The organism is Methylobacterium platani (assembly GCF_001653715.1).
In the GTDB taxonomy this organism is placed as follows: domain Bacteria; phylum Pseudomonadota; class Alphaproteobacteria; order Rhizobiales; family Beijerinckiaceae; genus Methylobacterium; species Methylobacterium platani.
The window spans coordinates 1-54596 of sequence record NZ_LWHQ01000037.1; the positions used below are offsets into that span (position 1 = coordinate 1).

A 54596-nucleotide genomic window follows, 5' to 3' on the forward strand; every position below is an offset into this window, starting at 1 on the left:
CTGCTACCTGACCTCGTCACCGCTCGGCGCCGACCGCCTCGGGCCTGCCATCCGGCAGCACTGGGCGATCGAGAACGGCCTGCACTGGATCCTCGACGTCACCTTCCACGACGATCAATCCCGCATCCGCACCGCTCATGCTCCGGAGAACATGCTGACGGTCCGCCACATCGCGGTGAACGTGGCAGCTCGCAAAAAGGGCAAGGATTCCATGCGCCTTGCCCTCAAAACCGCAGGCTGGGACGACGACTACCTCGTCAGGCTCGTTGCCCCATGACACTTCACCCGATTGCCCTGGCGAGAAATCGTGTCGCCGGGCGGGCGTCAGGCGACGGAGCGGCTGCCCGCGAGGCTGATGCGGCGCTGGCCGGGCTGGCGGGTCTCGGGGGTGCGAGGAGCGGCGCGGGACTGGGCGAACAGGACCGCCCCGGCGGTCCCGGCCACCCGCACCAGATCGGTCTCGGTGCAGGCCGAGGCGACCCGCAGGCCCAGGGCGTGGAGGTGGCTCTTGCCATAGAGGTAGGCCGCCAGACGGGCGCGGGTCTTCGACGGGATGTCGGCGAGGACGGTCTCCACGAGCTCGGCATCGCCCCGATAGAGCGTGCCGAGCACGTCGAGGGAAACCGGGCAGTCGTCGGAGGAGGGCAGGCGGGCCTGCGGCGCGAGCATGGGAGCCTCGGGATGATCAGGGATTGCCCCGAGGGTCGCCCGGCGTGCTTAACAAGACGTTAAGTCCCGCAGGAAAACCCTGGGGATCAAAGTCGTGCCGAGACGTGATGCGTCGGGGCCACTGTCGTGCGGCGGCCGGATCCGGCCGCGCCGCGGCCGATCCGCCGCCGGTGCAATCAAGAGGACGCCCGGCCGGCGCGAAACCTGCGACATCCGCCCGCGGGAGACTGGCGGCTTCTCGAAACCGCCGCGATGGAACCCTGATTACTCTCCCGCGTTATCACGCCCCTCCGACGCAGCCGCGGTCACGGATGCGGGGTCATGGGCGCTTGTGGATCGGATCGATCCAGTAGACCGCCTCGGGCCGCTCGACCGGCTCGACATCGGTGATGTTGACCACCACCGCCTCGTTGTCGGAGCGCACCAGCACGCATTCCAGCACCTCGTCGGGCGAGGCGTTGATCTCCTGGTGCGGCACGTAGGGAGGCACGTAGATGAAGTCGCCGGGCCCCGCCTCGGCGACGAATTCGAGCCGCTCGCCCCAGCGCATCCGGGCGCGGCCGCGCACGACGTAGATCACGCTCTCGAGCGCCCCGTGATGATGGACGCCGGTCTTGGCGTCGGGCTCGATCGCCACGGTGCCGGCCCAGATCCGCTGCGCACCGACCCGGGCGTGGTTGATCGCCGCCTGCCGGAACATGCCCGGCGTCTGGGCGGTGTTGGGATCGAGCCGGTCGCCGGTGATCACCCGGACGCCGTCGTGCTTCCAGCGCGCCTCGTGGTCGTGGTGGGCGTGATCGTGGGGGGCGTGATCGTGCGGCTCGTCCGACATCGGCATTCTCCGAAAGGGGTCAGGCCGAGCATCCTGCGCCACGGCGCGACGGCGCGCCAGAGCGATCGCGCGCTCTTGTTTGTTTTAAAGAACGATGCGACGAGCGGCACCCGGTCGTGTGCGAGCCTCTGGTGCGGAGCCGAGCGGCCGCGCAGCGATTCTGCTCCGGTCGTGCTTGCCGCTGGAAGCTTGTTGTCTTTCAAACTGTTCCATAAAAAGAACATTCTCGTTGACAGCCGGACCCTGCCGAACGATGCTGTCCTGGCAGTCGAGGCCGGTCGCCGGCCCCGCCGCCGCGGTGATTTGAGGCTGATTGCGCCGCGAGACCAAACGCTAAAGCACCCCGGCGCCGGCACGGCGCCGACGGGCCAACCCGGAGACCAGACAGCGATGCTGCCCTGCCGCATGCCCTTCGCCGGCCGCCCCGTCCCGGGCCGCACGCCGTGTCGCCGCGGCGGCCGCCGCGCCTGAGACCGCGCGCCGTCCGCCCGGGCCGCGGACAAGACCGGCCCGACTCTTGCTAGCCCATTTCCGACGTGTTTTCGCGGCGCCCCCGAGCGGGCGGCCGCGACCGGAGACATTCGCCCATGCAGCCCGCCCGCATCGTCGAGGTCGGCGAGACCTCCGCCGGCATCGTCGTCCCCGAGACCGACGGCTTCCGCTTCTTCTCGGCCCATCCGGACTTCCACACCCTGGAGGGCCAAGTGTTCCGCAGCCCGCGCCACGCCACCCGGGCGGCGCAGGACCTGCACGCCCGACGCCGCCACCGCCGCCTCGCGGCCTGAGCGGACCGGGAGACGCACAGAGGCAGGGGCCGTCCCGAAGGGGCGGCCCCTGCCCGCATGCCGGGCGCCGGATCGGCGATCACCGATTCCTGGCGAGCAGCAGGATCCAGCCGATCCCGATCGTCAGCACCAGGATGCCGATGGTGGCGAAGGCCGGGGTGCCGTGCTCCATCAGCCGCGGCGCGAGCTGGGTCGCGAAGGCCGCGACCACGAGGCCGACCGCGACCCGGGCGGCGGCGCGCTCGATGCCGCGGGTCAGCTTGTCCATGCCCTTGAGCTCGATCTCCACCGTGACCCGGCCCTGCTTGAGCCGCACCAGCATCAGGTGGATCAGGGTCGGCAGCTCGGAGGCCGCACCGTAGAGACCGGTCGCCAGGCCCTGGAACCGGCCCTTGAGGTCCTTGACCGAGAATTGCTGCCGCATGTGGCGGCTGACCGTCGGGCCAGCCGCCGCGAACAGGTCGAAGGCGGGGTCGAGCTGGCGCATCACCCCGTCGGCCGTCACCAGCCCCTTGAACAGGATCGCGAGGTCGGTCGGCATCGCGAGGTCGTTCTCGCGCGCCATGGTCATGAAGTCGGTGAGCACGAGGCCGAGATTGAGCGTCGCGCCGTTGTGGCGGGTGACGAAGGATTGCGAGGCGGCCTCGAGCCGGGTCAGGTCCGGGTTGCTGGCCCCGGTCCAGTCGAGCAGCACCGCCATCAGGCCGTCGGCATCCTCCTGCAGCATCGCGCCGATCAGCATCAGGAGCTGCGAGCGCCGCCGCTGCGACAGCCGCCCGACGATGCCGAAATCGATGAAGGCGATGCGGTTGCCGGGCATCGCCAGGAGGTTGCCCGGATGGGGATCGGCGTGGAACAGGCCCTCGATCATCGCCATCTGCAGGAAGGCGTCGACGCCGCGCTGGGCCAGCACCTTGCGGTCGAGCCCGGCCTCCTCGAGGCGCTTGGTGTCCGTCGGCGGGATGCCGTGGATGAATTCCTGCACCAGCACCCGCTCGGAGGTGTATTCCCAGTAGACCTTCGGGAAGACGACGTCGTCGCGGTCCGGGAAGAGCGCCGCCAGCATCTCGCAGTTGCGGCCCTCGTTGGCGAGGTCGAGCTCCTCGCGCAGGCCGTTGGCGATGTGGCGCATCTGCTCGGTCGGCCGGTAGCGGGCCATCTCGGGCCACTCGGTCTCGACGATGCGCGAGGCGTGCGACAGGAGCCGCAGGTCCGCCTCGATGATCTTCTGCAGGCCCGGGCGCCGGACCTTGACGATCACCTCCTCGCCGGTCTCGAGACGGGCGCGGTAGACCTGGGCGATCGACGCCGAGGCGATCGGGTTGGTGTCGAACTCCGAGAAGATCTCGGCGGGCGGGGCGCCGAGATCGGCCTCGAGCTGCGGCCGGATCACCTCCCAGGGCAGGGGCGCGACCTTGTCGTGCAGCTTGCCGAGCTCCTCCGTCCATTGCGGCGCGAGGAGGTCGGCGCGGCTCGCCAGCACCTGGCCGAGCTTGATGAAGGTCGGGCCCAGCGCCTCGATCGCCCGGCGCAGGCGCTCGGGCTGCGACAGGCGCGCGAGGTCGACCGCCGGCGCGCTACGCCAGGCGAGCCGCGGGATCGCCCGCAGGCCGAGCCGGTCGACGACCTTGTTGACGCCGAAGCCGATCAGGATGCCGGCGATTTCCTGGAGGCGCTGACGGTCACGCGCCGCGACGATGGCGGTTTTCAGCATCTGCGCGTCGACTCTGCTCGGCTGGCATGGGTGAGGGCACCGGCCGGGGCGAACCGGACGGGCGGGGCGGGGCGGGCCGGGGTCTCGCCCGGGCCGGCGATCGGGATGGGCGCACGCATCGGCATCCTGGTCCTTCCGGGGCAAGGCCCGCGAGCCGCGGCGCGAATCCCCGCATCCGGGCCTCGCGCCGTCATGCGGCGTCAACCGGGCGGGAAAGGGGCGGCGGGCAACGGCTCACGGCGGTAGCGCATGACCCGGGCGAGCACAATCGCATCGGGGCGCGGGCGCTTCATTGCCGCAACCCCTGGCCGCAACCCCCGGCCGCAACCCCCGGCCACGGCACCCCTCCACGCGCGAGAAGGCCGGCCCCGGTGTACCCGGGGCCGGCCTCGTTCAGGGTCGAGCGTGACTGCGGTAGGCGGATTACATCCGGCCGCCGGCCCCGCCCTGGGCGCCGGGCTGCGAACCGCCCGGGGCCTTGGCACCGCCGGCCGCGCCGCCGCGCTGGGTGCTGCCGGTGGTCTCCGGGCCGGTGCCGCGGCCGCCCATCTGGCGGTCGCTGGCCTGGCGGTCGGTCGTGCCGCGCTCGCCGGCGTTGCGGCCGGGCTGGTTGCCCGCCGCCTGCTCGGGCTTCGCGGCGTTCTCGGACTTCGCGGCGTTCTCGGACTTCGCGGCGTTCTTGGCGCCCTGCCGCTCGTCCATCTGGCGCGCGCCCATCTCGCGCCGGTCCTTGCCGTCCTTCTTCATCTCGCCGCGCGACAGGTCGCGGTTGCGCTCGCGGTCCACGGCGCCGTCGCGGCGCGAGTCGGTCCGGCTCAGCCGGTCCTCGCGGCGCTCGCTGCTGCGCACGTCCTCGCGGCTGCGGACGCTGCCGGTGACGCTGCTGCGCTCGCTGACCGACAGGCGGCGATATTCCGGCGAGCCGACGAGCACGCGACGACCCGAGATCGTCACGTAGCGGTCGGACCCGGTGCGCTCGGACACGATCAGGCGACGGTATTCCGGCGAGCCGTAGATCACCCGCTGGCCGCGCACCACGACGTAGCGACGCGGGCCGCTGTGCTCGCGGATGACGAGGCGGCGGTACTCGGGCGAGCCGACCCGCACGCGGCGGCCGGAGATCGTGACGTACTCGACCCGGCCGGGACGCACGCGCTGCTCGCGCTGCTCGACCACGACGAGGCGGCGGTACTCGGGCGAGCCGTAGAGCACCCGGCGGCCCGAGATCGTCACGTAGCGGCGGCCGCCGACGGTGGTGAAGCGGTCCTCGCGCGCCTCGCTGCGGAAGCCGGCCCGGCCCTCGCGGTGCTCGAGGCGTTCGGCGCGGTCGCCACGCCGATCCATCCGGCGATCGCCGTCGCGGCGCTCGTCCATCGCCCGGCGGTTGTCGCGATCGCCCCCGCGCATGCCGTCCCGGTCGCCCTTGCGGTCGGCCAGATCCTTGCGGTCCATGTACTTGCGGTCCGCCTTGTCCTGGCGGCCCGCCATGTCGTTGCCCTTGCGGTCCATGCCGGCGCCCGGCCGTCCCTGCTCGGCGCGCATCCCGGCTTGGCCGTCGGCCTTGCCCATCTCACCCTTGCCCGTCTCGCCGCGGGCCTGCGCCCCGGCGGCCGGACCCGCCTTCGGGCCGGACTGGCTCGTCTCGCCGCCCCGGCCCGGGGCCCCGCCGGCGGCCGGGCTGCCGGCGGTCTGCGCGTAAGCCGAAGTGCTGAGCAGCAGCGCGGCCAGTCCAACTGTCAGTCTGTTCATGTTCGTCTGCCTCCCTGCGCGCCGGTATTGGGTGCTGCGGCGCTTCGAAGATGCTTCAAAACGCCGACTTCAGAATATCGTTCCAGACTATTCCAGCCCTACCGGTGACAGCCGGTGAGACAATGGCCAAGCTTTCACGCGAAGACTTGCGCCGCCGCCGGCAGATGTGGGGCGGACTGCGGTCGCGGGCGCGCCCCGACCCGCCGGAACTGTTTCCGTTGGGCCAACGTTCCTGCTGACCGTAGCCGTTTCGCGTCCCGCGCCGCCGTCGCGCCGGGGCGCCGGCGGCCTCGGACCCGATGCCGGAGATGATCGCGCAGGATGGTGGCGGAGCCGATGACGACGCAGACCGGGCGGGACTGGCTCGACCTCGCCAGCCCGCCCTCGCCGCCGCGGGATCTCGACGGGACGACGTCCCGGGAGACGGGACCGGGGGAGGCGCCCGCGCCGTCCCGCGGCCCCGCCGCGCGGCGCAGGCTCCGGACTGGGCTGTTTCCGGGCCGATCCCCGCGCGGCGGCTCCGCACAGGACACGATGCTGCACGGTCTGGCGCAGGTTCGCTCCGGCGCCGCCCGGGCCGGCAGCGTCGCCGCCGGGCACCTGCAGCCGGTCCTGTCGGCCGCGGCCGGCCCCCTCGGCCGAGTCGCCCCGGCCTGGCGGGACGCGACCGCACGCCTCGGCGCCCACCCCTTCGCGGCCCGCGCCGCCGATGCGGCGCGGCGGGCCGGGACGCTGCCCTGGGGGCGCTCCCTCCTGCTCGCGGCCCTGGCCGTCCTCGGCCTCGGCGCCGTCTTCCTCGCCTGGTGCGCGGCGACGCTGCCACCCCTGTCGGGACCGCGCATCCCGGATTCCACCGTCACCGTGCAGGCGGAGGACGGTACGCCGATCGCCCGCCGCGGCGTGGTCCGCGGGCGGGCGCTTCCCCTCGATGCGGTCGCGCCGGTGATGCGCGAGGCCTTCCTGGCCGCCCGGGATCCCTGGTTCGAGGACGGCTACAGGCTCGATGCCGCGGGCGTCGCCGCGGTGATCGGCCAGGCCTTTCGCGACACGATCAGCGACGGCCCGCGGGCCGGCAGCCCGCGCCTGACCCAGCGCCTCGTGCGCCGCGACCTGATCGGCGTCGCGCCCGGGGAACCGCGCAGCCTCGCCGACCGGGTGCGCGAGGCGATGCTGGTGCTGTGGCTCCAGGCCCGCGAGGATCGCCCGCGGATCCTCGCCCGCGCCCTCGACCTTGCCCGCTTCGGCCCCGGCCTCACCGGCATCGACGCGGCGGCGCGCACCCTGTTCGGCAAGGAGGCCGCATCCCTCGGACCCGCCGAGGCGGCCTATCTCGCCGGCCTGTCCCTCGCGCCCGACCTCCGGCCCGACCGGGACGTGACGGCCGTGCGGGCGCTCGGCCGCGACGTGCTCGACGGCATGGTGATGCGCGCCAGCCTGTCCGCCGCGCAGAGCGCCGAGGCCGGGCGAGCGCTCGGCGGCCTCAGCCCCGTCGGGGCGACGCCGGTGACCCGCAGCGGCATCCCGGACCTCGTCGTCGCCGAGGCGGCCGACCGCCTCGCGCCCGCGCCGCGCGAGGCGGTGGTGCGCACCACCCTCGACCGCGAGTTGCAGGCGATGGCCGAGAAGGCCGCCGCGCGCCGCCTCGACGCCGCCGGAAGCGGCGCCCGGGCCGGGCTCCTGATCCTCGGGCCGGATGGCGGGGTGCAGGCGGTGGTCGCCGGCGGCGCGCCGCTCGCCGACACGCCGGAGGCCCGCCGCGCGGCGTCGGCCAGCCTGCGCCATCTCGGGCGCGACGGCCGCCCGGTCTACGACCGGCTCGTCGCCGGTCCGATGCCGGCGGCCGAGCGCCGCCGGGCCCTGCTGACGCTGCTCGCCGGCCTCGCCCGGCCGCCGGAGGGTCCGGACGACCCGGCGAGCCGGGACGGGCTGTTCGTCGGCCCGGCCGGCGACCTCTTGGTCGGCACCTATTTGTCCGGCACGGCGGCGGAGAACGGCGCCGGCGACGGGCCGGAGGCTCTGTTCCAGGACGTCGCGGCACAGGTCGCGAAGGCCCGCCCGGCACCGCAGGCGGCGGAGGCGCGCGAGCCTGCGCGCGAGACCGGCAGCACGCCCCGCGGCAGCGCCCGTCCGGCCTGGCAGAATCCGGGCGAGCGGAATGCGGCGGCGGCCCTGCACGGCGTGCCGCGGGTGATCGATACCGGCCGCCTGCGCCTCGACGGGCAGGCGATCCGCCTCGTCGGAATCGAGGGGCAGGGCGGTTCCTACGCGCGGGAGTTCCGCCAGTACCTGCGCCGGCGCGAGGTGACGTGCCAGCCGGCCGGCGGAGCGGATCTCTACCGCTGCCGCGCCGGCGACCAGGACCTGTCCGAGGTGGTGCTGTTCAACGGCGCCGGCCGCGCCGCGCCGGGGGCTCCGCCGGAGTTGCAGGCGGCGGAGGCGAATGCCAGGGGGCGCAAGGCGGGGGTGTGGCAGTAGGGGCGGGAGCCTCCTACCTTCGCGCCTTGGCATCGACACATCGATGCCAAGGCGTCCGGCGCATCGGCGCCGGCGCCCGTTCGGGCTTGCCCCGCCCCTTCGAACGAGTCGGTCCGAAGGGGCTCGGGTATCACACCCCCAGATACGCCGCCGTCACCTCCGGGTTGCGGGCGATCTCCGCCGCCCGTCCCTGGAGCCGGATGCGGCCGGTCTCGAGCACGTAGGCGTAGTCGGCGATGGCGAGCGCCGCGCTGGCATTCTGCTCGACGAGCAGGATGGTCCGGCCCTCCTGCCGCAAGCTGGCGATGATGGAGAAAATCTCGTCGACGATGAGCGGCGCGAGGCCCATCGAGGGCTCGTCGAGGAGGAGCAGGACCGGCTCGGCCATCAGGGCGCGTCCCATCGCCAGCATCTGCTGCTCGCCGCCCGAGAGGTAGCCCGCCTGCTGGCGCAACCGCTCGGCGAGCCGGGGAAAGCGCGCCTCGACCGCCGCCTGCCGCCGCGCGGCCTCAGGTCCCGGGACATGGTAGGCGCCGAGCCGCAGGTTCTCGGCCACCGTCATGTTGGCGAAGACCTGGCGGCCCTCGGGCACCTGCACGATGCCGCGGCGCGCGATGCGGTGGGCCGCCTCGCCGGCGATGTCGACCGGGGCCGCATCGCCGTACATCACCCGGCCGCCCCGGGGCTTCATCAGGCCCGACAGGCTGCGCAGGATCGTCGTCTTGCCGGCGCCGTTCGAGCCNNATAGGCCTCGATCACCGCCGGATGGGCGCGCACCTCGGCCGGCGTGCCGTCGGCGATCCGGCGGCCGAAATTCAGGACCGTCAGCCGGTCGCACAGGCTCATCACCAGGGGCATGTCGTGCTCGACGAGCAGCAGGGTCAGGCCGCGCTCGTCGCGGAGCCGCCGCAGGAGGCCGAGCAGGGCATGGGTCTCGGCCGGGTTCATGCCGGCGGCGGGCTCGTCGAGGAGGACGAGGCGCGGCTCGCAGGCGAGCGCCCGGGCGATCTCGAGCCGGCGCTGGTCGCCGTAGGGCAGGTCGCCGGCGCGGGTGTCGGCGGCCTCCGACAGGCCCACGAAGGCGAGGAGGTCGCGGGCCTTGGCCTTGGCCCCGCGCTCCTCGGCCCGGAAGCCGGGGCCGCGCAAGAGGATGCCCCAGGTGGAGGAGAGCCGGGTGTGCAGGCCGGTCATCACGTTCTCCAGCACCGTCATCTCGGAGAAGATGCGGATGTTCTGGAACGTGCGGGCGAGCCCGAGCGCCGTGCGCCGGTAGGGCGCGAGCCCGTCGAGCGCCTGGTCGCCGAGGCGCACGCTGCCGGCGCTGGGGGCGAGCACGCCCGAGACGAGGTTGAACAGGGTGGTCTTGCCGGCGCCGTTCGGGCCGATCAGGCCGTGGACGGTGCCGGGCGCGACCGTGAAGTCGACGGAATCGACGGCGACGAGGCCCTGGAAGCGGCGGGTGAGACCCTGGACGGCGAGGAGCGCCGGATTCTGCTGAGTCATGATGGTCAGCCGGTCCGGGCGATGCGCCAGGGCAGGATGCCCCGCGGCATGAAGAGGACGGCGAGCACGATGATCAGGCCGTTCACCATCAGGCGGAAATCGGCGAGCGGGCGCAGCACCTCGGGCAGCAGGGTGAGGATGGTCGAGCCCAGCACCGGCGCCAGCGGCGAGCCGATGCCGCCGAGCAGCGCGTAGCTCAGGATCGTCACCGCGGCCTCGAAGCCGTACTCGTTCGGGCCGATGAACGAGGAGACGTGGGCCGAGAGGCAGCCCGCCACCCCGGCCATCCCCGAGGAGACGACGAGCGCCACGAGGCGGTAGCGCGGCAGGTTCACGCCCATCACGCCGGCCGCCGCCTCGTCCTCGCGCATCGCCTCCATGGCGCGGCCGACGCGGGAGCGCGCCACCAGGGTCAGGCCGACGAGCAGCACCGCGAGGGTGCCGTAGATCGCCGCGACCCCGCCGCGCTCCGGGATGCCCGAGAGGCCGAGCGCCCCGCCGGCATAGTCCCAGTTGAGGAAGACGATGCGGGTGATCTCGCCGAGCCCGATCGTCGCGATGGCGAGGTAGACGCCGGTGAGCCGCAGGGTCGGCCCGCCGACGACCAGCGCCAGCAGCGCCGGCACCAGGGCGGAGGCCAGCATCGCCACGCCGAACGGCACGCCGAACTTCACCGAGAGCAGGGCGCCGGTATAGGCGCCGACGCCCATGAAGGCGGCCTGGCCGAGCGAGAGCTGGCCCACCGCCAGCACCACGTAGACCGACAGGGCCAGGATGCCGTTCACGCCGATCGCGTGGATCAGGCTCTGGTAGGTCCAGTAGAAGTCGTCGAGAGCGTCCCACATGGCGATCAGGCCCGCTTGGCGGCGGCGCGGCCGAACAGGCCGAGCGGACGGAACCACAGGGTGGCGACGAGGAGCGCGAAGGCGATCATGTCCTTGAGGGTCGACGAGAGGTAGGCGGCGGTGAGCACCTCGGCGAGGCCGAGGATGAGGCCGGCGAGCAGCGCGCCGCGCAGGTCGCCGAGCCCGCCGACGATGATGACCGCGAAGCCGCGCAGCATCATGTGCTCGCCCATGAAGGGCTGGATGGCGTTGAAGTTGAGCCCGACGAGCACGCCCGCCGCGCCCCCGATGGCGCCCGACAGGAACGACACCACCCGCAGCATCAGGGCGCCGTTGATGCCCATCAGCGAGGCGGCGTCCGGGTTCTCGGCCACCGCCCGGATGGCGAGGCCGACCCGCGAGCCGCGCACCAGCGCGAGCAGCGCCAGCATCAGCACGATCGCCGCGCCGAGGATCAGCAGCTGGGTCGTACCGACCCGCACGTCGCCGAGGCTGTAGGCGCCGCCGGAGAACACCGCCGCGGGAAAGCGCCGGATCTCGGTGCCGAGCGCCGCCGCCATGCCGGCGTAGAGGAACAGCGTGGCGCCGAGCGTCACCATCAGCGAGGCGAGTTCCGGCGCCTTCGCCTTGCGCAGGCGGGTGAGGAGCAGCGTGTCGAGGACGACCGCGGCGAGCCCCGCGATCAGCGCGCCGGCCGGCAGCGCCGCCCAGATCGGCAGCCCGAGCGCCTGCGTCGACCACAGCGCCGCGAAGGCCCCGAGGGCGAAGTAGACCCCGTAGGTGAGGTTGATGACGCCCATCACCCCGAACATCAGCGTGAAGCCGATGGCGAAGAGGGCGTAGGTCGCGCCGAGCACGACGCCGTTGACGAGCTGCTGCTCAAGCATGGTGGGGGCTTGGAATCAGAGGCGCGCCCGGCGCCCGCGGCTTTCGGCCGGCGGGCCGAACAGGATGACAGGGCTGCGACGTGGCCGATATTACGCGGCGGGTCAATCGGCGGGGGGAGGGCGGCTCGCGAGGTGCAGGCGCCATCGCGTGAAAACAGGGCGCGGGTCCCCCTCTCCCGAGTGGGAGAGGGGACAGGGGTGAGGGCGGCTTGGCTTTCGCAATCACCCTGAAGCGTCGAGCTGCGCAGCTCGACCTTCGGTGTCGAATTTTGAACCCGAGCCACCCTCACGCGATCTTCGATCGCCCCTACCCCTCTCCCACTCGCGAGAGGGGATCCCGCGATTTATCCTTGGAAAGTTCTAGAACGGCGCCCGCTTACTGCAGCAGCTGGAACTTGCCGTCCTTCATCACCAGCACCACCACGCCCGAGGTATCGGCCGGGTCGCGGGTCTCGGAGAAGGAGAACGGGCCCATCACGCCGGTGTACTTCACCTTGATGAGCGCGTCCTTGATCTTCTCGGAATCGGGCGCGCCGGCCGCGTCGATCGCCTTGGCGACGATGAACAGGGTGTCGTAGGCCTGGGCCGCGAACTGGTCGGGCAGGTCGCCGCCGTACTTGGCCTTGAAGGCGTTGACGAAGGCCTGGTTGGCCGCGTCGGGCTTGCCGACGAACCACGGGCTGCCGACGAGCGTGCCGTCGGCGGCCTTGCCGGCGATGTCGCCGAGCTTGGGCGAGTTCAGGCCGTTGCCGCCGATGAAGAACACCTTCTCGGGGATGCCGAGCTGGCGGGCCTGGAGCTCGATGCCCGACGCCGCCTCGACCAGCGCCGACAGCACGATCGCGTCGGGGTTCAGCGCCTTGATCTTGGTGAGCTGGGCGGAAAAGTCCGAATCCTTCGCGCCGAAAGTCTCGGTGGTCAGGGTCTCGATGCCGAGCTTCTCGAGCGAGGCCTTCATCACGTCGTAGGCCGACTTGGTGAAGGCGTCGTCGTTGCCGTACATCACGGCGACGCGCTTGATGCCGAACTTCGCCTGCGCGGTCTTGAGCGTGACCGGGATGACGTCGGATTCCGGCAGCGAGGTGCGGAAGACGTAGGGGCCGATCGCCGTGATGCCGTTGGCGGTCGTCGAGGTGCCGACGATCGGAACCTTGCGCTCGTTGGCGACGGGGCCGGCGGCGAACATCTCGTTCGACAGGGTGGGGCCGAGGATCAGCGGGACCTTGTCGCGGCCGATCAGCTTGCGGGCGGCGTTGAGCGCCTGCTCCTTGGCGCCGGCCGAATCCTCGTAGACGAGGGCGAGGGGCCGGCCGCCGAGCACGCCGCCGGCCTTGTTGATGTCGGCGAGCGCGAGGTCGAAGCCGCGCTGGATGGCGATCCCGTAGCGGCTGTTCGGGCCGGTCAGGATCTCGATCGCGCCGAGCTTCACCGGCGACTTGTCCTGCGCCTGCGCGCCGGACCCGATGCCCCCCAGCACGCTGCCTCCCAGCAACGCCGCCGCGAGCAGAACTCTCCTCGACATCGACCGCATCCCGGTTCCTCCTCGCATCCGTTGTTCTGGTTGGCCCGCGCCGACGCCGCACCGCACGTCAAAGGCCGACGCTGGATCGAAGAGCGCCTTAAAGCACTGGGAGGCGGCGGTAAATCGATTCCGGCGGCCGCGCACAAGCGCGGACGGCCCCGCCGAGGGGCGGGGCCGTCCGGACATGCTGCGAAAGGATGATTCAGAGCGCGCGGTCGAAGCGCAGCTCGCCGGCCTGGCTCTTGATCACCAGCTGCGAGCCGACGATGTCCCACTGGCCGGAGGTGCGCAGGGCGGTGAGGAACTGCATCTCCGAGGCGCCGACCGTCTTGTCGCAGCTGCGCTTGGTCAGTGCCAGCGGACCGACCGCCAGGTGCTGCTCCTTGAGCGGGAAGGCGGTCGCCGCGAAGGTGTTGCAGCCGCCGAAGCCGCGGGCGCGGTACTGCTTGTCGATGATGAAGCTCGGCCGTTCGGCGCCGGCGAAGGGCTTGCCGTTGAGGCTCACCGCGGTCCAGGTCGAATCGAGCGGGAAGACCTTCTCCTGGGCCTTCAGCGGCGGGATGTATTGCGGCTGGGCCGCCTTGTCCCGGTTCTTCTGGCCGTAGCCCATCATGTTCTGCGCCGAAGCCTGCGTGGCCGACGCCAACAGCGCGACGGCACCGGCGGCCAGCGCAACCTGCATCGCCTTCATCGCAATCCCCATCTGCATTGTCATATTGGTCGCGGACCCTAGAGAGGCGCTCCCCGGCCCGCAACCCTGGCCGCGGGCGGCGGCCCCTCGCGCCGGCATCTTGCCGACGACTGTTGCAAATATGCGGCGAGCTTGGCCGTAATGTGGCACGACTCGCGAAAGCTTGCCGGTGTGGCAACGAAAGCGGAGCCTCGCCGTTAGCCAAGGCGCCGCGCGGCGCAGAAATGGCCGAGGCGCCGGGCGGCGCGAGGCCATCCACGGGCGAGCGGGGGACAGGGTACAGTGAACGGCGGAGACGACATCACGGCGGCGCAGCTGCGCCGGGCGCGGGAGCTTCTGGGGTGGTCGGAGGACGACCTGGCCCTGCGCGCCAACGTCGACGCGCAGGGCATCCGCGCGTTCGAGGCGGGCCGCTACCCGCCCGCGCCCGAGCAGCGCGCCGCGATCCGCGGCGCCGTCGTGGCGGCCGGCATCGAGCTGACGGACGGCGCCTATCCGGACGCCCGGCTGCGCCCGGACGGCGCGCCGGACAGGGGCATCCACCCGAGCGAGCTCACCACCGAGAACGACCGCTGACCGATCGGGGCGCGCCCTCGACGGCGGCCACGATCGCCGCGACCGTGCCGGGGGCGAGGGGCAGGGCCGGATCCCGGTAGGCGGCGACGTTCGCCGCCCGGTCGTCCGAGGCGACCGCCTTGAACACGTGGTTGGCCTCGGGAAGCAGGACGAGGCGGGCGGCGGGGTTGGCCCGGTGCAGCGCCTCCGCGTCGGCCCGGCCGACCTGGATGTCGCGCCCGCCCTGGAGGATGAGCACCGGCACCCGCAGCCTCGCGATCAGCGAGACGGGATCGACCCGCAGCATGCTGGCGAGGAAGCCCTGGACCTCGGGCCGGAACAGCGGCCGCAGCACCGGGCTCACCGCCTCGACCCGCTCGCCGCGCTCGAGATGCGCCAGCGTGGCGAGAGCCTCCTCCATGATGCCGACATTGGCCGGATTGGCGGCGAGCTGCTCGCGCAGCACCTCGCCGAGCGGGCGCCCGGGCACCGCCGCCAGGATGAGGCCGGCGAGGTCCGGCGGAGCGCCCGCCGCCGCCGCAAGGGCCACCAGCCCGCCCTCGCTGTGGCCGAGGAGCCAGATCGGCGCCGCCGCGTCGCGTCGGCGGATCTCCGCGATCCAGGCCCCGACATCGTCGACGTAGTCGCCGAGGGTGACGGCGTTGGGGTCGGAAGCCGCGAGACGGCTGCCGAAGAGCCCGCGCTTGTCGACGCGGACCGAGGCGATGCCGTGCGCCGCCAAGCCCTCGGCGAGGAGTTGGTAGGTGCCGGCTGCGACCCCGCCCGGGTTGTTGCCGTCACGGTCGGTTGGGCCGGAGCCCGGGACGATCAGGACGACCGGGGCGCCGGGCGCCGCCGGCTGCCAGGTTCCTTCGAGAAGCCCGCCCGGTCCGCGGGCGTGGAGTCCGACGGCCGTCGCGGCTGACATCGCGGTGCACCTCCGGGCAGAGATGACGCTGCGTAATCGAACCGTCAGCCGAGCGCCAGGGCCTTGAGGTCGAAGTTCGAATCCGCTGCCTGGTCGGGCGTCGGGCCACGGCCGGCCTGGAGCAGGCGGCGGGCGATCATGTGGTCGGCCGGGCGGTTGAGCGATTCGACGCCGGCGAGGCGCCCGTCGCGGTAGCAGAACATGGAGACGCCCCCTGCCTCCGGGTCGCCCCGGCGCACGGCGCGGTCGTGCGGCTGGCACAGGCCGGCGATCTGGAGCTTGAGCGGGCCCTGGTCGCTCCAGAACCACGGCACCGCCGCGAAGGCGGCGGGCCGCCCGGCGAGGCGGGCGGCGACGCAGCGGGCGCCGTCGACGGCGTTCTGCACCGATTCGATCCGCACCCGCGCGCCCGCCGCATGGGGAGAGGGGAAGCTGGCGCCGTCCCCGATCGCCGAGATCGCCGGATCCTCGGTCGCCAGCATCGCGTCGACCGCGATCCCGTTCTCGACCCGCAACCCCGCCGAGGCCGCGAGGTCGGTGTCGGGCAGGACGCCGATGCCGACGAGGACGAGGTCGGCCGCGACCTCGCGCCCGTCCGCGAGGGCGACCGCCCGGGCCCGGTCGGGCCCGAGGATGCCGGCGACCGCGGTGCCGAACAGGAAGCGCGTGCCGGCCGCGACGTGCGAGGCCTCGATCAGGGCCGCCATCTCGGCGGAGACCGAGCGGGCGAGCGGGCGGTCGAGCCCCTCGATCACCGTGACGGGGACGCCCGTCCGGGCGCAGACCGCGGCGAATTCGAGCCCGATGAAGCCGGCCCCGACCACGGCGACCGCCTTGGCGTCGGCGAGCGCCGCCTTCAGGGACTCGGCCTCGGGCAGGGTGCGCAGCTGGTGCACGCCGGGGAGGTCGGCGCCGGGCACCGGCAGCGGGCGGTTGCGCGCGCCGGTCGCCAGGACGAGGTGGTCGTAAGGGAGCCCCGCCCCGGAGGCGAGGCGGAGCACGCGGCCGGCGCGATCGATCGCGACCGCCCGCTCCCCGGCCCGCACCGTCAGGCGGTGCTCGGCGAAGAACGCCTCCGGCCGCAGGGCGAGGCCCGCCGCGTCGGTCTTGCCCAGCATGTAGGCCTTGGACAAGGGCGGCCGGCCGTAGGGCAGGCCCGCCTCGTCGCCGACCAGGGTCACCGGCCCGGCATAGCCGTTCTCCCGCAAGGAGGCCCCGAGCTGAAAGCCGGCCTGGCCGGTGCCGACCACCACGATCCCGTTCATCGGCACGACATACTCCGGAAGCCGCGACGCCGTCGAGCGTGGGCGCCGAGGGACGGGGGGCGAGATCGGCAGGGCAAGGTCCGCGCCGCTACCAGGCGACGCAGAGCTTGCCGAAATGGCTCCCGCTCTCCTGATGGCGGAAGGCCTCGGGCAGCTCGGCGAAGCCGTAGGTGCGGTCGATCACCGGGCGGATCCCGGTCCGGTCGAGGGCCGCGACGTAATCCTGCTGCTGGCGCCGGCTGCCGACGATCAGGCCCTGGAGCCGGGCCTGCCTGGCCATCAGCGCCGAGGTCGGCACCTCGCCGGCCCGCCCGGTGAGCACGCCGATCAGCGCGATGTGGCCGCCGACGCGGACCGCCTCGATCGACTGCGCCAGGGTGCCGGGCCCGCCGACCTCGACGACGTGGTCGACGCCGCCCCCGCCGGTCCAGTCGCGCACCTGCCGGCCCCACTCGGGATGGGTGCGGTAGTTGAGGGTGTGGTCGGCGCCGAGGGCCCGCGCCCGCTCGAGCTTGGCATCGGAGGAGGAGGTGACGATCACCGCGGCGCCCATCGCCTTGGCGATCTGCAGGGCCGCGACCGAGACGCCGCCGGTGCCGAGCGCCAGCACGGTGTCGCCGGCCTTCAAGGCCCCGTCGCCGACGAGCGCCCGCCACGCCGTGAGGCCCGCAGTGGTGATGGTGGCGGATTCCGGGTGGCTCCAGCCGTGCGGCGCGCGGGTGAAGGCGCCGGCCGGCCGGACCGCGTGGGCGAGGGCGAAACCGTCGACCCCGTCGCCGGGGACCTGCGCGAAATTGCCCACGGGACCTCGAGGCAGCCCGTCCGCCCAGTGCGGGAAGAAGCAGGAGACGACCGCGTCGCCGGGGGCGAAGTCGGTCACGCCCTCGCCGACCGCCTCGACGGTCCCGGCCCCGTCCGACATCAGGATCCGGCCGTCGGCCGCCGGCGAGCGGCCGCTCGCCACCAGCAGGTCGTGGAAGTTGAGCGAGGTCGCGTGGACCGCGACCCGGATCTCGCCGGGGCCGGGCTGCCCGGGATCGGGCCGCTCGGCGATCTCCAGGCGGTCGAGCCCGCCGGGCTGCCGGACGACGAAGGCCTTCATTCCTGTCCTCCCGATGCACGTCCGCCGGTCGCCGCCGGAGCGGCCGGCCGGAATGCCGGTGAGGGGACGGAGGTAGAACGGGACGCGGAGGATTCGAGGCGGGGCGAGGGGATTTCCGGCCGGGACGAGAACTCTTGGCGCTGTTCTCGTGAGGCCCTGCACCCGAAACGCCCCGGGCGCGTTGTCGGGGCTGACGTAAGTGTCATCGGGAGACAATCGCATGAGCGGACATACGCGCCCCACCGTCGTGGTGACCGGCGGCAGCGCCGGGGTCGGGCGCGCCGTCGCGGTGGCCTTCGGGCGCCGGGGCTGGAACGTCGGCATCGTGGCCCGGGGCCGGGCCGGCCTCGCCGCGGCGGTCGAGGAGGTGCAATCGGTCGGCGGACGGGCGCTCGGCTACCGGGCCGACGTCGCCGACGCGAAGGCGGTCGAGCGGGCGGCGGACGCCTTCGCGGAGAAGTTCGGCGGCATCGACGTCTGGGTCAACAACGCGATGGTCACGGTCTATGCCGAGGTCGAGCAGATGTCGGCGGAGGAGTTCCAGCGCGTCACCGACGTCACCTATCTCGGCCAGGTCCACGGCACCCTCGCGGCCCTGCGCCACATGAAGGCGTCGGACCGCGGCACCATCGTGCATGTCGGCTCGGCGCTCGCCTACCGGTCGATCCCGCTGCAATCGGCCTACTGCGCCGCCAAGGCGGCGGTGCGCGGCTTCGTCGACAGCCTGCGCACCGAGCTGCTGCATCATCGCAGCGGCATCCGCCTCACCATGGTGCAGCTGCCGGCGGTGAACACGCCGCAATTCGACTGGGCCCGCTCGCGCCTGCCGCGCAAGCTCGAGCCGGTGCCGCCGATCTTCCAGCCCGAGGCGATCGCCGAGGAGATCGTCCGCGCCGCCCACGACGCGCCGCGGGAGCTCTGGATCGGCACCCCGTCCTGGCTGGCGATCTTCGGGGCGCAGGCCGCGCCCGCCTTCAGCGACCACTACCTCGCCCGCCACGGCTACCGGGGCGAGATGACGTCGCAGGCGGCGCAGAAGGGCCGGCCCGACAACCTGTTCGAGCCGGTCGACGCCAGGCGCGACCACGGCGCCCACGGCCGCTTCGACGCCCGGGCCAAGTCCAGCGTCGTCGCCGCCGACCCGATGTGGCTGCATATCGGGATGATCGCGGCGGCGGGCCTCGTCGGCGGCGCGGCGCTCGCGGCGGCGCGGCGCAGCGGGCGGCGGTAGGAGCCGGCGGGGTCCTCCCGGTCGCGGGAGGGCCCCTCCGCGGGGGCTCAGCGCCGGGAGGTCGGGCGCTCGCCGAGGCTGTCGAGGGCGTCGGCGTTGGCGCGGCCCCAGGCGTAGAGCAGCTCCACCGGCTCGACGAAGCGGCGGCCGAGGGTCGTCAGGCGGTACTCGACCGCCGGCGGCACCGTGCCGGCGACGTGCCGGGTGAGGAGGCCGCTGCCCTCCATCTCGCGGAGCGTCTGGGTCAGCATCTTCTTCGAGATGCCGGGCAGGCTGCGGTGCAGCACGCCGGTGCGCGCGCAGCCCTCGTGGCGGGCGTGGAGCGTGTGCAGGATCATGCTCGTCCACTTGGTGGCGAACAGTTCCAGCACGCGCCGGGGGGCGCAATCCTCGCGCCACGAATCCTCGGGAGCGCCCGGCCTCATCGTGGTTACCTCCTGGTGCCTATGTCCCCGACGGGTGCCGTCTAGCGGCAGGGCCGGGCCCTGACTAGCTCAAGCCCTGACCAGATCCTGCGCACGAATTCGGAGACCATCATGAGCGGAACGGCACTGATCGCCGGCGTCAGCGGCATCGTCGGCAGCAACCTCGCCCACCACCTCCTTGCCACCGGGTGGTCGGTGCAGGGCCTCGCCCGGCGCCCGCCGACGGACCTGCCCGGCCTCGAGCCGGTCGCGGCCGACCTGCTCGATCCGGCCGCCCTGGAAAAGGCCCTCGCGGGACGGCGCCCGAGCCACGTCTTCATCACGACCTGGCTGCGCCAGGACACCGAGGCCGAGAACATCCGGGTCAACGCCGCGATGGTCCGCAACCTGCTCGACGCGGTGCGGCCGGCCGGCAGCGTGCGCCACGTCGCCCTGGTGACCGGCCTGAAGCACTATCTCGGCCCGTTCGAGGCCTACGGGAAGGGCAGCCTGCCGGCGACGCCGTTCCGCGAGGACCAGGGCCGGCTCGACGTCGAGAACTTCTACTACGCCCAGGAGGACGAGGTCTTCGCCGCCGCCGGGCGCGACGGGTTCGGGTGGAGCGTGCACCGGCCCCACACCATCATCGGCTACGCCCTCGGCAACGCCATGAACATGGGCGTGACGCTCGCGACCTACGCCACCCTGTGCCGGGAGACCGGCCGGCCGTTCCGCTTCCCGGGCTCGGCGGCGCAGTGGAACGGGCTGACCGACATGACCGACGCGCGGCTGCTCGCCCGGCACCTCGCCTGGGCGGCGACGTCCCCGGCCGCCCGCGACGAGGCCTTCAACGTCGTCAACGGCGACGTCTTCCGCTGGAGCTGGATGTGGGGGCGCCTGGCTCAGTGGTTCGGTCTCGAGCCCGCGCCCTTCGACGGCACGGTCCGGCCGCTGCAGGAGCAGATGGCCGGCGACGCCCCGGTCTGGGCCCGGATCGCGGCTCAGGCCGGGCTGGTCGAGCCCGACCTGAACCGACTCGCCTCGGCCTGGCACACCGATGCCGATCTCGGCCGGCCGTTCGAGGTCGTCACCGACATGAGCAAGAGCCGCCGGCTCGGCTTCCTCGACTACCAGGCCACCGACGAGTCCTTCCTCGACCTGTTCGCGCGCCTGCGGACGGCGCGCGTCATTCCCTGACCGGCCTGAGGGCGGGGGACCGGCCCGCCCGCGACGGCGGGCCGGCCATCGGGCGGCCTGTCCGACGGGTGCTGGTGGTCGAGGACCTCGAGGTCGGGCGCTTCGCCACCCGGATCCTGGCGGATCTCGGCTACGCCACCACCTGGACGGTCATTGCCGAGGATGCTCGCGACGAGCGCGCGCTTGCGGCCGAGGACACCCGCGACGAGCGCGGGCTTGCGGCCGAGGACACCCGCGACAAGCGCGGGCTTGCGGCCGAGGACACCCGCGACAAGCGCGGGCTTGCGGCCGAGGACGCCCGCGACGAGCGCGGTCCCGACGGCGCCGGCTTCGACGCGCTGTTCTCCGACGTGGTCATGCCGGGCATGGGCGGGATCGCGCTCGCCTGGGTCCTGGCGCAGGAGAACGCCGACGGGCTCGAACTCCCGCGCAAGCCCTGCTCGGCCGAGCGGGTCTCGCGCGTGCTGCGCGAGGTCATGCGCCGCGCCCCGCGCCATCGGCCGGCCGGCCGGCCGGCCGGAGAGTGATCGCGGCAGCGTGCCGGCAGGGTCCATGTAAAGAATTTTCCTCTCGCGGCCGGCATCGCCGCAGACCCTCCATGCTCGCCACCCGTCGATGAAGCAAAACGTCTCCCTCTTCTTGCGGAGAGGAGAGAAATACGTTTTCCCGCCCGTTCTTACCGATCGGAAGCCGGGCTTGACCGTCGGTCTCGCGCAAAGGAAACCGGCGGTCGATGGCGGCCGCCGCGCCGGGCGGATCGCGGGCCCGGTCCCGATCGCACCGGCCCGCGGCGTCCGGCCCGGGAGTTGCTTGGGGTCGGGCGGCAGGCGCTCGCGTCGCAGGGCTCGCACGAGGACCGCGCATGATCACCAGGAAGACCTTGCTGTCCGCTCTCGCCGCCGCGGCGCTCGTGCCTTTGGCGGGGCTCGCCCCGGCGCGGGCGGCGGGCAAGAGCGTCACGATCGCCTACCAGGACATGACGACGCCGATCCGCGTGATGATGGAGAGCGGCGAGCTGGAGAAGCGGACCGGCACCGCGGTGAAGTGGGTGAAGTTCGCCACCGGCGCCGACGTCGTGCGCGCCATGGCGTCGGGCAGCGTCGATATCGGCGAGTCGGGGTCGGCGGCGATCGCGGCGGCCGCCTCGCAGGGCCTGCCGATCAAGCTGTTCTGGATCCTCGACGACATCGGCGACGCCGAGCAGCTCGTCGCCCGCAAGGGCACCGGGATCGCCTCGATCAAGGACCTCAAGGGCAAGACGGTCGCCGTGCCCTTCGTCTCCACCGCCCATTACCAGCTGATGTTCGCGCTGCAGGAGGCGGGCCTGGGCCCGAAGGACGTCCGGATCCTCAACATGCGCCCGCCGGAGATCGCCGCCGCCTGGGAGCGCGGCGACATCGACGCCACCTTCGTCTGGGCACCGGTTCTGACGACCGTGAAGAAGACCGGCACGGTCCTGGCCTCGGCCGGCGACTTCGCCGCCAAGGGCAAGGCGACCTTCGACGGCATCGTGGCGACCGATGCCGCGCTGTCCGCCCACCGCGACTTCCTGGTCACCTTCGCGCGGCTGCTCGCCGCCGCCGATGCCGACTACGCCAAGTCGGGCCGCACCTGGAACGCGGCCTCGCCGCAGGTGGCGGCGATCGCCAAGTGGACCGGCGCCGCGCCGGCCGAGGTGCCGGATTCGCTCGCCGCCTACCGCTTCCCGACGCTGGCCGAGCAGGCCTCGCCCCGCTGGCTCGGCGGCGGCGCGGCGGACGCGCTCAGGTCGACGGCGGAGTTCCTGAAGGCGCAAGGCCGCGTGCCCGACCTCGCGCCGGATTACGGCGCCTTCGTCACCGCCGGCGTGGCCGAGGCCGCCCTCAAGCCCTGACCGGCACGCGACAGGAGGGATCCGCCGATGCTGGAGATCCGCAAGCTCAGCGTCCGCTACGGCGAGGGCGAGGCCGCGACGCTCGCCCTGTCCCGGATCGACCTCACGATCGAGCCGGGGGAGTTCGTCGTCGCGCTCGGCGCCTCGGGCTGCGGGAAGACCACCCTGCTCAACGCCATCGCGGGCTTCCTGCCGGCGAGCGAGGGGCGGATCCTCCTCGACGGGCGGCCGGTCACCGGGCCGGGGGCCGATCGCGGCGTGGTGTTCCAGCGCCACGCGCTGATGCCCTGGCTCGACGTGCTCGACAACGTCGCCTTCGGCCTGAGGATGCAGGGCGTCCCGAGGCCGGACCGCGAGGCGCGGGCCCGCGCGATGCTCGACCTCGTCGGGCTCGCGGACGTCGCGGGCCGGCGGATCTACGAGTTGTCCGGCGGCATGCAGCAGCGCGTCGGCATCGCCCGGGCGCTCACCGCCGATCCGCGCATGCTGCTGATGGACGAGCCGCTCGGCGCGCTCGACGCCTTCACCCGCGAGCAGGTGCAGGAGCTGATCCTGACGCTGTGGGCGCGGACGCGGAAGATGGCGTTCTTCATCACCCACGAGGTCGAGGAGGCGATCTTCCTGGCGACCAAGCTCGTCGTGATGACGCCTCGGCCGGGCCGCATTGCCGAGATCGTCCCCCTCGATTTCTGCCGGCGCTTCCTCGCCGGCGAGCCGACGCGGTCGGTGAAGTCGAGCCCCGACTTCATCGCCATGCGCGAGCGGGTGCTGCGCTTCGTCCACGACCATGGCGGGGCGGCGACCGGCCCCGGACAGGGAGAAGCCGCATGAGTCACCCCGTCCCGACCCCCGCCTGCCCGGGCGAGGCCGTCCTCGCCGAGCCGGCGGCGCGGCCCCCGTCCTCCGCGCCCCGCCCGGCACGGCGGGCCGTGCCGCCGGCCTGGCTCGTCAGCCTGGCGACGGTCGGGCTCGCCGGCGCCGCCTGGTTCGCGGCGACGCAAGCCGGCCTCGTCAAGCCGCTGTTCCTGCCCCGGCCGGCCAGCGTGGTCGCGGCCTTCGCGGACGCGCTCGACGGGCGGATCGACGGCGCGCCGCTCCTCGAGCACGTCGCCACCAGCCTGATGCGGGTCGTCGGCGCCTTCGCGCTCGCGGCGCTGATCGGGATCCCGGTCGGCCTCGCCACCGGGCTGAACCGGACCCTGCGGGCCGTGCTCGACCCGTTCATCGAGTTCTACCGCCCGCTGCCGCCGCTCGCCTACCTGCCGCTCGTCGTCATCTGGTTCGGGATCGGCGAGACCTCGAAGATCCTGCTGATCTTCCTCGCCTGCTTCGCGCCCGTCGCCCTCGCCGCCCGCGCCGGCGTCTCGGCGGCGAGCCTCGACCAGGTCAACGCCGCCCGCGCGCTTGGCGCCAGCCGGGCCCAGGTGGTGCGCCACGTGGTGCTGCCGGCGGCCCTGCCCGACATCCTGGTCGGCCTGCGCATCGGCATGGGCGTCGGCTGGACCACCCTGGTGGCGGCCGAGATGGTGGCGGCCTCGACCGGCATCGGCCAGATGGTGCTCAACGCCTCGAACTTCCTGCGCACCGACATCGTGGTGATGGGAATCCTGGTGATCGGCGCCCTGGCGGCGGGGTTCGAGCTCGGCATGCGCCGGCTGGAACGGCGCCTCACCCCGTGGAAGGGTCGGGCCTGACGGTCACGGCCGATTCGGACGACGCCGCGAGACAAACGCCGATGAACGACATGCACCGCACCAACGACCTGCGCCACGTCATCGAGGCCGACCGGGCCCATGTCTGGCACCACCTGTCGCAGCACAAGCCCTACGAGACCGTCGACCCGCGGGTGATGGTCGAGGGCAAGGGGATGCGGGTCTGGGATGCGACGGGCCGCGAATACCTCGACGCGGTGTCCGGCGGCGTCTGGACCGTTAATGTCGGCTACGGCCGCACCAGCATCGCCGACGCGGTGCGCGACCAGCTGGTCAAGCTCAACTACTTCGCCGGCTCGGCCGGCTCGGTCCCGGCCGCCCTGTTCTCCGAGCGGCTGATCAGAAAGATGCCCGGCATGGCGCGGGTCTACTATTCCAACTCGGGCTCGGAGGCGAACGAGAAGGTGTTCAAGATGGTGCGCCAGATCGCGCACCGGCACCACGGCGGCCGCAAGGCGAAGATCCTCTACCGCGAGCGCGACTATCACGGCACCACGATCGGCGCGCTGGCGGCGGCCGGCCAGGACCAGCGCCGCGACCAGTACGGCCCGTTCCCCGACGGCTTCGTGGCGGTGCCGCACTGCCTCGAATACCGCAGCCAGTGGGGCGCGGTGGAGAATTACGGCGAACGGGCCGCCGACGCGATCGAGGCGGTGATCCTGCGCGAGGGTCCCGACAGCATCGGGGCGATCTGCCTCGAGCCCGTCACCGCCGGCGGCGGCGTGATCCCGCCACCCAGGGGCTACTGGGAGAAGGTGCAGGACATCTGCCGCCGGCACGACATCCTGATCCACATCGACGAGGTGGTCTGCGGCATGGGCCGCACCGGCGCGTGGTTCGGCTACCAGAATTACGGCGTGCAGCCGGACTTCGTCACCATGGCGAAGGGCGTGGCCTCGGGCTACGCGGCGATCGCCTGCACGACGACGACCGAGGCGGTGTTCGCGCTGTTCAAGGACGACGCCGCGGACCCGATGTCGTACTTCCGCGACATCTCGACCTTCGGCGGATGCACCGCCGGCCCGGCGGCGGCGCTCGAGACCATGCGCATCACCGAGGAGGAGGGCCTCCTCGCCAACACGATCGCGATGGGCGAGCGGCTGATGGCGGGCCTCCACGCCCTCGCCGAGCGCCACCCGGTCGTCGGCGACGTGCGCGGCAAGGGCCTCTTTTGCGGCGCCGAGCTCGTCGCCGACCGCGCCACGAAGGAGCCGGCCGAGGAGACGCGCGTCCAGGCCGTCGTCGCCGACTGCATGGCCCACGGCGTCATCATCGGCGCCACCAACCGCTCGCTGCCCGGGCTCAACAATACGCTCTGTCTCAGCCCGGCCCTGATCGCGACCCCGGACGACATCGACCGGATCGTCGAGGCGATCGACGGGGCGCTGGGCCGGGTGTTCGGCTGAGCGGAGCGGAGCGACGGCGGGGCGCGCCCTGCTCGTCGCGCCGGTCCGCGTCGAGCGGCAGCGCGCGGCCCGGGCCGGAATGCGGGGCCGATGCCCCGCCGCATCGGGCGTGACCGGGACGCGGACGCACTACCGCGTCGCGAAGCCGGTATCGGCCGCCACCGCCTGCAGCCGCTCGGGGTCGCGCTCCTTCCGCTCGCTGTAGCGGTCGACCAGGTACCCGGACTGCCCGCGGGTCAGCAGCGTGAACTTCACCAGCTCCTCGCACACGTCCACCACGCGGTCGTAGAGCGGTCCCGGCCGCATCCGGCCGTCGTCGTCGAATTCCCGGTAGGCCGTCGGCACGCTGGACTGGTTCGGGATGGTGATCATCCGCATCCAGCGGCCGAGGATGCGCAGAGCGTTCACGGCGTTGAAGCTCTGCGAGCCGCCGGAGACCTGCATGACGGCGAGGGTCCGACCCTGGGTCGGCCTCACGCCGCCCTCGCTCAAGGGCAGCCAGTCGATCTGGCTCTTCATCACGCCGGTCAGGGTGCCGTGCCGCTCGGGCGACACCCACACGTGCCCCTCGGACCAGAGCGAGAGCTGCCGCAGTTCCCGCACCTTCGGGTGGTCGGCGGCGGCATCGTCGGGCAGCGGCAGCCCATCCGCATGGAAGACGCGCACCTCGCCGCCCATCGCGTCCAGCAGGCGGGCCGCCTCGCAGGCCAGGAAGCGGCTGAACGAGCGCTCCCGGAGCGAGCCGTAGAGGATCAGGAAGCGCGGCGCGTGGGTGAGCGGCCGCGCCACCTGCAGGTGCGCCGCGGTCGGAGCCGCGAAATGCGCCTCGCTCAGGTTCGGGAAGCCGTCGCGAGCGGAGGGGAGAGGCGGCTGAGGCTTGTCCAAGGCGGCACTTTCATCTACATTTCAACAATGATTGAGATATTGCATCAATGATGGACGAGCGGCAAGCCGTCGCCGCCTTCGCGGCCCTCGGCCAGGAGCATCGCCTGCGCATCGTGCGCGCCCTGGTCGAGGCGGGACCGGACGGCCTGGCGGCCGGCGTGCTGGCCGGCCAGGTCGGCGTGTCCGGCACCAACGTCTCGTTCCACCTCAAGGAGCTGAGCCGTGCCGGGCTGATCCGGTCCCGGCGGGACGGGCGCTCGGTGATCTACAGCGCCGCCTTCGCGGGCCTGTCCGGCCTCATCGCGTTCCTGCTGCGCGACTGCTGCCAGGGGCGCCCGGAGGTCTGCACCCCGGCCGTCGACGCCCTGGCCGCCTGCCTCTGCCCCCCGGGAGACACCGCCGATGCCTGAGCCGTTCGACGTGATCATCTACCACAACCCGGCCTGCGGCACGTCCCGCAACACCCTGGCGATGATCCGCAACGCCGGCATCGAGCCGCATGTGATCGAGTACCTGAAGACCCCGCCGTCGCGGGCGCTGCTGGTCGGGCTGCTCGATCGCGCCGGCCTCCCGGTGCGCGCCGTGCTGCGCGAGACGGGCACGCCCTACGCCGAGCTGGGGCTCGGCGATCCGGCGCTGACCGACGCGCGGCTGCTCGACGCGATCGAGGCGCATCCGGTCCTGCTCAACCGCCCGCTGGTGGTCACGCCCAGGGGCGTGCGCCTGTGCCGGCCCTCGGAGGCGGTACTGGACCTGCTTCCGGCGCAGCGGGGCGAGTTCGTCAAGGAAGACGGCGAGCGGGTCGTGGACGAGCGCGGCCGCCGCGTCGCCCCCGCCTGAGCGCCATCGTCGACCGGACCGAGGCACCGTCCCGATGCTCGCGCTCGCCATCTTCCTCGTCACCCTCGTCCTCGTCGTCTGGCAGCCCAGGATCTGGCGGTCCGGGCGTCTCGGGATCGGATGGAGCGCCCTGGCCGGCGCGGGCATCGCCCTGGCGACCGGGGTGATCCACCCGGGCGACATCCCGGCGGTCTGGCATATCGTCTGGGATGCCACGTTCACGTTCGTCGCGCTGATCGTCATCTCGCTGCTGCTCGACGAGGCCGGGTTCTTCCACTGGGCGGCCCTGCACGTCGCCCGCTGGGGCGGCGGCTCGGGAAGGCGGCTGTTTCCGCTGGTGATCCTGCTCGGGGCCGCCATCGCGGCGGTGTTCGCCAATGACGGCGCCGCGCTGCTGCTGACGCCGATCGTGCTGGCGATCCTGCTGCGCCTCGACGTCAAGCCGGCGGCGGCGCTGGCGTTCATCGTCGCCTGCGGGTTCGTCGCGGACTCGACCTCCCTGCCGCTGGTGATCTCCAACCTGGTCAACATCGTCTCGGCCAACGTCTTCGACGTGACGTTCGGCCGGTACGCGGCGGTCATGGTGCCGGTGAACCTGGCGTCGCTGGCGGCCACGGTGACGGTGCTGTGGTGGTATTTCCGGTGGGCGGTGCCGGCGACCTACCCGGTCGACGCCCTGGAGCGCCCGGCCGGTGCGATCCGCGATCCGCTGGTGTTCCGGGCAGCGTTCCCCCTGCTCGGCACGCTGCTCGCCGCCTACTTCCTCAGCGCGCCGTTCGGAGTGCCGGTCTCGGCCGTCACCTGTGCCGGCGCCGCGGTGCTCCTGACGCTCGCGGGCCGCGGCCGGGTCGTTCCGGTCCGCACGGTGCTGGCCGGTGCCCCCTGGCAGATCGTGCTGTTCAGCCTCGGCATGTACCTGGTGGTCTACGGGCTGCGGAACGCCGGCCTGACCGACGAGCTGGCCGCGGGCCTGGTCTGGCTGGCCGGGCAGGGGCCGTGGGCGGCGACCGTCGGCACCGGCTTTGCCGCGGCGATCCTGTCCTCGGTAATGAACAACATGCCGTCCGTGCTGATCGGCGCGCTCGCGATCCAGCAGGCCCAGGATCTCGCGCCGATAACCCGCGAGCTGATGATCTATGCCAACGTGATCGGGTGCGACCTCGGGCCGAAGCTCACGCCGATCGGCAGCCTGGCGACGCTGCTCTGGCTGCACGTGCTCGCCCGGAACGGCCGGACGATCACCTGGGGCGAGTACATGAAGGTCGGCCTGGCGATCACCCCGCCGGTCCTGCTCGTCACGCTGCTGGCGCTCGCGGCGTGGCTGCCGGTGCTCGGCGCCCCGTAGGGCCCGGCCCGACGCTGGCCGGCGCCGGGACGACGCGCGGGAATCGTCGGGACCGGGGCCGGCTGCGCGGCGGCCCCGTCCCTGCCGCGCTCAGTACCGCGCCGGCACGTACATCTCGGCCGGGATCGGCCCGCGGACGTAGTCGGGGTTGCGGACCCGCTCGGGCAGGTGCACGGGCGGGCGCTCGACGGTGCCGTAGGGCACCTGCCCGAGCAGGTGGCTGATGCAGTTGAGGCGGGCGCGCGGCTTGTCGACGGCGTCGACCACCCACCAGGGCGCCTCCGGGATGTGGGTGCGGGCCAGCATGTCCTCCTTGGCCCGGGTGTAGCTCTCCCAGCGCCGGCGCGATTCGACGTCCATCGGGCTGAGCTTCCACTGCTTGAGCGGATCGCGGATGCGCATCTCGAAGCGGTGGGCCTGCTCGGCGTCGGTGATCGAGAACCAGTACTTCACCAGCACGATGCCGGAGCGCACCAGCATGCGCTCGAACTCGGGCACCGAGCGGAAGAACTCCTCCACCTCCGCCTCCGAGCAGAAGCCCATGACGCGCTCGACGCCGGCGCGGTTGTACCAGGAGCGGTCGAACAGCACCATCTCGCCGCCGGTCGGCAGGTGGCTGACGTAGCGCTGGAAGTACCACTGGCCGCGCTCGCGCTCGCTCGGGGCGGGGAGGGCGGCGACGCGGCAGACGCGGGGATTGAGGCGCTGGGTGATGCGGTTGATGACGCCGCCCTTGCCGGCGGAATCGCGCCCCTCGAACAGCACCACGACCTTGAGCTTGTGGGTGTGGACCCAGTCCTGGAGCCGGACGAGCTCGTGCTGCAGGCGCAGGAGCTCGCGGAAATAGAGCCGGCGGTCGAGGGCGGGAGCGGTTCCCTCGGGCGGCGGGACGAGACCGGCGAGGCGCTCCTCCTCGATCTCGAGCTCCAGTTCCTCGTCGTAGGCCTCGGCGATCTCGCGCCGCAGCGCCTCGATCATCGCCGCCTGCCGCGACGCCTCGTACTCGCTCATCGGAAGCCCGCCCCTCTCCGTCCCGTGCCGGTCCCGCCTTGAAGCAGCGGCCCGTGACACCCGTGAGAAGGCCCCCGTGACGCTCTCGCGCCGTCGAACGGCTCCGTGCGAGGGCGCGGCGGCACGAGAGGAGGCGACGGCGTGCGGCGGCGGCGCCGCCGGACCGGTCAGCGGCGGGTCGTGGAGCCCGCGGTGCCGGACTTCATGTCACCCGTGCCGCTGCGCGAGGTCGTCCCGGTGGTGTCGGACTTCATCTCGTGACCCGGCGCGTAGCCCGACGCGCCGGGACTGCCCTTCATGCTGCCCCGATCCTGCATCTCGTGGCCGGGCGAGCGGGCGGAAGCGCCGTTCTGCTCGGCCGCGAAGGCGCCGGACATCCCGATGCCGCCCATCAAGGCCGTCGCGGCCACCAGGGCGATCGTGATCTGTTTCATGGCTGTCTCCTGTCGGACGTGGCCAGAAACGGCATCGCGGCTGAAGTGGTTCCGCGTCATCATCCCCCGTCTTCGCGTTCGAACCGGCGCCGGAAACTTTCGTGCGCCGGGGCCGGGATTGCGTGGAACGGTTCTCAGGGCACCGTCGTTGCTGGCGTCATTCGATCTGCATTGATGCGATCGACAGGGAGATGTGCCGATGCGCAGAACCGTCCTTCCTCTTGCCTTCACCGCCATGGCGGCCGCGGCCGGCCTCTTCAGCGCGACCACCGCGGCGCAGGCCGATCCGCCCTGGGCCCGCGGCGGCTACGGCGAGGTCCGCGGCGGCCCGCCGGCCTGGGCGCCGGCGCATGGCTGGCGCCGCAAGATGGAGCGCTGGGGCGACGACCGGCCCTACCGCGCGATGCGGTACCGGGAGGAGCGGCGTTCCTACTACCGCTACTGAGCCGACCGGCCCCGAGAGGATCCCGCGCGGCGCGGGCTCAGGCCCCGGCGGTCCCAGCCGGGGACCTGCAGGGCCCGACCTCGCTCGGCGTCGCCCCGGCGCCCTGCGGCGCGGCCTCGCCGCGACAGGAGACCGGGGCCGGCAGGCAGGCCTCTGGCCGGCCGCCGCAGCAGGCCCGGGTCAGGTAATCGGTCAGGCCGGCGACAGCCGCGGGCCGCGCCGTGTAGATCACCGACACGCCCTGACGACGGGACTCGACCAGGCCGGCCTCCTGCAGGTGGCGGAGATGAAAGGTGAGGGTCGAGGGCGCGCAGCCCAGGGCGGCGCCGAGCCGCCCGGCCGGTACTCCCTCGGGAAAGGCGTGCAGCAGGGTGCGCAGCGCGCGCAGCCGCGTCTCCTGCGCCAGGGCGGCGAGGGCCGCAAGGGCTCCGGCTTCATCGAGCATGGGTCAAGCTTCTATTGCCATCGAAATTCGAAACGTTAAAAAGAGGCAATCCCAGCGGATCAGGGGTCTGCCCTCGCCAATGACGATCGTGTCGACCACGCTCCCGCCCGAGCCTCCCGAAACATTGTCCTCCCACGTCATCCAAGACCACCTGAGAAAGCCCCTCCAGGAATACTTCAGCCCGATCGCCCAGACCGAGCTGCCGGTGCGCCTCGCCGACCTGCTGACCCGGTTCGAGGCCGCCCTGGCGGCTCGGGGCGACGCGATCAGCTTCGACTTCCGTAACGCTTTGATGACGGCCCTGCCGGCCCTGCGTACCTTCGGCCTCTCCCTGTCGCACGACGTGGTGCGGGCCGACGACCTGGTCCAGGAAACCTGTGCCCGGGCCTGGGCGAACCAGCATCGGTTCCAGGCTGGCACGAACTTCACCGCCTGGCTGTTCACGATCATGCGCAACCAGTTCTACACGGAGCTACGGAAGGGGCGCCGAGAAGTCGAGGACGGCGACGGGATCCTGGCCGGTCAACTGGCCGCGCCGGCCGACCAGGACCATGCCAGCACGCTGCGGGTGGTCCAGGAGCGGATGCAGGCCCTGCCGGAGGCCCAGCGCGAGGCGCTGCTGCTGATCGGCGCCGAGGGCTATACCTACGAGGAGGCCGCGGCCCGGATCGGCTGCCAGGTCGGGACGGTGAAGAGCCGGGTGAGCCGGGCCCGCGCGGCGCTGCTGGCGGCGCTGGGCGAGGTCACGGCGCAGTGACCCGGCGGGCGCGGAACCGCCGCGCCCCGTTTCTCGCCATATCGCGAAAGTGGAGATGGTGGGGGAAGTAGGACTCGAACCTACGAAGGCATAGCCAGCGGATTTACAGTCCGCCCCCTTTGCCGCTCGGGACATTCCCCCAACGCTGCCGTCGCCGGCAGGAGCCGCCGCGTCGGCGGCGGGTCCTTATGATGGGGAGGCCCGCACCTGTCAAGGTTGCCGGCCGCACCCACAACGTTCCCCGTCGCCGGCACCTGACGGGTCCTGCGATCACGGAACCGACCTGAAAGATGAAGTGGTGGGGGAAGTAGGACTCGAACCTACGAAGGCATAGCCAGCGGATTTACAGTCCGCCCCCTTTGCCGCTCGGGACATTCCCCCACACTGCCGTCGCCGGCAGGGGCCGCCTCTCGGCGACGGGGCCCTTATGGTGGGGTGCTCGGGGGGTGTCAAGCCGCGATCCATGGCCGGCTCACCGGAGCCGGCTCAGCTTGCCTCAGCGACGTCGCAGAGGCGCAACTCGACCCGGTCGGCGCCGCGCCACCGGTCGCGCGACAGGGTGCCGGCGGCGTGCACGTCGCGGCCGATATGCGAGAGCAGGAGCCGCCCGACCGGCGATTCCGCCGCCCGGAAGGCGATGGCGCCGACCGCGACGCCGTCCCGGCCGCGCAGCTGCGCCTTGACGTGGCCGGTGCCGACGACGCGCGCATCGGCGACCCGGTGGCGGGCGAGCGCGAAGACCGGCTCCGGCGCGCCCTGGCCGAACGGACCGGCCCGCTCGACCGCGTCCGCCAGGTCCGGCTGCACGCCGCCGGCCGAGACGAGGCCGTCGATCAGGAGCGCCTCGCCGAGGCGCGCCTCGGCCACGGAGGCCGCGAGGTCGCCCGAGAGGGCCTCGCGGAAGCGGTCGAGGTCGAGGGCGGCGAGCGTCACGCCCGCCGCCATGGCGTGGCCGCCGCCCTTGGCGGCGAGGCCCGCCTCGACGCAGGCCCGCACCGCCCGGCCGAGATCGGCGCCGGGAATCGAGCGGCCCGACCCCGTGGCGGTGCCGTCCTGGCGGAGCGCGAAGGCGAAGGCCGGGCGGCCGAAGCGCTCCTTCAACCGCGCCGCGATCAGCCCGACGATGCCGGGATGCCAGTCCGGGTTGCCGGCGACGAGGACCGGCTGGTCGGGGTCGCGCTCGAGGCGCATGCCCATCTCGGCCTCGGCCTCGGCCACGGCGGCGGCCTCGATCGCTTGGCGCTCGCGGTTGAGCGCGTCGAGCTGGGCGGCGATGCCGGCGGCCTCGATCGGGTCCTCGCAGAGCAGCAGGCGGGCGCCGAGCGTCGCATCGCCGATGCGCCCGCCGGCATTGATCCGCGGCCCGAGCAGGAAGCCGAGATGCCAGGCCTGGGGCGCCTCGGAGAGGCCGGCCGCGTCGAGGAGGGCGGCCAGCCCCCGCCGGCCGCGGCCGCGCATCACGGCGAGGCCCTGGCGCACGAAGGCGCGGTTGAGGCCGTGCAGCGGCACCACGTCGGCGACGGTGGCGAGGGCCACGAGGTCGAGCCCGGCCATCAGGTCGGGAATCGCGAGGCCGTCGCGGCGCAGGCGCCGGTTGAGCGCGACGAGCGTGAGGAAGACGACGCCGGCGGCGCAGAGATGGCCGAGGCCCGACAGGTCGTCGAGGCGGTTCGGGTTCACGACCGCGCGGGCCCGGGGCAGCACCTCCGGGGCGCCGTGATGGTCGAGCACGACCACGTCCATCCCGAGGCGGGCGGCCTCGGCGAGCGGCTCGTGCCCGGCGGTGCCGCAATCGACCGTGACGAGGAGGGTGGCGCCCTCCTCGGCCAGCATCCGGACCGCCGCGACGTTGGGGCCGTAACCTTCCGTGATCCGGTCGGGGATGTGGAGCCGGTAGGGCACGCCGAGATCGCGCAGCGCACTCGCGAGCAACGCCGCGCTCGCCGCGCCGTCGACGTCGTAATCGCCGAAGATCGCGACCTTCTCGCGGGCCAGGATCGCGCTCGCGAGCCGGTCGGCCGCCGCCTCCATGTCGACCAGCACGGCGGGGTCGGGCATCAGGTCGCGCAGGCGCGGCTCGAGGAAGCCCGGCACGGCGTGAAGATCGACCCCGCGGCCGGCCAGCACCCGGGCCAGCACCTCCGGCAGGCCGTGGCCCTGCGCGATGGCGACCGCGAGGCTCTGCGCCTGCGCCGAGGCGCAGCGCTCGTGCCAGGGCCGCCCGAGGGCGGAGCGGTGAACGTCGAGGAGCGGGCGGGGCAGGTCGAGGAGCGTGGACACGGGGGGAGTGTAGCCGGATTCGCGAGGGCGCGCTGCCGCAGCCGGGCGACAGTGGGGGGCGTTTACGCTTGAGGCGCACCGCGTGAACCCTCCCCCCTTTGCGGGGGAGGGCTGTTCGGGGAAAATCCCTTTTAGAAAAAAGCGCGGGATCCCCTCTCCCGTGTGGGAGAGGGGTAGGGGTGAGGGTGGCGCGGTTCAGTGTGAAGCGCAGAGCGTTGAGCTGCGCAGCTCGATGGTTCAGGATCATTGCGGAACCCGAGCCACCCTCACCCCCGACCCCTCTCCCACACGGGAGAGGGGAGGCGCGCCATTCTTTTCCTCGGACAGAGCCCTGCGTAGAGGGTGAGGGTGCAGCGGCGCGGGCCCCTGGAAACGCGAAAAGCGGGGCACGTGGCCCCGCTTTCCCGGTCCCGGAGCAGCGCGCTCCGGCAGATCGTGCCCTCGCGGGCCGACCGTCAGAAGTTCTTGACGATCTCGTCGACCACCTTCTTGGCGTCGCCGAACAGCATCATGGTGTTGTCGCGGAAGAACACCTCGTTCTCGACGCCGGCATAGCCCGAGCCCATGCCGCGCTTGATGAACAGCACGGTCTTGGCCCGCTCCACGTCGAGGATCGGCATGCCGTAGATCGGCGATTGCGGATCGGTCTTGGCGGCCGGGTTGGTGACGTCGTTGGCGCCGATCACGAAGGCCACGTCGGCTTGCGGGAACTCGCCGTTGATGTCCTCCAGCTCGTGCACCTCGTCGTAGGGCACGTTGGCCTCGGCGAGGAGCACGTTCATGTGGCCCGGCATGCGGCCCGCCACCGGGTGGATGGCGTACTTCACGTCGACGCCGGCCTTCTTGAGCTGGTCGGCCATCTCGCGGAGCGAGTGCTGGGCCTGCGCCACCGCCATGCCGTAGCCCGGCACGATGATGACCTTCTCGGCGTTCTTCATGATGAAGGCCGCATCGTCCGCCGAGCCCTGCTTGACCGGCCGGGTCTCGACCTGCCCACCGCCCGAGGCCGCCGCGGCGTCGCCGCCGAAGCCGCCCAGGATCACCGAGATGAACGAGCGGTTCATCGCGTGGCACATGATGTAGGACAGGATCGCGCCCGACGAACCCACCAGCGCGCCGGTGATGATCAGCGCGAGGTTGCCCAGCGTGAAGCCGATGCCCGCGGCCGCCCAGCCCGAATACGAGTTGAGCATCGAGACCACGACCGGCATGTCCGCGCCGCCGATCGGGATGATCAGCAGGCCGCCGAGCACGAAGGACAGGATCACGATCAGCCAGAACAGCACCTTGCTGCCGCCGCCGATGAAGCCGGCGAGCAGCGCCACCAGCACGATGGCCAGCACGATGTTGATGGCGTGGCGCTGCGGCAGCATGATCGGCTTGCCCGACATGCGGCCGTCGAGCTTCAGGAACGCGATCACCGAGCCCGTGAAGGTGATGGCGCCAATGGCGACGCCGAGCCCCATCTCGAACAGCGACTGCTTGTGGATGGCGCCGTTCTCGATGATGCCGAAGGCCTGCGGCGCGTAGAGCGCGCCGGCCGCCACCGCGACGGCCGCGAGGCCGACGAGGGAGTGGAAGGCCGCGACGAGCTGCGGCATCGCGGTCATCGGCACGCGCTTGGCGATCACCGCGCCGGCGCCGCCGCCGATGCCAAGACCCAGCAGCACCAGGAACCACGCCCCGACGCCGGACGGCGCATGGCCGACCAGCGTCGTCAGAATGGCGATGCCCATGCCGATCATGCCGTACAGGTTGCCCTGCCGGGAAGTGGTCGGGTGGGACAGGCCCCGCAGCGCCAGGATGAACAGGACGCCGGAGACGAGGTAGAGGAGCGAGGAGACGTTCTCCGACATCGCCTCAGGCCTTCTTCTTGTACATGCTGAGCATGCGCTGGGTGACGAGGAAGCCGCCGAAGATGTTCACGCTGGCGAAGACCAGGCCGATGAACCCGAAGAAGCGGGCCCAGCCGGTGCCCTTCTCGATCAGCGGGACGCCGACGGCCAGCAGCGCGCCGACCACGATCACCGAGGAGATCGCGTTGGTGACGGACATCAGCGGGGTGTGCAGGGCCGGGGTCACCGACCAGACCACGTAGTAGCCGACGAAGATCGCCAGCACGAAGATCGCAAGGCGGAACACCGTCGGGTCGATGGCGCCGTGGGTCGCGGCGGCGACGCCGTGGCCGACGCTGTCGGCGATGATCGCCGCCTGGTCGGCGGCGCGGGCGGCAATGTCGGCCGCGTTGCGGGCGGCGGCGGCGGCGGCGCGCGCCTGCTCGGCCGCCTGGTCGGGGGGAAGGGTGGCCATGAGGTCTCCTCCGATTGCGGGGCGAGCGGCTTTAGGCCGCCTTGGGCTGGAAGTTCGGATGGACGACGGCGCCGTCGCGGGTCAGGCAGGTCGCCTTGACGAGCTCGTCGTCCCACTTGATCGCCAGCGTCTTCGCGGCCTTGTCGACGAGGGTCTCGACGAAGGCGTAGAGGTTGCGGGCGTAGAGGCTCGACGAGGTGGCGGCGAGGCGCCCCGGCACGTTGGCGTAGCCGACGATCTTCACGCCGTTCCCGGTCTCGACGACCTCGTCGGCCTTGACGCCCTCGACGTTGCCGCCGCGCTCGACCGCGAGGTCGACCAGGACCGAGCCCGGCCGCATCGCCGCCACCATGTCGGCGGTGACGAGCTTCGGCGCCGGCCGCCCCGGGATCAGCGCGGTGGTGACCACGATGTCCTGCTTGGCGATGTGGCTCGCGACGAGCTCCGCCTGCTTCTTGCGGTACTCGGCCGACATCTCCTTGGCGTAGCCGCCGGCGGTCTCGGCCTGCTTGAACTCGTCGTCCTCGACGGCGACGAACTTGGCGCCGAGCGACTCGACCTGCTCCTTGGCGGCGGGCCGCACGTCGGTGGCGGTCACCACCGCGCCCATGCGGCGGGCGGTCGCGATGGCTTGCAGCCCGGCGACGCCGGCGCCCATCACGAAGATGCGGGCCGCCGGCACGGTGCCGGCCGCGGTCATCATCATCGGCAGCGCCCGGCCGTAGACGGCGGCGCCGTCGACCACCGCGCGGTAGCCCGCGAGGTTGGCCTGGCTCGAGAGCACGTCCATCACCTGGGCGCGGGTGATGCGGGGCATCAGCTCCATGGCGATCGCCGACACGCCGGCATCCGCCATCGCCTTGACCTCGGCCTCGTGGCCGTAGGGGTCCATGATGGCGATCACGACCGCGCCGCGCTTCAACGCGGGCAATTCGTCGGCGGCGGGACGGCGCACCTTGAGGACGACGTCCGCGCCCTCGGCCGCGGCCTTGGCGTCGGGCGCGATCGAGGCGCCGGCGGCCTCGTACTCGGCATCCGGCACGCCGGCCTTCAGGCCCGCGCCGGACTGCACCGTTACCTCGGCCCCCAGAGCCTTGTACTTCTTCACCGTTTCCGGGACCGCCGCGACCCGCGGCTCCGCCGGATCGGTCTCGGATAGGACCGCGATCCGCATTCAGACTTCCTTTGGTCGATACACGGCGCGGTGCGCCGATCCCCCCTGAGGGCGGCATGTACAAGGCCACGCCTGCCCCACAACTGTAAAGCCGTTCCCTCTCGCGAGGGAACGGCTTCGGTTACAAATCTTTCACCATTAAGTCATGCACAATTTATATGCGCGACGAGGAAAGGGCGGGCAGGCCGCCCGCCTCCCCTAATAGAAGGCCAGGAGCAGGGCGAGCAGCACCGCTACGGCGGCGGGGGCGCGCCAGCGGATTCCGGGGGAGAGGGCCCCGATGGCACCCGCGATGCCGCCGAGCACGACGCCGACGATGGCAGTGATCCAGGCCTCGCGGACGCCGCCAACGGCGAGCGACAGCACCCAGCAGATCACGACGCCGGTGGCGATCTCGACGAAGCTGACGAAGCCCCGGTAGGTGGCCTCGTGGGTCGGGCCGTCCATCTCCGGGCTGTAGGCGGAGTCGGTGGCGTGATCGATGTTGGCCATGATGCGGTGGACCCCGGCTTGTGCTCGTTGGCCGGGCTTTAGCGCATGCCCAAGGTCCGGGCAATCGGCCGATGGGCGGCGGCGTTTCGCGGGACGGGCCGTCCCGCCGCCACCGTAAATCCTTGCGAGGGCTCGCCTCTTTCGCGTCCGAGCCGGCCCGGACCGGCATCCGGGCCATCATGGATCAAAGGTCGAAGGTGCGGATCCGCACCTTTTTCCGGTTCCAGGAAGGAGCGGCGCCCCGCCTCCGGCCCTCAGGCCGGCTGCGGCAGGCCCGCCTTCTCCAGGGCGGCGTGCTGGCGGGCGGCGAGCTCGTCGAGGGAGAAGCGGTCGATCTGGGCCTCGAACAGGCGGTGGTAGTTCAGCTCCGAGCGCAGGTGCAGGAACACCGCGCCGAGGCCGACCGCCGCCCGGTCCATGAACACGAATTCCCGCGGCACCGTCACGGGCCCCCGCTCCTTCAGGGCGCGGTGGACCTCGAAGGCCTGGCGGCGGCCGTACTCGCTCGGCTTGACGCCGTCCGCCACCGTCCGGACCCGGTCCTCGAGCAGCGGCCCGTAGATGAAGCGGGCCCAGATGTTGAGGGTGTCGACGAGGTCGCGGGTGAGGTTGCGGAAGCCCCAGCTCTCGTAGGCGTGGACGATGCGCGCCTCGTCGCCGTGCAGCAGCCCCTTGTAGAGGTCGACCACGCCGCCGACGAAGCGGGGATGGAAGATGCGGATGCAGCCGTAGTCGAGCAGGTTGATGCCGGCCGGCTCAGCCCCTTCCGAGAACACCGTGTAGTTGCCGAGATGGGGATCGCCGTGGATCACCGCGGCGCGGCTGAAGGGATGCCACCAGGCCTGGAACATCGAATGCGCCAGACGGTTGCGGGTCTCCAGCGGCCCGCCGGTGAAGTTCAGGATCTTCTCGCCCTCGAGCCAGCCTTGGGTCAGCAGGCGCCTCGTCGAGAGGTCGGGATGGACGACCGGCACCCGCACCGTCCCGACGCCCTTGAGCACGTCGGCGTAGAGGGCGGCGTGCTTCGCCTCGCGGGTGTAGTCCAGCTCCTCCCGCACCCGGTCGCCGATCTCCTTGGCGATCTCACGGGTGTCGATGACCGAGCTGATGCGCCGGTGGAGGGCGAAGGCGAGCTCGAGCTGCTTGATGTCCGCCTCGACGGCGGATTGCATGTCCGGGTACTGCAGCTTGCAGGCCAGCTTCACGCCATCCAGAGTCTCGGCCCGGTGGACCTGGCCGAGGGAGGCGGCGGCGGCCGGACGCAGGTCGAAGCTACCGAAGCGGTCCTTCCACTGGGCCCCGAGCTCGGCGGCCATGCGCCGCTTGACGAAGGCCGCGCCCATCGGCGGCGCCTCGGATTGCAGCTTCTGCAGCTCGGCGGCGTATTCCGGCGGCAGCAGGTCCGGCACGGTGGCGAGGAGCTGCGCCACCTTCATGATCGGCCCTTTCAGGCCACCCAGCGCCTGGGCGAGGGCGGCGGCGCTCGACACGTCCTCGCCCTTGCGGCCGAGGAGCCGCGCCCCGGCCATCCGGGCGGCGACGCCGCCGACATTGGCACCGACCTTGGCATAGCGGGCGGCGCGGGCGGAGAAGCGATTGGCTTCGCTGTCGGAGGCGGACATGCGGGACGAGGCTCGTGCGAGGAGGCGCGCGGCGGCGCCGCGCGTCGGTCTTGGAGCCTAGATAAGACCGGGGCCTGGTCCCGCCAGGGCGACCGGACAGCGCGGGGGATGCGCGGCGGTCAGGATTGCCGGAGCGCGGCGCGCAGCACCCGCACCATCTCCTCGACCGCGCCGTCATGATCCTCGGCGCGCACCGCGTAGGCCACGGAGGCGTCGAGATGGGTGCTGATGAGCTGCAGCACCGCCTCGCGCACCGCCGCCGTGATGGCGTTCATCTGCTGCACCTCGTCGAGGCAGTAGCGGTCCTCCTGCACCATGGCCTGGAGGCCGCGCACCTGGCCCTCGATGCGCTTGAGGCGCTGGAGGATCGGCTTTTTTTCCTCTTCGGAGCGGCGGATCTGCAGGCGTCCGTCGACGTATTGATAATCCATGATGCGCTTTTCCCCGACCGAGGGTCCGCTCGCCCGGAAGGGCGCGGGCGGCCCGGGGCGACGTCGGGTTCGGTGAACGATGGCCGCCCTATCCCTAAGGAACGGCAATCGATCCCCCATCAGGGGCGCGCAGGTCAAGCTCAATCTTGGCACCGCGCACCGGCACGCCCCCTCCCGACGGACTAGGTCTTGCTGTTCGTGACAGTGGGCGCGGTCATCTGCTCCCTCTGGGCGCCGGAATCCGGCCGCGCGGGCCCGAGCACCGGCTCCTCGCCGAGGGGCTCGAACGCCTTGAAGTGGAACTGGCCCTTGCCGTCGATCGACGGGCCTTCCGCGTAGCGCCCCGGGGGCACCGGCGCGCCGTTGCGGTCGGTGCCCATGAACATGTAGCTGAACTCCTGCGCCTCCTTCGACGGGTCGAAGCTGTTGGGCACCGGCAGCGCCTCCTTCAGGCCGCCCATGTCCTCGACGATCGCCAGCCATTGCTGCTGGTGCATCGTATCGCGGGCGATGAGGAAGCTCAGCATGTCCTGCATGCCCTTGTCGTGGGTGGAGTTGTAGAGTCGCACCGCCAGGGTACGGCCGGTCGCCTCCGCCGCCACGTTGCTGAACATGTCGCCGACGAGGTTGCCGCTGGCATAGACGTGCGAGCAGTCGAACGGCACGCCGTCGCAATCGGCGGGCAGGGCCGCCATGCCGGTGGAGAGCAGGTGGCGCTGGAGCATGCCCTCGACCACGTGGCGCGGCCGCTCGCCGCCGCCCAGCACCGCGCCGACGATCGGGTTGGCCTGGGCGGTGGTCTCCTGCAGGGTCGCCGGCGCGTCATCGAGGTTGAGCGCGACCGCCGTCGACAGCATCTCGATGTGGCCGATCTCCTCGGTGGCGGTGTTGAGCAGCACGTCGCGGTACTTGGTGCTCGGCCCCCGGGCGCCCCAGGCCTGGAAGAAGTACTGCAGGCAGACGCGGATCTCGCCTTCGATGCCGCCGATCGCCTGCTGGAGCTGGCGGGCGAACAGGGGATCGGGCTTGTCCACCTTGACCGGGTACTGCAGGCGCTTGTCGTGATAGTACATCGGGGTCTCCTGGCCGTTGGGTCGCGGTGATCCCGGGCGCGACGCGCCACCGACGCCGCTGCGCTCTATTCATACTCAGTATGAGTATGTGGAATCGCCGACCAACGCCTCGCCCGTGGGGCAGTTCGAGCGTGGCCGGGGAGGTTTTTCGCGCTGCGAGAGGCGGGGAGGGCGGGGCGCCCTTTCCCGGCGGGCGGCCGAGCGCGCGGTGGATGAAGACGGGCGCAGCGGGAGGGCGAATCCGGAGCCGGGACGTCACGGACCCTGGCGACGCGGCCGAGAACGCACGAAAGGCCGGCACGAGACGCGGCAAAACCGGGCACCGGCCGAAGCCGCTCCCGGTTTCAATCCGTCAAATCCGGCATCCGACCAAACAGAGGTTTGGTGGAGCTGAGGGGATTCGAACCCCTGACCTCCGCAGTGCGATTGCGGCGCTCTCCCATCTGAGCTACAGCCCCGCCGTAAGCGGGCATATGTCATATCGCCGAGGCGATGTCACTACCCGGTGGCTCCGTACCACCTGCCTCGCCACCCTGCCAACCCTGCGTTAACCACGCGAGGCAGGCCTGGTGGAGCTGAGGGGATTCGAACCCCTGACCTCCGCAGTGCGATTGCGGCGCTCTCCCATCTGAGCTACAGCCCCGTCCGAGGCGGGTGCCTTGTAGGCCGGCCCTTCTCAGCCTGTCAATTCCCTTGGTGGGCCCGCCGCGCCGCGATCGCGCGCGGGTCGCCGGGCTCGCACGGACCGCGCATGCGCTCGATTCTCTGGCTCATCGACAACATCATCACGATCTACGTGTATCTGCTCATCGCCAGCGCGGTGCTCAGCTGGCTCGTGGCCTTCAACGTGGTCAACGTGCGCAACCCGATCGTGTCGCAGATCGGGGAGTTCCTGTTCCGGGTGACCGAGCCGGCGCTGCGGCCGATCCGGCGCATCCTGCCGAACCTCGGCGGCATCGACATCTCGCCGATCATCCTGGTCCTCGGCCTGTTCTTCCTGCGCAACCTGATGTTCGAGCTCTTCGCCGGCATGGCCTGACGGCCGGCGATGGCCTCGCCCTGGCGGATCACGCCCGAGGGGATCGAGGTCCGGGTGCGGGCCACCCCGCGGGGCGGGCGCGACGCCCTCGACGGCGTCGAGACCCGGGACGACGGACTGCCCGTGCTGAAGGTGCGGGTGCGGGCGGCGCCGGAGGACGGCGCCGCCAACGCGGCGATCCGGGACGTGCTGCGGCGCGCCCTCGGGCTGCCGGCCTCGGCGGTAACGCTCGCCGGCGGGGCCACCGCGCGGATCAAGCTCCTCCGGATCGCCGGTGACGGACCGGCCCTGGCGCGGCGGCTGAGCGACCTGACGGCAAAGCCCCCCATCCGCGGGGCTTGACCGTCGGCCGGGGCTGCCCCTCAAATCCCCCGACGACACCGGCCGGACCGGCCGACACCATCCAGAGCCTGCCGGGCGCCGCGCGTGCCCGGCAGGCTCGCGCGCGAGGGGCGACGATGAAGACCAATCCGGGCCGTTTCTTCGAGGATTTCCGCCTCGGGGAGACCATCCGCCACGCCACGCCGCGCACCGTGACCGCCGGCGACGTGGCGCTCTACACCGCGCTCTACGGCCCGCGCTTCGCGGTGCAGTCCTCCGACGCCTTCGCGGCCGCGTTCGGCTACGCCCGGGCGCCCCTCGACGACCTGCTGGTGTTCCACGTCGTCTTCGGCAAGACGGTGCCGGACATCTCGCTCAACGCGGTGGCCAATCTCGGCTACGCCGAGGGGCGCTTCCTGCGCCCGGTCTATCCGGGCGAAACGCTGAACGCGGTCTCGGAGGTGATCGGCCTCAAGGAGAGCTCGAACCGCCAGACCGGCGTGGTCTACGTCCGCTCCACGGGTTACGACCCACAGGGCGAGGCGGTGCTGAGCTATTGCCGCTGGGTGCTGGTGCGCAAGCGCGACCCGGAGGCCCGGATCGAGGTCGAGGCGGTGCCGAACCTCGCCAAGGCGGTGGCGCCCGAGGAGCTGGCGGCCGGCCTGCCGCCCCTCGACGGGCGGGCCTACGATCTCGGCCTCGCCGGCAGCCCCTACCGCCTCGGCGACTACGCGGCCGGCGAGCGCATCGACCACGTCGACGGGATGACCGTCGAGGAGGCCGAGCACCAGATCGCCACCCGGCTGTTCCAGAACACCGCCAAGGTCCATTTCGACGGCTTCGCGGCCAAGGACACCCGCTTCGGCAAGCGGCTGATCTACGGCGGCCACGTCATCTCGCTCGCCCGGGGCCTGAGCTTCAACGGGCTCGGCAACGCCTTCTCGATCGCCGGCATCAATGCCGGGCGCCACGTCGCGCCGCTGTTCTCCGGCGACACGGTCTATGCCTGGAGCGAGGTGCTGGCGGTCGCCGACCTGCCGGGCCGCCGGGACGTCGGAGCGCTTCGCCTGCGCACGATCGCGACCAAGAACCAGCCCTGCGCCGCCCATCCGGACAGGGCGGGCGACGGCACCGACCCGGCGGTGATCCTCGATCTCGACTACTGGGCGCTGATGCCGCGGTGAGCGCGGCATCAGCGCTGCGCAAGGCGCGCGTCGGCCGGGACGGGGACCGCCCGAATACTGCCGACGACGTGGCCCGGGCGGTGACGTAACGGCTCCTTCACCCTCATCTCGTAAACAGGTCACGGACATGGATGACCGGTGACCCGATGCTGACGCGCTTCTCCCGCAAGGACGGCTTCCTCGAACTGCTCGCGACACGCGCCGGCGTCGGGCTGTGGGAGGTCATCCCGCACCAGGGCGACCTCGCGCATCCGAAGACGAAGGTGACCTGGACGCCGGAATTCCGCCGCATCGTCGGCTACACCACCGTCGAGTCGTATCCGGACAAGCTGGAATCCTGGTCGAGCCGGATCTACCCGGACGATCTCGACCGCATCATGACCGCCTTCGCGGCGGCGATCAAAGACGTCAAGAACCAGGGCGCCTACGACGTCAAGTACCGGATCGTGATGCCGGACGGCCAGCCGCGCTGGTTCCGCGCCACCGGCGGCGCGGCCTACGACGCCAACGGCGTGCCGCTGCGGATCTGCGGCTCGCTCGTCGACATCCAGTCCGAGATGGAGGTCAAGGTCGGGCAGGAGGCGCGGGCGCGCCAGCTCGACGCGCTGATCGCCGCCTTCGGCCGGGACGCCGCGACCCTGTTCGCCAGCCTGTCGGGCGCCGCCGCGGAGATGCAGGCGGCGGCGGCCGCGATGGCCGGCACCGCCGACCAGACCAGCGCCCGCTCGAACGAGGTCGCGGGCGCCGCCGGCCACACCTCGACGAATATCGGCACGGTCGCGGCGGCCTCCGAGCAGCTCGGCAGCTCGGTCAACGAGATCGGGCGCCAGGTGCAGGGCTCGGCGAGCCTTGCCGAGGCCGCGGTCGTCGAGGCCGATTCGACCGCGCGCCTGGTGCAGGAGCTGAGCGGCGCGGTGAGCAAGATCGGTGACGTGGTCAGCCTGATCTCCTCGATCGCCGGCCAGACCAACCTGCTGGCGCTGAACGCCACCATCGAGGCGGCGCGGGCCGGCGAGGCCGGCCGCGGCTTCGCCGTCGTCGCCGCCGAGGTCAAGGAACTCGCCAACCAGACCGCCAAGGCCACCGACGAGATCTCCTCGCAGATCGCCCGGATCCAGGATTCGACCGCCCAGGCGGTGTCGGCGATCGGCGGCTTCGGCGCGCGCATCCGCGAGATCAGCAGCGTGACGACGGCGATCGCAGCGGCGGTCGAGGAGCAGAACGCCGCGACGCAGGAGATCGTCCGCAACGTCGCCCAGGCCGCCGCCGGGGCCGACGAGGTGATGAGCGGCACCGCCACCGTGTCGGCCTCCGCCGAGGAGACCGGCCGGAACGCCGCGCGGGTCATCACCGCGTCGTCGGACGTCGCGGGCCGCTCCCGCGAGCTGCAGGGGCAGACCGACGCCTTCCTGGCGAGCGTCCGGGCGGCCTGACGAGACCCCGCCCGGCCGCCTTCAGGCGGCGGTCCGGGCGGCGGTGAAGCGGCGGAACGCCTCGAGGGTCTCGCGGCTGACGTGGTGCTCGATGCCCTCGGCATCGCAGCGCGCCACATCGGGGCTGACGCCGAGGGCGAGCAGGAACGACTCGACGATGCGGTGGCGCTCCCGCGCCTCCGCGGCCAGGGTCCGGCCGGCCTCGGTGAGGAACACGCCGCGATAGGGCCGCTGCTGCACCAGCCCGTCCTCGGCCAGGCGCTTGAGCATCTTGGCGACCGTCGGCTGGGCGACGCCGAGGCGGGCGGCGATGTCGACCTGCCGCGCCTCGCCGCCGTCGCCGATCAGGTCGGCGATCAGCTCGACGTAATCCTCGACCAGCTCGAGCCGGCGCGCCTCGCGCACCTGCCGGAAGCCGGCGGAATGCGCCTCGGCATCGACCAGGGCGGCGGGCTCGCGCGGATGCTCGGAATCCTGCATGGGGTAGGGCCGTCGCCTCGTCTGTCGCCGTTCGATGACCCAGTCTTACCCGAGGACGGGCCGGGTGTGCAGGGCCAGGCGGCGGAAGATGCGGGCCCACGATGCCGGCGCAAGAAGCGGCCGGCGCAAGAAGCGGATGCGATCCGGGGGACGCGCCGTTTCCCCTCCGTCACTCTCGCGGCGCCCGCAGATGGGCGACGAAGTCCTGCGCGAAGGGGGGCAGGGCGGCGAGATCGCGCAGGCAGATCGTGAGGTCGCGCACCGCCCACGGATCCTCGAGCGCCACGGTGGCGATCGCCATGGTGCGGGCGGCCCGGCGCGCGGTCGTCTCCGGCACGATCCCGAGGCCGACCCGGCACTCGACCAGCCGGCAGACCGCGTCGAAGCCGCGCAGCTGTACCCGCAGGCGCAGGGGCTGGCCGCTGCGCCCGGCCTTGGCCGAGAGGAAGCGGGTCAGCGCGCTCGCCCGGTCGAGCCCGACGAGGTCGTGGCCGAGCACCTCCGCGAAGGTCACCGAGGCGCGCTCCGCCAGGGGGTGATCGCCCGCGACCACCAGCACGAAGCGGTCGCGGCGGAACGGGAAGGTCGCGAGGCTGCCGGTCTCGACCGTGCCGGCGACGAGGCCGAGATCCGCCGCCCCTTCCGCGACCAGCCCGACGATCTCGTCGGAGAGCCGCTCCTCGATGTCGACGCTCACCCCCGGATGCTCGGCGAGATAGGCCGAGAGCACCTCGGGCAGGAACTCGGTCAGCGCGTTGGTGTTCGACAGGACGCGGATCTGCCCCGCCGCGCCGCCCGCGAAGGCGGCGAGATCGCCCTGCAGCCGCTCGACGTTGCCGAGGATCTGGCGGGCATGGGCCAGCAGGGTGCGCCCCGCCGGGGTCGGGGTGACGCCGAGCCGCGCCCGGGTGAGGAGCGCGGCGCCGAGCGAGGCCTCCATGCTGCGGATGCGGTGGCTCGCCGCGGCGAGCGCCAGGTTCGCCCGGTTGGCCCCATGGGTGATCGAGCCCGCCTCGACCACGTGGCGGAACAGGCTGAGATCGACGAGATCGAAATGCATGGCGGCGCCTCCCTGGCTCGGGCGACGGCCCGTTCCCGGCCTATCGTTTCGCCGGCCACGAAGGTAGATCGGACTGAGCCGCGATGACCAGGGGCGTCCACAGCCTTCGTCTCCGGCGAAGGCTGGGTCAACGAGAGCCGCATTGCGAATTGGATGCATTCCAGAGAGACAGGCGGAAGCGTCTGTCACTCGCGCAGGGTTGCGGCCACGTTGCGCTCGCGCGGCGGAGCCGGTAGGTGACCCAGTTTAGAGCCGGTACAGACCAGGGAATTCCGAGGATCACGATGGCGGACACCGCAAGGCCCACGAACCCCGCCGGCAGACCGGTCGTCCGACCGCTCTCGCCCCACCTCCAGATCTACCGCTGGACCTGGACCATGGCGATGTCGGTGGCCCACCGCATCACCGGCGTGGCGCTTTACGGCGGCACCGCGCTCCTCGCCCTCTGGCTGGTGGCACTCGCCGCCGGGCCCGGCGCCTACGGCCCGGTGGCGTGGTTCTTCGGCTCGATCCTCGGGCGGCTGATCCTGTTCGTCTATACCTGGATCCTGCTGCACCACATGCTCGGCGGCATCCGCCACCTGGTCTGGGATTTCGGCCACGGCATGGAGCCCGGCACCCGCATCGCGATGGCCCGCTTCACCCTGATCGGCTCGATCGCCCTGACGGTGCTGATCTGGTTCGTCGCCCTGGTGGCCCGCTGAAGGACGACGCAAGATGGTCGACAACCGCCCCGACATCCGCCCCTCGATCCGCACGCCCCGCGCCCGCATCAGCGGCTTAGGCGCGGCGCATCACGGCACCCGCGAGTGGTGGATGCACCGCGTCACCGCGGTCTCGAACGTGCCCCTCGTCCTCGCCTTCGTGGTGATCGTCGCCCTGATGGCCGGCCGGCCCTACCCGGAGGCGGCCGCCCTGGTGTCGCATCCGCTGGTGGCGATCCTGCTGATCCTTGGCGTCCTCTCGGTCACCAACCACATGCGGATGGGCCTGCAGATCGTCATCGAGGACTACGTCCACGACAAGGGCCTGCGCATCGCCGCGGTCATCGCCAACAACTTCTACTGCGTCGTCGTCGCGGTCGCCTGCCTCTACGCCATCGTGCGTGTGAGCCTGCGGGCCTTCGCGTAACGCCAGAACGGGAACCTCGCCCATGGCCTCCACCGCTTCCGCCGCGCCGGCCCAGAACGGCAAGGCGTACACCATCATCGACCACACCTTCGACGTCGTGATCGTCGGCGCCGGCGGCGCGGGCCTGCGCGCCACCGTCGGCTGCTCGCAGGCGGGCCTGCGCACCGCCTGCATCACCAAGGTGTTCCCGACCCGCTCGCACACCGTGGCGGCGCAGGGCGGCATCTCGGCCTCGCTCGGCAACATGGGCCCGGACGACTGGCGCTGGCACATGTACGACACCGTGAAGGGGTCGGACTGGCTCGGCGACCAGGACGCGATCGAGTACCTGGTGCGCAACGCGCCGGCCGCGGTCTACGAGCTCGAGCATTGGGGCGTGCCGTTCTCGCGCACCGCCGAGGGCAAGATCTACCAGCGCCCGTTCGGCGGCATGACCACCGATTACGGCAAGGGCACCGCCCAGCGCACCTGCGCGGCGGCCGACCGCACCGGCCACGCCATGCTGCACACCCTCTACGGCCAGGCCGTGAAGGCGCAGACCAACTTCTTCATCGAGTATTTCGCCCTCGACCTGATCATGGACGAGGAGGGCCGCTGCCGCGGCGTCATCGCCATCGATCAGGCGACCGGCGAGATCCACCGCTTCCGCGCCGCCACGACGGTGCTGGCCACCGGCGGCTACGGCCGGGCCTACTTCTCGGCGACCTCGGCCCATACCTGCACCGGCGACGGCAACGCCATGGTGCTGCGGGCGGGTCTCGCGCTCGAGGACATGGAGTTCGTCCAGTTCCACCCGACCGGCATCTACGGCGCCGGCTGCCTCATCACCGAGGGCTCGCGCGGCGAGGGCGGCTACCTGACCAACTCCGAGGGTGAGCGCTTCATGGAGCGCTACGCCCCCTCGGCCAAGGACCTCGCCTCGCGCGACGTGGTCTCCCGCTCCATGACCATGGAGATCCGCGCCGGCCGCGGCGTCGGCAAGAACAAGGACCACATCTTCCTGCACCTCGACCACCTCGACCCGAAGATCCTGCACGAGCGCCTGCCCGGCATCTCGGAGAGCGCGAAGATCTTCGCCGGCGTCGACGTGACCAAGGAGCCGATCCCGGTCATCCCGACCGTCCACTACAACATGGGCGGCATCCCGACGAACTTCCATGGCGAGGTGCTGACCCTGAAGGACGGCAACCCCGACCACGTGGTGCCGGGCCTGATGGCGATCGGCGAGGCGGCCTGCGTGTCGGTCCACGGTGCCAACCGCCTCGGGTCCAACTCGCTCATCGACCTCGTGGTGTTCGGCCGCGCCGCCGGCCTGCGTTGCGCCGACACGGTGGAGAAGGGCGGCCGCCTGCCGGAGCTGCCGAAGGATTCCGCCGACAAGGCGCTCTCGCGCCTCGACCGCTTCCGCTACGCCAACGGCGGCACGCCGACCGCGGAGCTGCGCCTCGAGATGCAGAAGACGATGCAGAACAACTGCGCCGTGTTCCGCACCGGCGAGGTGCTGGAGGAGGGCAGAGGCCTGATCCACAAGGTCTGGGCCGGCACCGACGACGTGAAGGTCACCGACCGCTCGCTGGTCTGGAACACCGACCTGCTCGAGACCCTGGAATACGACAACCTGATCGGCCAGGCCGTCGTCACCATGGAATCGGCGGCCAACCGGACCGAGTCGCGCGGCGCTCACGCCCGCGAGGATTTCCCGGACCGCGACGACAAGCAGTGGATGAAGCACACCCTCGCCTGGCTCGACCCCGACGCCCGCAAGGTCGCGATCGATTACCGGCCGGTGCACACCTACACGATGTCGAACGACATCGCGTATATCGAGCCGAAAGCGCGCGTGTACTGAGGCCGACTCGACCGCCGGCTTGGAGGGATCGATGACCGAGTTCCCCCGGATCACCCGCGACCCGGCCGTCATGGCCGGGAAAGCCTGCATCCGCGGCAAGCGGGTGACGGTCGCGATGATCCTGGGGAATCTCGGCGAGGGCGTCGGCATCGACGAACTGCTGGCGGCCTATCCCTACCTTGAGCGCGAGGACGTTCTCGAGGCCCTCCGCTACGCGGCCTGGATGGCGCAGGAGCGCGAGATCGCTCTTGAGCCGGCGGCGTGAGGATCGTGGTCGACATGAACCTCACGCCCGCCTGGGTCCCGTATCTTGCGAGTCTCGGGCACGACGCGGTCCATTGGTCGGAGGTCGGGGCACAGGATGCCCCGGACACCGACATCATCGAGTGGGCGCGGGCCTCCGACCGCATCGTCATGACGGCCGATCTCGATTTCGGCATCGCCCTGGCGCAGTCGGATGCGGCCGCGCCGAGCGTCATCCAGCTCCGCACCGGGGCCACGCTGCCCGGGCGTGTCGGCCCCCTCGTTGCCCGCGCGATCGACGGGGCGCGGGCGGACCTGCTCTCCGGAGCCCTCCTCACCATCGAGACCGGACGGGTGCGGCTGCGTCCCCTCGGGCTCGACCGCACCGATCAGGCATAGACAGATGGCCCAGTTCAACCTCCCCAAAGGCTCCCAGTACACCGAGGGCAAGACCTGGCCGAAGCCGGTCGGCGCCAAGACCATCCAGGAGTTCCGGATCTACCGCTGGAACGAGGATGACGGCGCCAACCCGCGGATCGACACCTACTACGTCGATCGCGACGATTGCGGCCCGATGGTCCTCGACGCGCTGCTGTGGATTAAGAACAAGGTCGATCCGACCCTGACCTTCCGGCGCTCGTGCCGCGAGGGCATCTGCGGCTCCTGCGCCATGAACATCATGGGGCAGAACACGCTGGCCTGCACGCTCGGCATCGACGACTGCAAGTCGGCCCAGGTCAAGATCTATCCGCTGCCGCACATGCCGGTGCTGAAGGACCTGGTGCCGGACCTGACCTCGTTCTTCGCCCAGCACGCGGCGATCGAGCCGTGGCTGCAGACCGTGACGCCGTCGCCCGAGAAGGAATGGCAGCAGACCCCCGAGGACCGCGCGCGGCTCGACGGGCTCTACGAGTGCATCCTGTGCGCCTGCTGCACCACCTCGTGCCCGAGCTACTGGTGGAACGGCGACCGCTTCCTCGGCCCGGCGGCCCTGCTCCAGGCCTATCGCTGGCTGATCGACAGCCGCGACGAGAATACCGGCGAGCGCCTCGACGGGCTGCACGACCCGTTCCGGCTCTATCGCTGCCACACCATCATGAACTGCGCCAATACCTGCCCGAAGGGCCTGAACCCGGCCAAGGCCATCGCCGAGATCAAGAAGATGATGGTGGCGCGCGAGGTCTGATCAGCCTCCCGAACCCGACTGGTGCGGCCGACTGGGTCCTGTCGGCCACACCCCCTCGAAAAGGCGCCTCCGGGCGCCTTTGTCGTTGGGGAACCCCCTGCGCGCGCCTTGGCGGGATCGTATTTCCCGGAGACCAACGACCCCCGACATCCGCCGCCCGCCCAAAGGCCCTCGCAGGACCCCTCGATGCCGCGTCAGATCCTCTGCACCGTCGCCGCCCTGGCCCTCGCCGCGAGCGCCGGCGCCTGCTCCTCGTCGCGCTTCGATTCCGGGCTCAACGCCTCGGCGCGGCCGGTCGGCCGCCCGGCCCGGCCGCTGCCGCCCGAGGAGCCGGATCTCGGCCCCGGCCTGTCCTCGGGCCCGGTGACCTCGGCGCCGCTCGCGCCGCCCCCGGGCGCCTCGGCCGCGCCCGGCCCGGTCGTCGCCAACCCGTCCGGCCCGATCATGGCCGAGCCGAGCCCGGCGCCGGTGCAGCAGCAGGCCGCGCTCCCCCCGCCGCCGCCGGTGGTCGCGAGCGGCGGGCGCTCGGCCGTCGTCGGCGGCTGGACCGCCAAGGACGCCACCGGCGCGAGCTGCCGCGTCAATCTCGCGAGCACGCCGGCCCTCGACCTCTACAAGGCGTCCTCGACCGGCTGCGCCAACAAGGACCTCGCCAAGGTCACCGCCTGGGACTATCGCGACGGCGAGGTCTACCTCTACCAGCCCGGCGGCACGGTCGCGGCGCGCCTGCGCCCGGCGGGCGGGGCGATGGACGGCGCCCTGTCGAAGTCCGGCGCGCCGCTGGCGATGGTGCGCTGACCTACTCGGCGGCGCTCAGCCGGAACGCGGCCTGGCGGGGCGGCACCGCCTCGCCGTGGAGCCGCCGGCAATCGGCGATGGTGGAGCGCGCAGTCTCGATCGCGATCATCACCGCCGCCATGGTGCGGGTGTCGGTCTCGCGCTCGCGGGTGTAGCGCACCACGTCGGCCGCGAGCGAATCGACCTCGCCGGTCAGGGCGTCGAGGCCGGCCGGATCGGCCCGGCGGGCCTCGGCGAGGATCTCGAGCAGGCGGTCCATCACCACGTCGATGCGCTCGCGGCGCAGGCGCCGCAGGCGCTGGCGCAGCCAGGCCAGCGCCGAGCCGAAGCCGCCGCCGAGCACCGCCAGCAGGTAGACCCAGTCGCCGTAGCGCTCGATGAAGCCCTGCTGCTCGCGCTCGAAATAGTCGATCGCGCCGGGATGGATCGGCAGCCGCGCGCTCGTCGCCTCGGCGGTGGTCTCGTAGGCCAGCGCCGCGACGTAGTCGGCCGCCGGCGTCGCGTCGGAGAGGCGCGAGCGCAGCTCGAACAGGTGCTGGGTCACGTCCGCCGCCACGGTGCGGCTCATCGAGGCCCGGGCCATCAGCCGGTACGAGGCGCCGACGGTCTTCACCTCCTCCTCCGGCACCTTCGGGCTGCCGCCGAACAAGCCGGCCGGCACCGTCACCGCTTGGAGCCGGGGCAGGCGCTCGATGATCGCCGGGCCGTCCTCGACGCCGACGAAGTCGACCTTGCGGGTCCGGCTCGCCGCCTGGACGGTGCCGACGAGGCGCAGGGCCATCGGGGCGGCGGGCGCGATCACCGCCACCACGGCGTCGATGCGCTTGCTCGCGAAGGCCTGGGGCAGATCCTCCTCGGCGAGCGGCACCAGACGCACCTGCCCCGCGGCGATCGGGCCGGCGCCGCCCTCCTGCAGGCCGAGGCCGTAATAGCCCATCAGGCTCTTGAGCAGCCAGAGATCGGCGTCGCGGTGGGCGACGATGCCGAGGCGCTTGCGGGCGAGCCCGGGAAAGGTCGTGATGCCGGACGGCGCCGGCGAGGCGATCAGCATCGCCTGGTCGCGCAGGATCGCCAGCGTCAGGCCGTTCGCCGGCAGGTCGACGTCGGGCCGCACCACCGCGAGGTCGGCACGCCCCTGCTCGAGCGCCCTGGCGCTCTCGCGCACGTCGTCGAAGGGCAGGATCTTGAGGCGCACGCCCTTGTGGGTGGTCTTCAGCGCCTCGGCATAGGCGCGCATCAGCGCCGGCTCGGTGCCGTCCCGGGGCGCCACCGCGATGGTGAGCGTGGTCGCCTGCAGGAGGTAGAGCGCCACCGCCGCGGCGACGGTGAGCACCAGGCTGGTGACCAGGAAGATCCGCTCGGGCCGGAACGCCGTCGTCATCGCGCGGACACGCCCTCCCTCGTGAACGAGGCCCGACGGCCCCGATCGAGGCTAACCGGGAAGGGGCGGCGCGGGTTGCGCGGCCGGCGTGTCGCAGCGGCAGTGCGATCAGAGCTCGAGCTCGACCGTGACCGGCACGTGGTCCGACGGCTTCTCCCAGGCGCGGGCGTGGCGCGCGACGGTGACCGACTTCACGGTCCCGGCGAGGTCCGGCGTGACCCAGATGTGGTCGAGGCGCCGGCCCTTGTCGGCGGCGGCCCAGTCGGGGGAGCGGTAGCTCCACCAGGTGTAGATCTTCTCCGGCGGCGGGCGCAGGTGGCGCATCGTGTCGATCCAGCCGGCCTCGCCCCGCAGGGTCTCCAGGCGCTCGGTCTCGATCGGGGTGTGGCTGACCACGTCGAGGAGCTGCTTGTGCGACCAGACGTCGTGCTCGAGCGGCGCCACGTTGAGGTCGCCGACGAGGATCGCCGGACCCGACGGGCGGCGCCCGCCCCAGGCGCGCAGCTCGTCCATGAAGGAGAGCTTGTGGGCGAACTTGTCGTTGAGCTTCGGGTCGGGCACGTCGCCGCCGGCCGGGACGTAGAAATCGTGGACCGCGATGCCGGCAGCAGGCCCGGCCTCGGGCCCGAGCACCGCCGAGATGTGGCGGGCGTCCTGGCGCTCGCAAAAGCTCATCACTTCGCGGGTAACGAGCGGCAGACGCGACAGGATCGCGACGCCGTTATAGCCCTTCTGCCCGGCGAAGACGACGTGCGGGTAGCCGAAGCCCTGCAGCTCCTTCAGCGGGAAGCGGTCGTCCGGGCACTTGGTCTCCTGCAGGCAGAGCACGTCGGGCTTCGCCTCGTCGAGGAAGCGGCGCACGAGGTCGATGCGCAGGCGGACCGAGTTGATGTTCCAGGTGCTGACGGTGAGGCGCAACGGTCGGGTACTCGAAGGCGAGAGTGATACCGTAGCGCCTTCGAACACCCCGGTTCGATGGCGCGAGGCAGGCCCGAATGGGCGCCGGCGCCGATGCGCCGGACGCTTTGCCATCGACACGTCGATGGCAAAGCAAACTTGCATGAATCAGTTCGGGCGGGCCTGCTGCATCTTGGCCTCCAGCTCCTTGTCGACCGCCCGGCCGTAATTGATGACGAACATCATGCCGTCGACGGCGCGGCCGCGCTGGAGGTTGGAGAGCAGCACGGTGGTCTGGTAGCCCTGCGGATCGGTGATCCGCCACTGGCTCAGGGTCTTCATCGCATCGTCGAAGTAGAGCGCGATGCGCGAGGTGCCGCCCAGCGTCGAGCGGTCGTCGAGCACGATGCGGATGCCGCCGGGCTCGGCCGCGACGTCGGTGACGGTGAGGTCGCGGGCGAGGTCGATCTTGTCGCGCAGCAGGAATTTCAGCGGCGTCTGCGAGATGAAGTAGAGGTCCTGGGTCGCGAGCTTGCGGTCGCGCACCGCCACCGAGGTGCCGTCGGCGACGACCTCGAGCGAGGAGGGCTGGTCGTAGTCGAAGCGCAGGCGGCCGGGCTTGGCGAGGGTGAGCCTGCCGCCGATCTTGCGCCCGTCGGCGCCGATCTGGACGAAGTTGCCGGTCAGCGTCGTGACACCGTTGAA

At 72.0% G+C, this 54596-nt stretch carries 57 protein-coding genes, 4 tRNA genes and 1 pseudogene (1 of these 62 running past the window's edge); 27 read left to right on the forward strand and 35 right to left on the reverse strand.

What is annotated here, in order from left to right; translation table 11 throughout:
* Nucleotides 1–277 (forward strand): ISAs1 family transposase (locus A5481_RS17955; protein WP_156655634.1); only part of this gene is annotated, 277 nt, incomplete at its 5' end.
* A 47-nt stretch (nt 278–324) separates the two neighbouring features.
* Here A5481_RS17955 and A5481_RS17960 read toward each other — a convergent pair.
* Both A5481_RS17960 and A5481_RS17965 read right to left on the reverse strand, forming a co-directional pair.
* Nucleotides 325–669 (reverse strand): hypothetical protein, encoded by a 345-nt coding sequence (locus A5481_RS17960; protein WP_048437465.1) that lies wholly within the window; start codon nt 667–669, stop codon nt 325–327.
* A gap of 319 nt (nt 670–988) precedes the next feature.
* Entirely contained in the window at nt 989–1501 is a 513-nt protein-coding gene (locus A5481_RS17965) for a cupin domain-containing protein (RefSeq protein WP_048437464.1), read from the reverse strand.
* A 587-nt stretch (nt 1502–2088) separates the two neighbouring features.
* Between A5481_RS17965 and A5481_RS17970 the strand changes: the two genes are divergently transcribed.
* Nucleotides 2089–2286: a hypothetical protein gene (locus A5481_RS17970; RefSeq protein ID WP_048437463.1), complete on the forward strand. Its 198-nt coding sequence runs from the start codon at nt 2089–2091 to the stop codon at nt 2284–2286.
* A 79-nt stretch (nt 2287–2365) separates the two neighbouring features.
* Here the strand turns inward: A5481_RS17970 and A5481_RS17975 are convergent, their stop codons facing one another.
* Both A5481_RS17975 and A5481_RS17980 read right to left on the reverse strand, forming a co-directional pair.
* Complete coding sequence (locus tag A5481_RS17975) at nt 2366–4000, reverse strand: ABC1 kinase family protein (protein ID WP_064504118.1); 1635 nt, start codon at nt 3998–4000, stop codon at nt 2366–2368.
* A gap of 423 nt (nt 4001–4423) precedes the next feature.
* The gene (locus A5481_RS17980; RefSeq protein WP_064504120.1) at nt 4424–5749 is read right to left on the reverse strand and encodes a hypothetical protein; all 1326 of its coding nucleotides are present in this window, start codon (nt 5747–5749) and stop codon (nt 4424–4426) included.
* A 336-nt stretch (nt 5750–6085) separates the two neighbouring features.
* On the opposite strand from A5481_RS17980, the gene A5481_RS17985 reads away from it, so the two are divergent.
* Nucleotides 6086–8224, forward strand: a complete 2139-nt coding sequence (locus A5481_RS17985; RefSeq protein ID WP_245298645.1) for a transglycosylase domain-containing protein — start codon at nt 6086–6088, stop codon at nt 8222–8224.
* Nucleotides 8225–8354: 130 nt separating this feature from the next.
* On the opposite strand, the gene A5481_RS17990 is transcribed toward A5481_RS17985, so the two are convergent.
* The 6 genes from A5481_RS17990 to A5481_RS18015 form a co-directional block, all read right to left on the reverse strand.
* A complete protein-coding gene (locus tag A5481_RS17990; RefSeq protein WP_245298647.1) occupies nt 8355–8939 on the reverse strand; it encodes an ABC transporter ATP-binding protein in 585 nt (194 codons plus the stop codon).
* Nucleotides 8915–9727: an ABC transporter ATP-binding protein gene (locus A5481_RS17995; RefSeq protein WP_064504123.1), complete on the reverse strand. Its 813-nt coding sequence runs from the start codon at nt 9725–9727 to the stop codon at nt 8915–8917. Before A5481_RS17995 ends, A5481_RS17990 begins: the two co-directional genes overlap by 25 nt.
* 5 nt (nt 9728–9732) lie before the next feature.
* Nucleotides 9733–10572: a branched-chain amino acid ABC transporter permease gene (locus tag A5481_RS18000; RefSeq protein ID WP_048432876.1), complete on the reverse strand. Its 840-nt coding sequence runs from the start codon at nt 10570–10572 to the stop codon at nt 9733–9735.
* 5 nt (nt 10573–10577) lie between these two features.
* Nucleotides 10578–11459, reverse strand: coding sequence for a branched-chain amino acid ABC transporter permease (locus A5481_RS18005; RefSeq protein WP_048432877.1), 882 nt, complete (start codon nt 11457–11459; stop codon nt 10578–10580).
* Nucleotides 11460–11835: 376 nt separating this feature from the next.
* Entirely contained in the window at nt 11836–12981 is a 1146-nt protein-coding gene (locus tag A5481_RS18010; RefSeq protein WP_048432926.1) for an ABC transporter substrate-binding protein, read from the reverse strand.
* Nucleotides 12982–13183: 202 nt separating this feature from the next.
* Nucleotides 13184–13684 (reverse strand): META domain-containing protein, encoded by a 501-nt coding sequence (locus A5481_RS18015; RefSeq protein ID WP_425339725.1) that lies wholly within the window; start codon nt 13682–13684, stop codon nt 13184–13186.
* 270 nt (nt 13685–13954) lie between these two features.
* Here A5481_RS18015 and A5481_RS18020 point away from each other — a divergent pair, with 270 nt between their 5' ends.
* Entirely contained in the window at nt 13955–14248 is a 294-nt protein-coding gene (locus A5481_RS18020) for a helix-turn-helix domain-containing protein (RefSeq protein ID WP_053082294.1), read from the forward strand.
* On the opposite strand, the gene A5481_RS18025 is transcribed toward A5481_RS18020, so the two are convergent.
* The 3 genes from A5481_RS18025 to A5481_RS18035 all read right to left on the reverse strand — a co-directional run bounded on the left by A5481_RS18025 (nt 14226) and on the right by A5481_RS18035 (nt 17522).
* A complete protein-coding gene (locus tag A5481_RS18025; RefSeq protein ID WP_048432878.1) occupies nt 14226–15155 on the reverse strand; it encodes an alpha/beta hydrolase in 930 nt (309 codons plus the stop codon). The two genes, A5481_RS18020 and A5481_RS18025, sit on opposite strands and share 23 nt — an antisense overlap.
* Before the next feature lie 44 nt (nt 15156–15199).
* On the reverse strand, nt 15200–16420 hold the full coding sequence (locus A5481_RS18030) for an NAD(P)/FAD-dependent oxidoreductase (RefSeq protein ID WP_048432879.1): 1221 nt from the start codon (nt 16418–16420) through the stop codon (nt 15200–15202).
* 88 nt (nt 16421–16508) lie between these two features.
* Nucleotides 16509–17522 (reverse strand): zinc-dependent alcohol dehydrogenase family protein, encoded by a 1014-nt coding sequence (locus A5481_RS18035; RefSeq protein WP_048432880.1) that lies wholly within the window; start codon nt 17520–17522, stop codon nt 16509–16511.
* Between the two features lie 220 nt (nt 17523–17742).
* Here A5481_RS18035 and A5481_RS18040 point away from each other — a divergent pair, with 220 nt between their 5' ends.
* Entirely contained in the window at nt 17743–18753 is a 1011-nt protein-coding gene (locus tag A5481_RS18040; RefSeq protein ID WP_048432881.1) for an SDR family oxidoreductase, read from the forward strand.
* A gap of 47 nt (nt 18754–18800) precedes the next feature.
* Here the strand turns inward: A5481_RS18040 and A5481_RS18045 are convergent, their stop codons facing one another.
* Nucleotides 18801–19178: a winged helix-turn-helix transcriptional regulator gene (locus A5481_RS18045; protein ID WP_048432882.1), complete on the reverse strand. Its 378-nt coding sequence runs from the start codon at nt 19176–19178 to the stop codon at nt 18801–18803.
* A 111-nt stretch (nt 19179–19289) separates the two neighbouring features.
* On the opposite strand from A5481_RS18045, the gene A5481_RS18050 reads away from it, so the two are divergent.
* The 6 genes and pseudogenes from A5481_RS18050 (at nt 19290) to A5481_RS18075 (ending at nt 25345) form a co-directional block, all read left to right on the forward strand.
* Nucleotides 19290–20354, forward strand: a complete 1065-nt coding sequence (locus A5481_RS18050) for an SDR family oxidoreductase (RefSeq protein ID WP_048432883.1) — start codon at nt 19290–19292, stop codon at nt 20352–20354.
* 26 nt (nt 20355–20380) lie between these two features.
* Nucleotides 20381–20881: pseudogene (locus A5481_RS34680) on the forward strand (hypothetical protein); the annotation flags it as partial.
* A 335-nt stretch (nt 20882–21216) separates the two neighbouring features.
* On the forward strand, nt 21217–22227 hold the full coding sequence (gene tauA / locus A5481_RS18060; protein ID WP_048432885.1) for a taurine ABC transporter substrate-binding protein: 1011 nt from the start codon (nt 21217–21219) through the stop codon (nt 22225–22227).
* A 27-nt stretch (nt 22228–22254) separates the two neighbouring features.
* The gene (tauB, locus tag A5481_RS18065; protein ID WP_048432886.1) at nt 22255–23058 is read left to right on the forward strand and encodes a taurine ABC transporter ATP-binding subunit; all 804 of its coding nucleotides are present in this window, start codon (nt 22255–22257) and stop codon (nt 23056–23058) included.
* A complete protein-coding gene (locus A5481_RS18070) occupies nt 23055–23921 on the forward strand; it encodes an ABC transporter permease subunit (protein ID WP_048432887.1) in 867 nt (288 codons plus the stop codon). The genes tauB and A5481_RS18070 overlap by 4 nt, the downstream gene beginning before the upstream one ends.
* 41 nt (nt 23922–23962) lie before the next feature.
* Nucleotides 23963–25345 carry an aminotransferase family protein gene (locus A5481_RS18075; protein WP_048432888.1) on the forward strand — a complete coding sequence of 461 codons (1383 nt, stop codon included), beginning with the start codon at nt 23963–23965 and terminating at the stop codon, nt 25343–25345.
* 129 nt (nt 25346–25474) lie between these two features.
* Here A5481_RS18075 and arsH read toward each other — a convergent pair whose 3' ends face one another.
* A complete protein-coding gene (gene arsH / locus A5481_RS18080) occupies nt 25475–26230 on the reverse strand; it encodes an arsenical resistance protein ArsH (protein ID WP_048432889.1) in 756 nt (251 codons plus the stop codon).
* 50 nt (nt 26231–26280) lie between these two features.
* Between arsH and A5481_RS18085 the strand changes: the two genes are divergently transcribed.
* From A5481_RS18085 to A5481_RS18095, 3 genes are read left to right on the forward strand one after another with little or no spacing between them, the layout of a single operon-like run.
* Nucleotides 26281–26640, forward strand: coding sequence for an ArsR/SmtB family transcription factor (locus tag A5481_RS18085; protein WP_048432929.1), 360 nt, complete (start codon nt 26281–26283; stop codon nt 26638–26640).
* Nucleotides 26633–27070, forward strand: a complete 438-nt coding sequence (arsC, locus tag A5481_RS18090) for an arsenate reductase (glutaredoxin) (protein ID WP_048432890.1) — start codon at nt 26633–26635, stop codon at nt 27068–27070. The genes A5481_RS18085 and arsC overlap by 8 nt, the downstream gene beginning before the upstream one ends.
* A 34-nt stretch (nt 27071–27104) precedes the next feature.
* Nucleotides 27105–28415: an arsenic transporter gene (locus A5481_RS18095; RefSeq protein WP_048432891.1), complete on the forward strand. Its 1311-nt coding sequence runs from the start codon at nt 27105–27107 to the stop codon at nt 28413–28415.
* Between the two features lie 90 nt (nt 28416–28505).
* Here the strand turns inward: A5481_RS18095 and ppk2 are convergent, their stop codons facing one another.
* Together ppk2 and A5481_RS18105 are read right to left on the reverse strand one after the other, a co-directional pair.
* Complete coding sequence (gene ppk2, locus A5481_RS18100) at nt 28506–29393, reverse strand: polyphosphate kinase 2 (protein WP_425339726.1); 888 nt, start codon at nt 29391–29393, stop codon at nt 28506–28508.
* A gap of 200 nt (nt 29394–29593) precedes the next feature.
* Nucleotides 29594–29860 carry a hypothetical protein gene (locus tag A5481_RS18105; protein WP_048432893.1) on the reverse strand — a complete coding sequence of 89 codons (267 nt, stop codon included), beginning with the start codon at nt 29858–29860 and terminating at the stop codon, nt 29594–29596.
* A gap of 199 nt (nt 29861–30059) precedes the next feature.
* Here A5481_RS18105 and A5481_RS18110 point away from each other — a divergent pair, with 199 nt between their 5' ends.
* Entirely contained in the window at nt 30060–30305 is a 246-nt protein-coding gene (locus tag A5481_RS18110) for a hypothetical protein (protein ID WP_048432894.1), read from the forward strand.
* A gap of 37 nt (nt 30306–30342) precedes the next feature.
* Here A5481_RS18110 and A5481_RS18115 read toward each other — a convergent pair whose 3' ends face one another.
* Nucleotides 30343–30750 carry an ArsR/SmtB family transcription factor gene (locus A5481_RS18115; RefSeq protein ID WP_048432895.1) on the reverse strand — a complete coding sequence of 136 codons (408 nt, stop codon included), beginning with the start codon at nt 30748–30750 and terminating at the stop codon, nt 30343–30345.
* A 79-nt stretch (nt 30751–30829) separates the two neighbouring features.
* Here A5481_RS18115 and A5481_RS18120 point away from each other — a divergent pair, with 79 nt between their 5' ends.
* Complete coding sequence (locus tag A5481_RS18120) at nt 30830–31507, forward strand: sigma-70 family RNA polymerase sigma factor (protein ID WP_053082295.1); 678 nt, start codon at nt 30830–30832, stop codon at nt 31505–31507.
* 56 nt (nt 31508–31563) lie between these two features.
* On the opposite strand, the gene A5481_RS18125 is transcribed toward A5481_RS18120, so the two are convergent.
* The 12 genes from A5481_RS18125 to A5481_RS18180 all read right to left on the reverse strand — a co-directional run bounded on the left by A5481_RS18125 (nt 31564) and on the right by A5481_RS18180 (nt 41532).
* A tRNA-Tyr gene (locus A5481_RS18125) sits at nt 31564–31648 on the reverse strand.
* 155 nt (nt 31649–31803) lie between these two features.
* A tRNA-Tyr gene (locus tag A5481_RS18130) sits at nt 31804–31888 on the reverse strand.
* Between the two features lie 105 nt (nt 31889–31993).
* Entirely contained in the window at nt 31994–33787 is a 1794-nt protein-coding gene (recJ, locus tag A5481_RS18135) for a single-stranded-DNA-specific exonuclease RecJ (protein ID WP_048432896.1), read from the reverse strand.
* A 455-nt stretch (nt 33788–34242) separates the two neighbouring features.
* Nucleotides 34243–35643, reverse strand: a complete 1401-nt coding sequence (locus A5481_RS18140; RefSeq protein WP_048432897.1) for an NAD(P)(+) transhydrogenase (Re/Si-specific) subunit beta — start codon at nt 35641–35643, stop codon at nt 34243–34245.
* A 4-nt stretch (nt 35644–35647) separates the two neighbouring features.
* A complete protein-coding gene (locus A5481_RS18145) occupies nt 35648–36097 on the reverse strand; it encodes a proton-translocating transhydrogenase family protein (protein ID WP_048432898.1) in 450 nt (149 codons plus the stop codon).
* Between the two features lie 31 nt (nt 36098–36128).
* Nucleotides 36129–37271 carry a Re/Si-specific NAD(P)(+) transhydrogenase subunit alpha gene (locus A5481_RS18150; protein WP_048432899.1) on the reverse strand — a complete coding sequence of 381 codons (1143 nt, stop codon included), beginning with the start codon at nt 37269–37271 and terminating at the stop codon, nt 36129–36131.
* A gap of 198 nt (nt 37272–37469) precedes the next feature.
* The gene (locus A5481_RS18155; RefSeq protein ID WP_048432900.1) at nt 37470–37763 is read right to left on the reverse strand and encodes an aa3-type cytochrome c oxidase subunit IV; all 294 of its coding nucleotides are present in this window, start codon (nt 37761–37763) and stop codon (nt 37470–37472) included.
* A gap of 254 nt (nt 37764–38017) precedes the next feature.
* A complete protein-coding gene (locus A5481_RS18160) occupies nt 38018–39385 on the reverse strand; it encodes an ABC1 kinase family protein (protein WP_048432901.1) in 1368 nt (455 codons plus the stop codon).
* 119 nt (nt 39386–39504) lie between these two features.
* On the reverse strand, nt 39505–39816 hold the full coding sequence (locus tag A5481_RS18165) for a metal-sensitive transcriptional regulator (protein ID WP_048432902.1): 312 nt from the start codon (nt 39814–39816) through the stop codon (nt 39505–39507).
* A gap of 182 nt (nt 39817–39998) precedes the next feature.
* A complete protein-coding gene (locus A5481_RS18170; protein ID WP_048432903.1) occupies nt 39999–40889 on the reverse strand; it encodes a manganese catalase family protein in 891 nt (296 codons plus the stop codon).
* Nucleotides 40890–41271: 382 nt separating this feature from the next.
* Nucleotides 41272–41347: transfer RNA gene (locus tag A5481_RS18175), tRNA-Ala, on the reverse strand.
* 109 nt (nt 41348–41456) lie between these two features.
* A tRNA-Ala gene (locus tag A5481_RS18180) sits at nt 41457–41532 on the reverse strand.
* A gap of 108 nt (nt 41533–41640) precedes the next feature.
* Here A5481_RS18180 and A5481_RS18185 point away from each other — a divergent pair.
* From A5481_RS18185 to A5481_RS18200, 4 genes are all read left to right on the forward strand, one after another.
* The gene (locus A5481_RS18185) at nt 41641–41928 is read left to right on the forward strand and encodes a YggT family protein (RefSeq protein ID WP_048432904.1); all 288 of its coding nucleotides are present in this window, start codon (nt 41641–41643) and stop codon (nt 41926–41928) included.
* A 9-nt stretch (nt 41929–41937) separates the two neighbouring features.
* Nucleotides 41938–42270 carry a DUF167 family protein gene (locus A5481_RS18190; RefSeq protein ID WP_048432905.1) on the forward strand — a complete coding sequence of 111 codons (333 nt, stop codon included), beginning with the start codon at nt 41938–41940 and terminating at the stop codon, nt 42268–42270.
* Nucleotides 42271–42386: 116 nt separating this feature from the next.
* A complete protein-coding gene (locus A5481_RS18195) occupies nt 42387–43433 on the forward strand; it encodes a MaoC family dehydratase (protein ID WP_048432906.1) in 1047 nt (348 codons plus the stop codon).
* A 131-nt stretch (nt 43434–43564) separates the two neighbouring features.
* Complete coding sequence (locus tag A5481_RS18200) at nt 43565–44866, forward strand: methyl-accepting chemotaxis protein (RefSeq protein WP_048432907.1); 1302 nt, start codon at nt 43565–43567, stop codon at nt 44864–44866.
* A gap of 21 nt (nt 44867–44887) precedes the next feature.
* Here A5481_RS18200 and mntR read toward each other — a convergent pair whose 3' ends face one another.
* On the reverse strand, nt 44888–45346 hold the full coding sequence (mntR, locus tag A5481_RS18205) for a manganese-binding transcriptional regulator MntR (RefSeq protein ID WP_048432908.1): 459 nt from the start codon (nt 45344–45346) through the stop codon (nt 44888–44890).
* A 169-nt stretch (nt 45347–45515) separates the two neighbouring features.
* Nucleotides 45516–46406 carry a LysR family transcriptional regulator gene (locus A5481_RS18210; RefSeq protein WP_048432909.1) on the reverse strand — a complete coding sequence of 297 codons (891 nt, stop codon included), beginning with the start codon at nt 46404–46406 and terminating at the stop codon, nt 45516–45518.
* 284 nt (nt 46407–46690) lie between these two features.
* Between A5481_RS18210 and sdhC the strand changes: the two genes are divergently transcribed.
* The 7 genes from sdhC to A5481_RS18245 all read left to right on the forward strand — a co-directional run bounded on the left by sdhC (nt 46691) and on the right by A5481_RS18245 (nt 51613).
* Nucleotides 46691–47110, forward strand: coding sequence for a succinate dehydrogenase, cytochrome b556 subunit (gene sdhC, locus A5481_RS18215; protein WP_048432910.1), 420 nt, complete (start codon nt 46691–46693; stop codon nt 47108–47110).
* 13 nt (nt 47111–47123) lie between these two features.
* A complete protein-coding gene (sdhD, locus tag A5481_RS18220; protein WP_048432911.1) occupies nt 47124–47537 on the forward strand; it encodes a succinate dehydrogenase, hydrophobic membrane anchor protein in 414 nt (137 codons plus the stop codon).
* Nucleotides 47538–47559: 22 nt separating this feature from the next.
* Nucleotides 47560–49386 carry a succinate dehydrogenase flavoprotein subunit gene (gene sdhA / locus A5481_RS18225; protein WP_048432912.1) on the forward strand — a complete coding sequence of 609 codons (1827 nt, stop codon included), beginning with the start codon at nt 47560–47562 and terminating at the stop codon, nt 49384–49386.
* 31 nt (nt 49387–49417) lie between these two features.
* Nucleotides 49418–49651, forward strand: coding sequence for a DUF433 domain-containing protein (locus A5481_RS18230; protein ID WP_048432913.1), 234 nt, complete (start codon nt 49418–49420; stop codon nt 49649–49651).
* Nucleotides 49648–50028 carry a DUF5615 family PIN-like protein gene (locus A5481_RS18235; protein ID WP_048432914.1) on the forward strand — a complete coding sequence of 127 codons (381 nt, stop codon included), beginning with the start codon at nt 49648–49650 and terminating at the stop codon, nt 50026–50028. Before A5481_RS18230 ends, A5481_RS18235 begins: the two co-directional genes overlap by 4 nt.
* A 4-nt stretch (nt 50029–50032) precedes the next feature.
* Nucleotides 50033–50815 carry a succinate dehydrogenase iron-sulfur subunit gene (locus A5481_RS18240; RefSeq protein WP_048432915.1) on the forward strand — a complete coding sequence of 261 codons (783 nt, stop codon included), beginning with the start codon at nt 50033–50035 and terminating at the stop codon, nt 50813–50815.
* A gap of 186 nt (nt 50816–51001) precedes the next feature.
* Nucleotides 51002–51613 (forward strand): AprI/Inh family metalloprotease inhibitor, encoded by a 612-nt coding sequence (locus A5481_RS18245; RefSeq protein ID WP_048432916.1) that lies wholly within the window; start codon nt 51002–51004, stop codon nt 51611–51613.
* 1 nt (nt 51614) lies between these two features.
* Here the strand turns inward: A5481_RS18245 and A5481_RS18250 are convergent, their stop codons facing one another.
* The 3 genes from A5481_RS18250 to A5481_RS18260 all read right to left on the reverse strand — a co-directional run.
* The gene (locus A5481_RS18250) at nt 51615–52994 is read right to left on the reverse strand and encodes a TAXI family TRAP transporter solute-binding subunit (RefSeq protein ID WP_048432917.1); all 1380 of its coding nucleotides are present in this window, start codon (nt 52992–52994) and stop codon (nt 51615–51617) included.
* A gap of 108 nt (nt 52995–53102) precedes the next feature.
* The gene (gene xth / locus A5481_RS18255) at nt 53103–53912 is read right to left on the reverse strand and encodes an exodeoxyribonuclease III (RefSeq protein ID WP_048432918.1); all 810 of its coding nucleotides are present in this window, start codon (nt 53910–53912) and stop codon (nt 53103–53105) included.
* 147 nt (nt 53913–54059) lie between these two features.
* Nucleotides 54060–54596, reverse strand: the 3' portion of a protein-coding gene (locus tag A5481_RS18260) for an outer-membrane lipoprotein carrier protein LolA (RefSeq protein ID WP_048432919.1). It continues 414 nt past the right edge of the window; 537 of the gene's 951 nt are visible here — the last part of the coding sequence; its start codon lies beyond the right edge, outside the window; its stop codon occupies nt 54060–54062.

Coding starts and splice junctions, on each gene's coding strand:
- A5481_RS18150 (WP_048432899.1), bottom strand. CDS start 37,271: ATGCGGATCGCGGTCCTATCCGAGACCGATCCGGCGGAGCCGCGGGTC.
- A5481_RS18085 (WP_048432929.1), top strand. CDS start 26,281: ATGGACGAGCGGCAAGCCGTCGCCGCCTTCGCGGCCCTCGGCCAGGAG.
- A5481_RS18195 (WP_048432906.1), top strand. CDS start 42,387: ATGAAGACCAATCCGGGCCGTTTCTTCGAGGATTTCCGCCTCGGGGAG.
- A5481_RS18245 (WP_048432916.1), top strand. CDS start 51,002: ATGCCGCGTCAGATCCTCTGCACCGTCGCCGCCCTGGCCCTCGCCGCG.
- A5481_RS17970 (WP_048437463.1), top strand. CDS start 2,089: ATGCAGCCCGCCCGCATCGTCGAGGTCGGCGAGACCTCCGCCGGCATC.
- A5481_RS17980 (WP_064504120.1), bottom strand. CDS start 5,749: ATGAACAGACTGACAGTTGGACTGGCCGCGCTGCTGCTCAGCACTTCG.
- A5481_RS18110 (WP_048432894.1), top strand. CDS start 30,060: ATGCGCAGAACCGTCCTTCCTCTTGCCTTCACCGCCATGGCGGCCGCG.
- A5481_RS18030 (WP_048432879.1), bottom strand. CDS start 16,420: ATGAACGGGATCGTGGTGGTCGGCACCGGCCAGGCCGGCTTTCAGCTC.
- A5481_RS18165 (WP_048432902.1), bottom strand. CDS start 39,816: ATGGATTATCAATACGTCGACGGACGCCTGCAGATCCGCCGCTCCGAA.
- A5481_RS18040 (WP_048432881.1), top strand. CDS start 17,743: ATGAGCGGACATACGCGCCCCACCGTCGTGGTGACCGGCGGCAGCGCC.
- A5481_RS18025 (WP_048432878.1), bottom strand. CDS start 15,155: ATGTCAGCCGCGACGGCCGTCGGACTCCACGCCCGCGGACCGGGCGGG.
- A5481_RS17965 (WP_048437464.1), bottom strand. CDS start 1,501: ATGTCGGACGAGCCGCACGATCACGCCCCCCACGATCACGCCCACCAC.
- A5481_RS18190 (WP_048432905.1), top strand. CDS start 41,938: ATGGCCTCGCCCTGGCGGATCACGCCCGAGGGGATCGAGGTCCGGGTG.
- sdhC (WP_048432910.1), top strand. CDS start 46,691: ATGGCGGACACCGCAAGGCCCACGAACCCCGCCGGCAGACCGGTCGTC.
- A5481_RS18115 (WP_048432895.1), bottom strand. CDS start 30,750: ATGCTCGATGAAGCCGGAGCCCTTGCGGCCCTCGCCGCCCTGGCGCAG.
- A5481_RS17985 (WP_245298645.1), top strand. CDS start 6,086: ATGACGACGCAGACCGGGCGGGACTGGCTCGACCTCGCCAGCCCGCCC.
- A5481_RS18095 (WP_048432891.1), top strand. CDS start 27,105: ATGCTCGCGCTCGCCATCTTCCTCGTCACCCTCGTCCTCGTCGTCTGG.
- arsC (WP_048432890.1), top strand. CDS start 26,633: ATGCCTGAGCCGTTCGACGTGATCATCTACCACAACCCGGCCTGCGGC.
- sdhA (WP_048432912.1), top strand. CDS start 47,560: ATGGCCTCCACCGCTTCCGCCGCGCCGGCCCAGAACGGCAAGGCGTAC.
- tauB (WP_048432886.1), top strand. CDS start 22,255: ATGCTGGAGATCCGCAAGCTCAGCGTCCGCTACGGCGAGGGCGAGGCC.
- A5481_RS18075 (WP_048432888.1), top strand. CDS start 23,963: ATGAACGACATGCACCGCACCAACGACCTGCGCCACGTCATCGAGGCC.
- A5481_RS18210 (WP_048432909.1), bottom strand. CDS start 46,406: ATGCATTTCGATCTCGTCGATCTCAGCCTGTTCCGCCACGTGGTCGAG.
- A5481_RS18160 (WP_048432901.1), bottom strand. CDS start 39,385: ATGTCCGCCTCCGACAGCGAAGCCAATCGCTTCTCCGCCCGCGCCGCC.
- A5481_RS18050 (WP_048432883.1), top strand. CDS start 19,290: ATGAGCGGAACGGCACTGATCGCCGGCGTCAGCGGCATCGTCGGCAGC.
- A5481_RS17975 (WP_064504118.1), bottom strand. CDS start 4,000: ATGCTGAAAACCGCCATCGTCGCGGCGCGTGACCGTCAGCGCCTCCAG.
- A5481_RS18185 (WP_048432904.1), top strand. CDS start 41,641: ATGCGCTCGATTCTCTGGCTCATCGACAACATCATCACGATCTACGTG.
- A5481_RS17960 (WP_048437465.1), bottom strand. CDS start 669: ATGCTCGCGCCGCAGGCCCGCCTGCCCTCCTCCGACGACTGCCCGGTT.
- A5481_RS18155 (WP_048432900.1), bottom strand. CDS start 37,763: ATGGCCAACATCGATCACGCCACCGACTCCGCCTACAGCCCGGAGATG.
- A5481_RS18250 (WP_048432917.1), bottom strand. CDS start 52,994: ATGACGACGGCGTTCCGGCCCGAGCGGATCTTCCTGGTCACCAGCCTG.
- A5481_RS18140 (WP_048432897.1), bottom strand. CDS start 35,643: ATGTCGGAGAACGTCTCCTCGCTCCTCTACCTCGTCTCCGGCGTCCTG.
- A5481_RS18010 (WP_048432926.1), bottom strand. CDS start 12,981: ATGTCGAGGAGAGTTCTGCTCGCGGCGGCGTTGCTGGGAGGCAGCGTG.
- A5481_RS18200 (WP_048432907.1), top strand. CDS start 43,565: ATGACCGGTGACCCGATGCTGACGCGCTTCTCCCGCAAGGACGGCTTC.
- A5481_RS18015 (WP_425339725.1), bottom strand. CDS start 13,684: ATGGGGATTGCGATGAAGGCGATGCAGGTTGCGCTGGCCGCCGGTGCC.
- mntR (WP_048432908.1), bottom strand. CDS start 45,346: ATGCAGGATTCCGAGCATCCGCGCGAGCCCGCCGCCCTGGTCGATGCC.
- A5481_RS18170 (WP_048432903.1), bottom strand. CDS start 40,889: ATGTACTATCACGACAAGCGCCTGCAGTACCCGGTCAAGGTGGACAAG.
- A5481_RS18120 (WP_053082295.1), top strand. CDS start 30,830: ATGACGATCGTGTCGACCACGCTCCCGCCCGAGCCTCCCGAAACATTG.
- A5481_RS18045 (WP_048432882.1), bottom strand. CDS start 19,178: ATGAGGCCGGGCGCTCCCGAGGATTCGTGGCGCGAGGATTGCGCCCCC.
- A5481_RS18240 (WP_048432915.1), top strand. CDS start 50,033: ATGGCCCAGTTCAACCTCCCCAAAGGCTCCCAGTACACCGAGGGCAAG.
- A5481_RS18035 (WP_048432880.1), bottom strand. CDS start 17,522: ATGAAGGCCTTCGTCGTCCGGCAGCCCGGCGGGCTCGACCGCCTGGAG.
- A5481_RS18145 (WP_048432898.1), bottom strand. CDS start 36,097: ATGGCCACCCTTCCCCCCGACCAGGCGGCCGAGCAGGCGCGCGCCGCC.
- A5481_RS18005 (WP_048432877.1), bottom strand. CDS start 11,459: ATGCTTGAGCAGCAGCTCGTCAACGGCGTCGTGCTCGGCGCGACCTAC.
- A5481_RS18230 (WP_048432913.1), top strand. CDS start 49,418: ATGACCGAGTTCCCCCGGATCACCCGCGACCCGGCCGTCATGGCCGGG.
- A5481_RS18105 (WP_048432893.1), bottom strand. CDS start 29,860: ATGAAACAGATCACGATCGCCCTGGTGGCCGCGACGGCCTTGATGGGC.
- tauA (WP_048432885.1), top strand. CDS start 21,217: ATGATCACCAGGAAGACCTTGCTGTCCGCTCTCGCCGCCGCGGCGCTC.
- ppk2 (WP_425339726.1), bottom strand. CDS start 29,393: ATGATCGAGGCGCTGCGGCGCGAGATCGCCGAGGCCTACGACGAGGAA.
- A5481_RS18000 (WP_048432876.1), bottom strand. CDS start 10,572: ATGTGGGACGCTCTCGACGACTTCTACTGGACCTACCAGAGCCTGATC.
- A5481_RS18070 (WP_048432887.1), top strand. CDS start 23,055: ATGAGTCACCCCGTCCCGACCCCCGCCTGCCCGGGCGAGGCCGTCCTC.
- sdhD (WP_048432911.1), top strand. CDS start 47,124: ATGGTCGACAACCGCCCCGACATCCGCCCCTCGATCCGCACGCCCCGC.